This is a genomic window from Bacillus sp. FSL R5-0447 (assembly GCF_038606125.1).
GTDB lineage: Bacteria > Bacillota > Bacilli > Bacillales > Bacillaceae > Bacillus > Bacillus velezensis.
Map to the genome: position 1 here is coordinate 222,073 of NZ_CP152012.1, position 57,671 is coordinate 279,743.

Below are 57,671 nucleotides of genomic sequence, written 5' to 3' on the forward strand. Positions count from 1 at the left end.
GATGACGTCAAATCATCATGCCCCTTATGACCTGGGCTACACACGTGCTACAATGGACAGAACAAAGGGCAGCGAAACCGCGAGGTTAAGCCAATCCCACAAATCTGTTCTCAGTTCGGATCGCAGTCTGCAACTCGACTGCGTGAAGCTGGAATCGCTAGTAATCGCGGATCAGCATGCCGCGGTGAATACGTTCCCGGGCCTTGTACACACCGCCCGTCACACCACGAGAGTTTGTAACACCCGAAGTCGGTGAGGTAACCTTTATGGAGCCAGCCGCCGAAGGTGGGACAGATGATTGGGGTGAAGTCGTAACAAGGTAGCCGTATCGGAAGGTGCGGCTGGATCACCTCCTTTCTAAGGATTTTAACGGAATATAAGACCTTGGGTCTTATAAACAGAACGTTCCCTGTCTTGTTTAGTTTTGAAGGATCATTCGATTCTTCGAGATGTTGTTCTTTGAAAACTAGATAACAGAAGTAATTCACATTCAATTAGTAATGCAAGATATCACGTAGTGATTCTTTTTAACGGTTAAGTTAGAAAGGGCGCACGGTGGATGCCTTGGCACTAGGAGCCGATGAAGGACGGGACGAACACCGATATGCTTCGGGGAGCTGTAAGCAAGCTTTGATCCGGAGATTTCCGAATGGGGAAACCCACCACTCGTAATGGAGTGGTATCCATATCTGAATACATAGGATATGAGAAGGCAGACCCGGGGAACTGAAACATCTAAGTACCCGGAGGAAGAGAAAGCAAATGCGATTCCCTGAGTAGCGGCGAGCGAAACGGGACCAGCCCAAACCAAGAGGCTTGCCTCTTGGGGTTGTAGGACACTCTGTACGGAGTTACAAAGGAACGAGGTAGATGAAGAGGTCTGGAAAGGCCCGCCATAGGAGGTAACAGCCCTGTAGTCAAAACTTCGTTCTCTCCTGAGTGGATCCTGAGTACGGCGGAACACGTGAAATTCCGTCGGAATCCGGGAGGACCATCTCCCAAGGCTAAATACTCCCTAGTGACCGATAGTGAACCAGTACCGTGAGGGAAAGGTGAAAAGCACCCCGGAAGGGGAGTGAAAGAGATCCTGAAACCGTGTGCCTACAAGTAGTCAGAGCCCGTTAACGGGTGATGGCGTGCCTTTTGTAGAATGAACCGGCGAGTTACGATCCCGTGCAAGGTTAAGCAGAAGATGCGGAGCCGCAGCGAAAGCGAGTCTGAATAGGGCGAATTGAGTACGTGGTCGTAGACCCGAAACCAGGTGATCTACCCATGTCCAGGGTGAAGTTCAGGTAACACTGAATGGAGGCCCGAACCCACGCACGTTGAAAAGTGCGGGGATGAGGTGTGGGTAGGGGTGAAATGCCAATCGAACCTGGAGATAGCTGGTTCTCTCCGAAATAGCTTTAGGGCTAGCCTCAAGGTAAGAGTCTCGGAGGTAGAGCACTGATTGGACTAGGGGCCCCTACCGGGTTACCGAATTCAGTCAAACTCCGAATGCCGATGACTTATCCTTGGGAGTCAGACTGCGAGTGATAAGATCCGTAGTCGAAAGGGAAACAGCCCAGACCGCCAGCTAAGGTCCCAAAGTATACGTTAAGTGGAAAAGGATGTGGAGTTGCTTAGACAACCAGGATGTTGGCTTAGAAGCAGCCACCATTTAAAGAGTGCGTAATAGCTCACTGGTCGAGTGACTCTGCGCCGAAAATGTACCGGGGCTAAACGTATCACCGAAGCTGCGGACTGTTCTTCGAACAGTGGTAGGAGAGCGTTCTAAGGGCTGTGAAGCAAGACCGGAAGGACTTGTGGAGCGCTTAGAAGTGAGAATGCCGGTATGAGTAGCGAAAGAGGGGTGAGAATCCCCTCCACCGAATGCCTAAGGTTTCCTGAGGAAGGCTCGTCCGCTCAGGGTTAGTCGGGACCTAAGCCGAGGCCGAAAGGCGTAGGCGATGGATAACAGGTTGATATTCCTGTACCACCTCCTCACCATTTGAGCAATGGGGGGACGCAGGAGGATAGGGTAAGCGCGGTATTGGATATCCGCGTCCAAGCAGTTAGGCTGGGAAATAGGCAAATCCGTTTCCCGTGAAGGCTGAGCTGTGATGGCGAGCGAATTATAGTAGCGAAGTTCCTGATTCCACACTGCCAAGAAAAGCCTCTAGCGAGGTGAGAGGTGCCCGTACCGCAAACCGACACAGGTAGGCGAGGAGAGAATCCTAAGGTGATCGAGAGAACTCTCGTTAAGGAACTCGGCAAAATGACCCCGTAACTTCGGGAGAAGGGGTGCTCTGTTAGGGTGCAAGCCCGAGAGAGCCGCAGTGAATAGGCCCAGGCGACTGTTTAGCAAAAACACAGGTCTCTGCGAAGCCGTAAGGCGAAGTATAGGGGCTGACGCCTGCCCGGTGCTGGAAGGTTAAGAGGAGCGCTTAGCGTAAGCGAAGGTGCGAATTGAAGCCCCAGTAAACGGCGGCCGTAACTATAACGGTCCTAAGGTAGCGAAATTCCTTGTCGGGTAAGTTCCGACCCGCACGAAAGGCGCAACGATCTGGGCACTGTCTCAACGAGAGACTCGGTGAAATTATAGTACCTGTGAAGATGCAGGTTACCCGCGACAGGACGGAAAGACCCCGTGGAGCTTTACTGCAGCCTGATATTGAATGTTGGTACAGCTTGTACAGGATAGGTAGGAGCCTTGGAAACCGGAGCGCCAGCTTCGGTGGAGGCATCGGTGGGATACTACCCTGGCTGTATTGACCTTCTAACCCGCCGCCCTTATCGGGCGGGGAGACAGTGTCAGGTGGGCAGTTTGACTGGGGCGGTCGCCTCCTAAAAGGTAACGGAGGCGCCCAAAGGTTCCCTCAGAATGGTTGGAAATCATTCGCAGAGTGTAAAGGCACAAGGGAGCTTGACTGCGAGACCTACAAGTCGAGCAGGGACGAAAGTCGGGCTTAGTGATCCGGTGGTTCCGCATGGAAGGGCCATCGCTCAACGGATAAAAGCTACCCCGGGGATAACAGGCTTATCTCCCCCAAGAGTCCACATCGACGGGGAGGTTTGGCACCTCGATGTCGGCTCATCGCATCCTGGGGCTGTAGTCGGTCCCAAGGGTTGGGCTGTTCGCCCATTAAAGCGGTACGCGAGCTGGGTTCAGAACGTCGTGAGACAGTTCGGTCCCTATCCGTCGCGGGCGCAGGAAATTTGAGAGGAGCTGTCCTTAGTACGAGAGGACCGGGATGGACGCACCGCTGGTGTACCAGTTGTTCTGCCAAGGGCATCGCTGGGTAGCTATGTGCGGACGGGATAAGTGCTGAAAGCATCTAAGCATGAAGCCCCCCTCAAGATGAGATTTCCCATTCCGCAAGGAAGTAAGATCCCTGAAAGATGATCAGGTTGATAGGTCTGAGGTGGAAGTGTGGCGACACATGGAGCTGACAGATACTAATCGATCGAGGACTTAACCAATTTGAATGTATGCTTACTGTTATCTAGTTTTGAGAGAACACTCTCAATGGTTTGGTGGCGATAGCGAAGAGGTCACACCCGTTCCCATGCCGAACACGGAAGTTAAGCTCTTCAGCGCCGATGGTAGTCGGGGGTTTCCCCCTGTGAGAGTAGGACGCCGCCAAGCTATCTTAACCCAGTTCATGATGAACTGGGTTTTTTATATGAAAGATCACATAGATATATAAAGCTAATGCCTTTCAAAGGCATTAGCTTTTTTGTTTACATTGATTTTGCTTTGCTGTTGTGATGTTGAAGATTGTTTGATTTTATTGTCTCGAGCATTCTTAAACTGAACACAATCAGCAGCATAAGGAGCATCAGAGCAGTAAACAGCCAGAACGCAGTTTGTGCGGGATATTCATCTAAGCTCCAGCCGACGGCGATCGGAAGGAGTGAACCTCCTAATCCGTTTGAAGCGAGCAGAATACTGGTAGTTGTTTCTGTCTTTCCGGGATAAAAATGATTTGTGATGATTAGGGCTATTGCAAACATGCCTGCCATGAACAGCCCTAAAAAGAAGCAAAGGGCAAAACCGAACCATACGTTTTTGCTTAATGCTAATACAGTAAGTGCAGCCAGACCGCCAATACTTATGAGACGGAGATAACGGTGATATGTCAGCTTTTCTGATACCGGGCCTGTTAATGACCTACCTATGATCATCCCCGTCCAATACACTGTAACTGTTATCGTTGCCAAAGAGTTGGGGATATCCCATTTCTCAGCGAAAATGGAGGGGATAAAATGTACAATGGAAACTTCACTGCCGCCGTAAAAGAAGAAGTAAGCACCCGCCAAGGCAATAAACAGCAATCCGTGTGACCGATAACCGGTGCTTTCTTTTTTAGTGTCATCGGAAGAGACCTCTTTGCGGATGAGAAGCTGATCAATACTGCCGAAACTCATCTGCCTCCATGCGATTAAGAGTGCAAAACTGGATAACCCTAATACTAAAAAAGCAATTGTCCACATGTGGTTGTTGATAAGAAAGCCTGAGAGCAGAGGCATGAACAGCGCACCTAATCCGTAGGCCACTTCCATCTTGCTCATGGCCACAGCCTGTCTTTCTTTAATAGCGGTGAGGATGATCGTGCCTACACAGGATTCCACCAATCCGGCGCCAAGCCCTGCGATGCTGACGAGAAGAAAGAGCAGCGGCCAGGGCGGCAGGAAGGTGATGAACATTTCACAGCTGATGAGTGCCAGGCCAAAGATAACGACGTTTTTGCGCCCAAGCTTTTTCACCATGTAAGGCATTCCGATGACACCGATGAGAAAGCCCATGAACTGAGAGAATACTAATACACCGCCATTACTGTAGCTTTGTGAATAATGTGTGAGTAACTCAGGCAGTACGGCTCCCAGAATAACAAGTGTAAAAGCAATCGATCCATAAGAAAAACAGCTTATCCACAGCAGACGAGTTTTCATCATTTTATCTCCTTATTTCGTATTTCTCTCTACTCGTATGACATGATGTTTTTACAAAAAATCCAAGTATTGTTACTATATCACATAAATTTTTCTCGTACATCCATTATGGTAACGTTAACAAATTGTTAACATTTTTTACAAGAAAGATCGTTGACATTATTTTCAATAATTTATACGATAAAAAGCGAAATTCTAATAATTTCATAGGGGTGGTATTTGTGGGAACGAAGGAAATCACGAATCCAGACAGCTTGTATTACAGTGTTGACGATGTAGTAATGGAGCGCGGAGAAGGGATTTACCTGTACGATCAAGAGGGAAATGAGTACATTGATTGCGCCTCTGCCACGTTTAACTTGAATTTAGGATACGGTAACAAAGAGGTCATTGATACGGTTAAAGAACAAGCCGATAAGCTCATCCATGTAACATCATCTTTTCAAACAGACGCCGTAAATAAACTGGCAGAAAAACTAGTAGAAATCGCCCCCGATAATCTCACAAAAGTACACCCTAAAGTCAGCAGCGGTTCCGGTGCAAATGAAGGAGCTATTAAAATGGCTCAGTATTACTCCGGAAAAACCGATGTCATCTCCTTATTTCGAAGCCACCTCGGACAAACGTATATGACTTCCGCTTTGTCCGGCAACTCATTCAGAAAAGAACCTTTCCCGCCGCAAATTTCTTTTGGCCTGCAAGTCCCCGATCCCTATTGCAGCCGCTGTTTTTATAATCAGAAACCTGATTCATGCGGTATGCTGTGCGTAGAAAGAATTAATGATTTTATTGAGTATGCGAGCAATGGAAAAATTGCCGCCATGATTATTGAACCGATATCCGGAAACGGTGGAAACGTCGTTCCGCCTAAAGAGTATTTTAAACAGCTGAGAAAGCTTTGCGATGAACATGATATCGCTCTGATTTTTGATGAAATTCAGACCGGGTTCGGACGGACGGGTAAAATGTTTGCCGCGGACCACTTCGATGTGAAACCTAATATGATGACGGTAGCAAAGGGGCTCGGGGGCACAGGCTTCCAAGTCGCCGCCACTCTGACGGAGGACAAGTATACCGGGCTTCCGGGGTATACGCACTCCTTCACATACGGCTCAAATGTGATGGCCGCCGCTGCCGCTTGTAAAACCATAGATATCATGCAGCGTCCGGGATTTTTGGAAAATGTAACGACGGTCGGTCATTATATTATGGATCGCTTAGAAACGATGAAAGAGGATTTCGCTTTTATTTCTGAGGTAAGAGGCGTCGGTCTTATGATCGGTGTGGAGATTGTGAAAGAGAACAATGAACCGGATGTGGAGCTGACCAATTATATTGCTAAACGGGCAATGGATTACGGGCTGATTCTCCGGACATCCCGTTACGGATTCGGAAATGTATTTAAAATCCGTCCGCCTTTAACCATAACACTTAGTGAAGCCGAAGTGCTCTGCTACAGACTTCGCAAGCTATTGGAGGAAATCAAGTGAGAGACTATATCATTGAGCTTGGACAATTTGTTTATCAAAAGGTGAAAAATCAAAAAGGCACGCTGAAAAACCGGCTCGTAAACGGCTATTCTCCGGGAGGCGACGCCCAATTTAACATAGACGCCGCTGCTGAGGAGGCGGTGCTGGATTATATTCAAGAAAAGGGCCATCCGGTTGCTTTTTACACGGAGGATGGCGGCCTGAAGCTGATTGGAGAAGATCCGCAATTTATTTTAATTGTAGATCCGATAGACGGAACGCGCCCGGCCGCCGCGGGACTTGAAATGTCGTGTATTTCGATTGCGCTTGCTTCGTATAAGCCAAACGCAAAGATTAAGGATATCGAATTTGCTTTTTTGCTTGAATTGAAATCAGGCGCTTATATGTACGGTGATATTTACAGCGATGTCATTCAATTTGAGGGGTATCAGGGAGATTTGCCGAATTTGAGCGGAGTGCGGGATATTAAAAATATGTTTTGGAGCCTTGAATTTAACGGGCATCCGGCGCAGCTGATGACGGACGCATACGGCCATCTGATTGACCAGTCGGCCAATAATGGCGGGGTTTTTGTTTTCAACAGCGCTTCTTATTCGATTTCACGAATTATCACGGGGCAGATGGATGCTTATGTGGATATCGGCAATCGTCTGCTGAAAGATGATCCGAAGCTGCTTTCAGATTTTCAGCAGGTCGGGAACGGACAGGTGCTGCATTTGTTTCCTTATGATATTGCCGCAAGCGTCTTTTTGGCGAAGAAGGCGGGAGTGGTCATTACGGATGCGTACGGCCGGTCTTTGGACGAAACGCTTCTGACAGATTTAAGTTATCAGAATCAGCAATCGTGTATTGCGGCTTCAACGAAGGAGCTTCATCAAACATTGTTAGACCAAATCCGCTGGGGCAGAAAGGAAGAGAAATATGAAGGCGTTGGTCTGGACTCCTAATGATAAGCTTGAATATCAAGAGGTGGACGAGCCTCAAATTCGGAAATCCAATGATGTGAAAGTGAAAATTTTCGGCACCGGTATCTGCGGAACGGACTTAAATGTGCTGAAAGGAAAAATGAATGCAACCCATCATATGATTATGGGGCATGAATCGGTGGGAGCGGTCGTGGAAATCGGACCGGACGTGACAAATGTAAAAGTCGGAGACCGGGTCGTGATAGATCCTACACAGTTTTGCGGGAAATGTCATTATTGCCGGAGAGGGCTGACGTGTTATTGCGAAACCTTCGAGGATTGGCAGCTCGGAATCGGGGCGCACGGAACGTTTGCGGAATATTACGTGGGGGAAGACAGGTTCATGTACAGAATTCCGGATTCAATGGAATGGGAGCGGGCCACATTGGTTGAGCCTCTCTCCTGTGTGCTGAATGTTGTGGACAAGGCTTCGATTCAGCCAGAGGACTCGGTCTTGGTTTTGGGATCCGGACCGATCGGACTGCTTGTGCAAATGATGGTGAAAAAACTGGCGCGATTGACGGTTGCGACTGAAATAGGCAGTTTCCGAAGCGAGGCGGCAAGCCGGATATCTGATTATGTCTACCACCCTGAAGCATTAACCGTGGATGAAGTGAAACGGATTAATCAAGGAAGAAAATTTGATGTGATTTTTGACGCGATCGGCAACCAGCTTGATTGGGCTTATCCTTTTATTGAAAAGGGAGGCAGAATCGTGCCGATGGGCTTTGATGATACGTATGAGATGACGATCAGGCCGTACCAGCTGCTGTCAAACGGCGTAACGATTGTGGGCACAGGTGAAGCCCGCCAGATCATGGAAGCCGCGTTAGCATGCGCGTCCGACCTTCCGCAGCTCTATGATTTTATTACGGAAAAGACGGAACTGAAGAATTATGAAGAAGCCATTGATCATCTCATGGGCATCGACCCGGTGACAAAAGAAAGAAAGGATATCAGCGCAATAAAAACGATTCTTGTGTCTGATCCGGAACTTTTATAAAAGCGGAAACGGCTCCAGTGAGGGCCGTTTTCTTTTCTTATTTATACGGCTTGCACATTTCTTTAAAGTTTAATATGATACTCTTTGTTAACAATTCCTTTCCTCAACGACATTATACTCTGAGCGTGTCCTCTTTTTCCCCGTAAGCTTGCCTCATATTCCCCAGATAAAATCAATGTTTCCAACTGATAGGGTGCGGATTTTTATAGTGAAAAGGAGTCGTTATCATTTGAAAGATTATACGTTACAGCAGCAATGGTTCGGGAATGTCCGTAAAGACATTCTGGCCGGTATTCTGGTTGCTCTCGCTCTGATCCCTGAGGCGATCGGATTTTCAATTATTGCAGGTGTCGATCCGATGGTCGGCCTTTATGCATCATTTTGTATCGCGATTATTATTTCTATCTTCGGCGGCAGACCGGGAATGATTTCAGCCGCTACGGGTTCAATGGCGGTTGTCATGGTGACATTGGTGGCTGATTACGGGCTGCAGTATTTGTTTGCGGCAACCATTTTGACAGGTATTATTCAATTTATTCTTGGTGTCAGTAAGATAGCGAAATTGATGAAATTTATTCCGCGTTCGGTCATGATCGGATTTGTGAATGCTTTGGCGATCTTGATTTTTTCTGCGCAGCTGCCGCAGTTCAAAGGAGCTTCATGGGTCATGTATGCCATGCTTGCCGGATCACTGGCTATCATATATCTATTGCCGAAGGTTACGACGGCTGTGCCGTCTCCGCTGGTGGCGATTATTGTCATGACGATCATTGCGGTGGTCTTCCATGCGGATGTCCGCACGGTCGGTGATATGGGCGGGATCACAAGTTCACTTCCGCATTTCTTGATACCGGATGTTCCGTGGACGTTTGAGACATTGCGGATTATTTTCCCGTATTCTCTGGCGCTTGCTTTCGTCGGATTACTCGAGTCATTGCTGACAGCCCAGATCATTGATGAAATGACGGATACGGATAGTGATAAGAACAAAGAAAGCCGCGGACAAGGCATCGCCAATATTGTGAACGGATTTTTCGGAGGCATGGCCGGATGCGCCATGATCGGCCAGTCTGTCATTAATACGAAAGCCGGCGGACGCGGCCGGTTATCGGCTTTTACGGCCGGAGCGTTTTTAATGTTTTTAATTGCCGTATTAAGCGGTATCGTCGTGAAAATTCCGATGGCTGCGCTGGTGGCCGTGATGGTTATGGTGTCCATCGGCACGTTCGACTGGTCATCGATTAAAGGTTTGCGGAAAGCGCCCCTTACTGATTCGATCGTTATGGTTATTACCGTCGTGACGGTCGTCCTGACAAATGATTTATCAAAGGGTGTCTTCGCGGGTGTGCTGCTAAGCGCGATCTTTTTTACGGCTAAAATTTCTAAGCTGAAGATTGTGTCACATTCCGAACAGAAAGATGTCAGAACTTATAAGGTAACGGGACAGATCTTTTTTGCTTCCGTGTCTGAGCTCATGAATGCCATCGTTTATGATGAAGACGTGAAGCGGATTGTCATTGATTTGACCGACGCCCACGTGTGGGATGATTCGGGAGCGGCGGCTCTTGAGAAAATTGTCGCCAAATGTAAAGAATACGGAATTGAGGCTGAATTAAAGGGATTAAATCAGAAAAGCCGAGATTTAATGAAACAAATGGCATAGAATTTGTGAAGTCCGGATGAATATATCCGGGCTTTTTTTCGGTTAAATTTGCCGGGGTGCATTGTTATAATGAATGAGACTTGAAAACCGTATATAGGAGACTTGCATATGATGTGGCTTCAGAAGTTGAACCAAGTGTTGGGGAGAATCATGCCGCTTTTGACTCCGTCAAGTGTGGCGGCGGGTGTGCTGTTATCTCAGCATATCAGCTGGATGGCCGGCGCTGTGCCGTGGATATTTGCATTTATTACATTTACGGGCAGTCTGAGTGCCAATTTTCATTCGCTGAAGCGCAGTATCGAGAAGCCGCTCCCGATGATCATGGCATTGTTTGTTCTGCATATTTTCATGCCTGTTTTTGCATGGGGAAGCGGCCATCTGATTTTCAGCGGTGACCCTTTAACTGTGACGGGGCTGATTATGGGTGTGGTGATTCCGACCGGAATTACGAGTTTGATTTGGGCTGCGATGTATAAGGGGAATGTCGGATTGACGCTGTCTATTATCCTGGTTGATACCGTGCTTTCTCCTTTTATCGTACCGCTAAGCCTGTCTGTCCTGGCCGGGGCGAATGTTCAGATGGATGTGTGGGGAATGATGAAAGGGCTGGCGGAGATGGTGGTGATTCCATCCATCGCAGGGATGATAGTCAACCAGTTTTCCCCGCCGGTAAGGACTCAGGCAATAAGCCGGTCGCTGTCTCCTTTTTCAAAAATCTGTCTGATGATTGTCATTGCCATTAACAGTTCGGAAATCGCGCCGTATGTCACGCACGTGGATATCAAATTTGCGGGCATCGCTGGCATGGTATTTTTTATTGCCATGACGGGTTATGCCGTGGCATGGCTGATCGGAAGGCTGATGAAGCGGAGCCAGGATGAAATTGTGTCTCTGATTTATACGGGGGGCATGCGCAATATCAGCGCCGGAGCCGTTCTCGCCGTTTCTTTTTTTCCGTCTCAAGTGGCGGTTCCGGTCGTCATCGGGATGCTTTTTCAGCAAATCCTTGCCGCTTTGTTCGGCTATTTGCTGAGACGCTTTGAACTTAAGCCGGTCGTGATGAAGTATGAAAAAAACCGCTCAGCTACGTGAGCGGTTTTTTCCGTACAGCCAGCTTAGTGCTGCATTGAATTGTCGTTTGAATGCTTCTTGATGGTGCACGGCGCCCTCTTCGATCGTGAAAGAGAGCTGAGATTGAGAAAAGCCTTTTTGCTTGAGGCTTTCGTACACGTCTTTATTTAGTCGGATCATGTTGTTTTGGATGTTGTTTTTATGCTCAGCTTCGCGGCTGCCGACAGACATAAAGATACGCCGCCGTGCCGGACGCAAAGATGCGGAGCGGACATAATCTGCTGATTTTTCATACCAGAAGGAACCGGAAATACAACCGATTCTGCCGAATGTTTCAGGCTTTTGGAGCATCGCGTATATCGAAAACAGTCCGCCTAATGACGCGCCGATCAGTCCTCTCGTTTCCAGATGTGCAGAAATGTGATGCATATCTTCAACAGTGGGAATGATGACATTTGTCAGCTCCTCGAGAAAGAGCCTCCCTTTGCCGCCGAAATCATGAAACGCAGGGCTCAGGGAGGGCGCGGGCCACGGCGTGTACTCATCGAGCCTGTCAGCCGGTTTGATGCCGATGAAAATCAATTCGGGAAGTGTTCCGTTCGCAAATTGGGATTCAAGCTTATCCATCTGTTCTAAAAACAAAGAACGCCCGTCCAGTACGTACACACAGGGTAGAGCCCCTGTTTGAACCGAATAGGAGGGAGGAAGATACACAGTGCATTCCTTTCCGTTTATCCGGTGTTCTGTAAGGGTGCCTCTCATGCATCCAGCCCCTTCTTTTGCTTAAACAGAAGAAAAAAGAAATAAGGAACGCCGAGAATCGCAAGAATAATTCCCGCCGGCACTTCTGAAGGCTGAAAGAACAATTTGCCCGCAAAGTCGGCGGATATGACGAGGAGCATACCGACCAATCCGCTGACCGGTAATGAGTATCTGTGCTCAATCCCGGCGAGCCTGCGGGAAATATGGGGCGCGATCAGTCCGACAAATGCCATGCTGCCCGCTGCGGTTACACATGCGCTGATCAAAGCGATGCAGGCAATGAGTAAAATCGTTTTTTCTTTATTGGTTGAAACACCGAGGCTTTTCACCGTGTCCTCATCGAAACGAATGGTATCCAGCAATGACGTTTTCGCCATAAGCAGAGGAATGAACACGATCAGCCACGGAAGGATCGCCGTAATGGTCAACCAGTTTGCCGACCAGATGCTGCCGTTTTTCCAAACCATCGCCATCTCATAATCCTGCGGGTCCATTTTTAATGAAAGAAATAAAGACAGCGCGCTGAATCCGGAATTCATGGCGATCCCGACGAGAATAATTCTGCCCGATTCCAGATGCCCCCGGTGCCAGGCGAAAATATAGATCAGCACGGCCGCCATCAATCCTCCGATGAGGCCGAAGACAGGCATACCCATCGCAGAGGCAAGTGCCGTCGCTTCAGATTGTCCCTGAAACAGAAGCATAAACGTGACGATTCCGGCTCCGGCTCCTGCATTAATGCCCAAAATACCGGGATCGGCAAGACCGTTTTTGGTAATGGCCTGAATAACGGCTCCGGCTATCCCCAACCCGAGTCCGATGGCAGCAGCCATGACAATGCGCGGCAGCCTCAGCTGAAACAGCAAAATGTCATATTGCGGATTCGGATGGATGCGGAAAAGCGTACTGAGCAGTTCACCCGGCTTTGCGGAAAAAGAACCGCTTGTCGTGCTGAAATAGCTTACGAGCAATATGAGAGCAATCAGAATGATATAAATTCCGGCCATTTTACGCACCACGCTGATCCCCTCCTTTTCTTTTAATCAAATAAAGAAAGAAAGGAACACCGATGATAGAAGTGACAACTTCAATAGGCGTCTCAAACGGATAATTGATGAATCGGCTGGCAAGATCGCAAAGGGTCAGGAAGACGCCGCCGATGATGCACGCGCATGGGATCAGCCTGCTGTAGTCCGATCCGACGAGAAAACGTGTAATGTGCGGAACGACCAAACCGACAAATGCAATTTTTCCGGCGAGTGCCACCGAGCTTCCGGTCAATATGACAACGGCCGTCATCGCCATGAGTTTGATGGTTCTTTTCTGCTGTCCCAGACTTTTTGAAATGTCGTCTCCTAATGATACGGCAGTGACCTTTTTGCTGAGAATCATGGCCGTGATGATTCCGATCGCAAAAAACGGGACGGCCAGTTTCAAAAAATCAGGGTTCATTTGATGCAGTCTCGCACTGTACCAAAAACTGAGATCCTGCGAAATTTGAAAATAAATCGAAAGCGCAGCCGACAGACTGCTGAGAAGCATACTTGTCACCGTTCCGATGATGGCAAGCTGCACCGGGGTAAAACCGCCGGGAAGAATGGAGGCCAGCCCGAAAACAAGAGCAGCGCCGAATGCGGAACCGATAAACGAGTATATGATCATTTCAATGGATGTCGATTGAGGGAGCAATACCATGCAAAGGGTGATGATAAAAGCGGAGCCGTCCGACACACCCATGATTGAAGGCGAGGCCAGATAGTTCCGTGTGATTCCCTGCATGAGCGCTCCGGAAACAGCAAGGGCTGCGCCGATAAACATAGCGCCGGCAGCCCTCGGGATTCTTGAATGCCATATGATCTGATGGTCGGTATTCTCCGGATTAAAGTGCAGCAATGCGGAGAACACGGTATGGATGTCAAGCTGCTTTGCGCCGTATAAAACGGAAAGCAGCAGTGACAGAACAATGGCAATCGGTGAAGCAATGATAATCATGTGTGTCCGCCGTTTTGCATACATGTGAAAAACCTACTCTTTATTAGTCTTGAGTCAATTTGTCAGCCGCAACCTGTAAGAAGCTGATTTTACTCCACGCGGTTCCGCCTTGGGCTAACGGATCAATCGTATTGACGTATACATGGTCTTTTTTGACTGCCTTCAGGCTCTTCCAGATCGGATTTTTCTCTAAGTCTTTCAAAGCGTCCGGCTTATCTGCGTTTTCGTCATCAGAGAATTGTACGAAGATATGGTCAGGGTTCATTTCGCTTAATTTTTCAAGAGAAATCAGTTCCTGCGCTTTCGCCGCTTTGACTTCGTCCGGCGCCTTCAGGCCTAAATCACCGTAAAGCGTGGAGTTGAAATATACTTGTTCAGGATAAATATAAATATTGCCTTGTCTGATTCTGATGACCAGCGCGTTTGACTGTTTCGCTTTGCTGTTGATCTTTGTTTTTGTCTTTTTCAGGTCCTGTTCGTAATCTGCGATGATTTTTTTCGCTTTTTTCTCTTTATCTGTAAGCTGGGCGAGCAGCATCATGTTTTCTTTCCAGTTTGATGAGATATGAGAGACAGGGATCGTTTCAGCGGTGCCGCTCAATTTTTTCAGCGTTTTTTCCGGGAATTTGGTTGATGCCAGAATGACGTCCGGCTGCAGCTCAAGAATTTTTTCCATATTCGGCTGCATTTTTTCTCCCGTAGATACGGATTTATCTGTAATATCTTTAAACAGTTCCGGGAATTTGCCGGAGAAAGAAATTGCTCCTGCCGGATGAACGTCAAGCAATTTGGCGTCTTCCATTGATTCTACGCTGCCTGTAATGGCGATTTTGTCAGTCGGCGCTTTGACTTCATATGTTTTTCCGAGATATTCGATTTTCTTTTTATCTGAAGAAGCGTCCTTTCCTTTACTTGCTGTATCAGATGTTTCTGAGCTTCCGCAAGCCGCGGCCGTGAAAGCCAAAAGCAAAATCATGAAAGCGAATGCCAATTTCTTCATCTATTGTTCCTCCTGTTCAATTGATAACTATTATCAATTGGAATTATAGAGAATGAACAGGGATAAGACCATGGATAATTTCCGGCATTACCATGGACGATCTTCGGAAAAAATAGAAATGCTTTGCTCGATCATCCGCTGATGTCCGCTTGGAGAATATTCAATCCACGGGTCAGATGATATAGGAAACACGCGTTTATTGCTGACGGCTCTAAGGTTCTGCCATATCCCGGTCTGCTGAATCCGCTGAAAATAACGAAGCGTTTCCGGTTCTTTACAAGTGAAAAGCATGATGCAGTCAGCCTGGCAATCCGCCAGCATGTCCAAGGAAATCTTTTCGTCAGGAGCAAAAGATTCCGGTTTTGCGGAGGCAAAGCCTAAATCACCGAAGAAGACATCCTCAATACTGTTGTTATGGGCGATGTACATATTTTCTTTATATACACGGACAAATAAGAACCGCTGATGCCGCACGTGTTTCAGAGCATCTTTCGCTGAATGGGCGAGACTTTGATAAGCTTTAAGCCAGTGCCGCGCTTCCTGCTCTTCATTCAAATATGCGGCTGTGCGAAGAAACTGGTCTCTCCAATTTTCTTGAGCCGGAAGGTAAAAAACGTCAGTGATGTCATTCAGGCGCTGTTTTTCTTCTTCACTGACAGAATCAAGACTGAAAATGATGTCCGGGGCAGCTTGGGAAAGCGTGTGCAGGTTCTCTTCCCAATTTGCATTATAGCGGTAAGCACTCAGGTGAACCGGAATATCGGAAGAGAATTGTTTGTAATAATAGGCCGTCCATTTCGGGTGCAGCGCCGCAGCATAAGGCACGTGATGCAGAGGAATCAGATGCCCCATCGTTTCTTTTCCGTACGCGGCCATTTTTGTGCGCCTTTTTTTCATATAGCTTGTGGGTGAGCTGCCGGTACGTTTTTTAAAGATGCGGCTGAAATAAAATTCATCTTGGTAGCCGATTTGATGAGCGATTTCCCGCAGTTTGCAGTTTGCCTTGGCCATCAGTTTTTTCGCATTGGTTATGCGGATGTCTGTGATATATTCAGTTACGCTCTGCCCGTATAGTTTTTTAAAGGTTTCACTGTAATGCTTGGGACTGATTCCCGCCATATGAGCGAGCTGGGTGAGCGTGATTTTTGTGTCGGATTGAGCATGTATGAATTGTTTTGTCTGTTCGATCGCCGCTTTCGTATTATTTTGATGGCATACTTTTGCGGCATAAAGGTCGTACATCAGCTGCTGAAAGTCGGCTGTATATTTCATTTTCTGCAATCTATCCGCCGATCGCGCATTTTCAGAAAGTGACTGAAGCCGGCTTGTCAAATGATCAACCGTTTGTAAATTCATTTGCTGAAGTCCGTGGAAGATGTCTTCCCCGTTATCCGGAAGCATCGCTTCATCATCTGATGAATAGGAGAAAACACGGAGTCTGACGATATACAAATGGACGCCGCCTGACGGTATAGGGGCAATATTGAATGTCTCATCACAAGGACAGATGTAGAGCGTTTCCTTCTGCAGCGGAAAGCTGTCTGTTCCGATATCAATTTGTCCCTCGCCTTTCACATGAAAGATCAATACGGGGGAATCAGTGAGCTGATGCTCTGACAGAAGGTCGGCTGTTTTTTTTACGGAGATGATATCAATGGGCTGAAAGAATAATGTGTTTTTCATGAGAAACCACCTTTTAGGAAACATTCATTTAAATGATAACTGTTATCATTTAAATTGTACCAAATAAATGAATGTTTTCCTATAAAAAGCGGAAATGTGAAATGCGTCAAAATGTTACACGTGTAACACGAATGTTGTCAGTATATGAGGTATTGTTTTCTTAGAGTTTTGAATTGGTCCAGCCGGCGTTGATATGTGCCGGTGATGTCTTCAATGGAAGTGCCTTTTTCTATTTTTTTGCGTACCCAGCCGTTACCGATCAACTTGTCAAAAGAGCCTGTCGGCAAGAATGAAAAGTCATTCGGATATAAGTCATGCATGGTTTTCAGAATGGAAAGCCCTGTTTTTGCCGCTTCAAATGTGTTTCTGTTTGTTACGTAGACTTGTACGCCGTGGCACAGCTTGCCCTGGTGCTTGGAGAAGCTGGGGATAAATGATGCGGCTCTGAAGGTGACGCCCGGAAGCTTGAGACTGTTCAGGCGTTCTTCGAGCTCGGTGCTTTTCATATAAGGCGCGCCGATCAGTTCAAACGGCTTTGTCGTGCCCCTTCCTTCGGATACGTTTGTGCCTTCGATTAGTCCTGTCGCCGAATATGCGAATATGCTGTCCGGAGTCGGGATATTAGGCGAAGGGAGGACGAACGGCAGACCGGTATCTTCAATCGTCATCGTCCGCTTCCAGCGCTTCATTTTTACGACGGTGAGGTCGGCGCCAATATGAAACTCTTTATTGAATAAAAGAGCAAGCTCACCGATCGTCATGCCGTGCCTCAGCGGGATCGGATACAGTCCGACAAATGAAGCGTAATCCGGTTCAAGAACCGGGCCGTCCGGATTTCGTCCGCCTTGCGGATTCGGCCGGTCCAAGACATAAAAAGGAATGCCTTTTTCTTTTGCCGCTTCCATTGCATAGGCCATTGTATAAATGTAGGTGTAGTATCGCGTTCCGACATCCTGAATATCGAAAATCAGTACATCTGTATCTTTCAGCATGTCAGGCGTCGGTTTCCTCGTTTCCCCGTATAGGCTGTAGACGGGAAGCCCTGTTTTTTCGTCTATATAGGATGTGACTTTGTCTCCGGCCTGAGCATCGCCGCGGACACCGTGCTCCGGTCCGAATAATGCGGTCAAGTGGATGTCTGGCGCCTCATACAGCACGTCAACGCTGCTTTTCAATGACGCGTTCACACCGGTCGGGTTGGTGATCAGCCCGACCCTTTTTCCCTTCAGTTCCTGTTTATAATCTTTCAGCAGGCGGTCGATGCCTGTTTGGATGCTTGGTTTCTTGGCGGTATGAAGGTTTCTGTCAGAAGCCGCCGAGACTGCCGTCATAGCACTGATGACGACTAATCCGGCAAGAAGCGCAGCCGTTTGTGTTTTCATGATCAGTCCTCCTGTTTAAAGCGGTTTTCCGGTCTTCAGATTGATACCGAAACCATAAGGATACAGTGTCGTTCCCGGATGCGTGACGGAAGGAATGTCAGCGGGCAGCCTGCCTTGCGGTGTTGTCTGTCCGAATATCGCTTCAATACCTGCCGGAATGTTTGGCTGGAGAAATTGTCCGTCTGTATATCCTTTAAAGCCGTAGACTGCCATAAGGGCTTCAGCTTCTTCAAAGTTCGCAGCGTCATATGGATTACGCAGGCTCATCAGCACAAAGGGTTTTTGGTTCGATTGTGCGGCTTTCATGACGGCCCGCGGAAATGCAGTCGTCCACTTGCCGGGATCTGTAACGGAATCGTCAATCACGCCGTCGTTTACGACAGGATCATTTTTCACAACATATGAGCCTGTAATCACGTAATCAGCGTCAGATATCTGCTTTTTGTGTTCATCATGAAATGTGCGTTCGGCGAAGTTCATTTTACTGATGGTTACCGGCCGGATTTTTTTCTTCTTGATGAGCTGCCGAATGGTTTGTTCCATTGACGCTGTTTGATCTTCATATGGAGCTGCAATGAGAACGCGGCTGTTCTTTTTCGGTTTGAATGGGAGGGTGCGGTTTTTGTTTTGTAAGACGGTGACGGACCTTTCCGCGATTTGTTTTTCAGCTTTCAGGTGATTTTTGCTGCCGACGGTTTTCTTTGCTTTTGCAATCTTCTTTTTCAGATTTGTCTCTTTCGGTGCGGGATATATCCCTCGTTTTATTTTCAGGGAAATGATGCGTTCCGCCGATTTGTTAATTTGCTGCAGCGGAATATCCCCTTTTTGTACTGCCTTTTTTAAAGCGGAATGAACCCGGGCAAAGCGGTTTTCCGTTTGCAGCGATGTCACTTGGGCCGGCATCAGGGCAATATCGACGCCTGCTTTTACGGCCATGACGACCGCCTCTTCCTGGCCGAAATGATCGGCAATGGCTTTCATATTTAATGCATCCGTGACGATGACGCCGTTAAAGCCCATTTCCTCACGGAGAAGATGAGTCATCACTTTTTTCGAGAGCGTGGCGGGTACGAGGATGTCTGAACCGTCCAGCTTGCTTTTATAGGTTGTATCGTCAAACGCGGGAAATTGCACATGGGCTGTCATGATCATATCAGCTCCGGCCTGAATGGCCTTCCGGAACGGATAAAGTTCAATCTGACGCAGCCTTTCTTGATTGTGGGTGACAAGCGGAAGGCCGTAGTGGCTGTCGACATCCGTGTCGCCGTGTCCCGGGAAATGTTTGACGGCGGCAGCGACATCCTGCTTTTGCTGAGCCTTTATTGAGGCAAGACCGAGTGAAGCTGTCAGATCTCGGTCTGAACTGAACGACCTGACGCCGATGACAGGGTTTCCGGGATTATTATTGATATCGAGAACGGGAGCGAAGTTCGTATTAATGCCCAGTGCTTTCAGTTCTTTCCCGATAATGGCGCCGGTCTGGGACGCGTAGGCTGTTTTTCTAGCGGCTCCGAGCGCCATATTGCCTGGGAAATGAGTGCCCTCACCAAGTCTGGTTACGATGCCGCCCTCCTGATCAATGCTTAATAATAGCGGAATGTCAGGGCTCGCCTTTTGAAAGGCATCTGTCAGGCGTACCGTTTGTTCAGTGTTTTTTACATTTTCTGCAAATAAGATAACGCCGCCGAACCGGTACTTTTGAATAAGCCCTGCGACTTCGTCATTCATTTTGGTAAGAGCCTCAGGTGATGACTGCCCCTTTTTTTGCCAATTGCGAAAATCAGGCATGAGCATCTGCCCTAATTTTTCATCTAATGTCATACGGGATACCGCTTGTTCCGCCTGTGACGGAATGTCCGGTTTTGTCGATGCATGATGCGTGCCGAAAACAATGAACAACAGTAATACAGCTGAGATGACAAGTTTCATGATGGTGCCCTCCTGCCGTCATAGTTTGGACAAAAGACATGGGTTGTCATTCAATGGCTTCATAAATCGTTTTTATGACGCTGCCGTAGCTTCCGGTCGGAAAAAGATCCCCTTCAAAAACATTCGGGTTTTCACCGGGACTGACGACGGGGGAATGCTTTTTATTGGTCAAAAGTGCGATCCCCAGCTTATAAGCGGGATCAATAATCGTGACGGTGCCGGTCCATCCCGTATGGCCGTATGCCTGCCTGCTTGCATAAGGGCCGAACATCCACTCCATATCCAGGCTGCCGTTTTTCCGCCAGCCGAGAGCGAAAGTCGGATCAGAGGATGCCGCCGTTGTGAACAAATCGGCCGTTCTTTTATTGAAGAGAGAAACGTGTTTATAACTGCCTCCGTTCAGCATGACTTGAAGAAGGACGGCCATGTCGTCAGCTCTGGAAAACAGCCCGGCGTGACCGGACACCCCTCCCATTGAGTAAAATGCTTTTTCATCGTGAACTTCCCCCTGCAGCGTATACGTCCTGATGTGAGGAAAATGGATGACTCCGTCACGTGTGTTGCCTAAACGTTCAGTAGCTGCGAATGCTTTTTCTTTAAAGCCTTTTTGCAGCGGATTGAACAGTGTGTGCGTCAGTTTCAGCGGTTTGTACAGTTCTTGTTCCGCATAGGCATCAAGGGTTTTTCCGGTTATGTTTTCAATGATGCAGCCGAGAAGCATGTAACCGATATCGCTGTATACGTGTTTTGTTCCCGGTTTGTATGCAAGCGGGATTTGAGTGAGAAAACGGATCGTTTTATCCCGTTCTTGTGAATACAAAGGGCCTGCGGTGTCCGGCTGATAGAAATAAAAGCTTGCCGGCAGACCGGATTGATGCTGGAGCACATCGATGACGCGAATGCGGTCTTTTTCTTGAATCGGATCGCTTTTTCTGTCTTTGAAATCAGGAAGGTAAGCCGAGACTTTTTGATACACATCAAGCTTTCCCTGGCTGACGAGTCGCTGTAATGCAAAATTCGCCGCGTACATTTTTGTATTGGAAGCTAGATCAAACATGGTTGATGTTTTCATTTTTTTCGGACGGGATAAAAGGGTGTTCCCGTCATATTTTTTGCTGTAGCCGTATGCTTTCTTTTTGATCACCCGTCCGTCCTTTACGACGACGAGGACGGCTCCGGGGAATCCTTCTGCGATGTCTTTTTCAATCATTTGATCAACCTTTCTGAGCTTTGCTGCGTCGTATAATTTGGATTGGGCTTCGGCTTTGTGCTGCGGCAGAAAAGAGAGGCTGATGACCATTGTGAGTATGGCGGCTGTCAGTGTTTTCATATTCTGATCCCTCCCGGTTTAGTCAAATTCAGCAGCCATTTCATCCTTAAATCCGAACGCATAAGTGAAGACAAAGCCCGCCGCGTAAGAGATGAAGAGACCGATGATATACAAAACGATTTGAGCCGGCTGTACGAGAAACGAGAGCGGAAGGCCGGAGACACCGATTGAAAAAGTAGCCACCTGAAAATGGGCTTGAAAGGCGCCGCCGATTCCCGCCCCTAAACACGCCGTCAAAAACGGCCGGCCGAGCGGGAGCGTGACGCCGAAGATGAGCGGCTCTCCGATTCCGAGCAGACCGGATGGAAGTCCGCCGCCGATCGCTCTTTTCAATGAGGCTTTTTTTGTTTTCATAAAGATGGCGAAGGCCGCCCCTACCTGACCCGCGCCTCCCATCGCGAGAATCGGAAGAAGCGGGTCATCTCCGATTGATCGGATTAATTCCAAATGTACGGGGGTCAAGCCTTGATGCAGGCCGGTGACGACAAGCGGCAGGAAGGCGGCTCCCAGTACAAACCCTGAGAGCACTCCCCCGACATTCAGCAGCGACAATAAACCTGATGTAATGAGATCAGAAATAAAACCGCCTGCAGGGATAAAAACGACATATGTCACCAGCCCGGTGATAAGTAAAGACAATGTAGGCGTGACGATAATGTCGATGGATTGATGGACGTACTTTCTGATAAACCGTTCGGTATAAGCGATAAAAACCGCAGCGAAAAGAACGCCGATTAATCCTCCCCTGCCAGGGAGCAGATTCTCTCCGAACAAACTGATATTGGCGATCTCAGGGTTAAGGATCAATATGCCCGCAAGGCCGCCCATCGCAGGTGTCCCGCCGAATTCCTTCGCCGCATTGATGCCGACAAGGACGCCGAGGTAAGCGAATAAGCCTGAACCGATAACCGTTAAAATAAGTGCGATTTGGGATTCTTTCGGGAGCCAGCCGGCCTGAATGACGGCTTTCGTAATACCGGTGATTAAACCTGATGCAATGAGTGCGGGAATAAGGGGAATGAAGATGCTTGATATTTTTCTCAGAAACAGTCTGATGGGTGTGGTGTTTTTTCTGTTGAGATCGGCTTTTTTCCGTGAGGCGGCTTCTTTTAAATCAATGTTTTTTCCGGATGGCATAAGTTTTGCGAAAGCGTCGGCGACATGATTGACGACACCCGTGCCGAGAATGATCTGCAGTGTTTCGGCTTCGACGACGCCTATTACCCCGTCAAGCTGTTTCAGCGCTTCAATATCCGTTTTGTCCCGATCTAAAGGTGTAATCCTCAGGCGTGTCATACAGTGGGTAAAGCCTGAAATATTCGATGAACCGCCGCAATTGTCCAGGATATCTTTGGCCAGTGACTGATAAAATGCCTCTTTGCTCATGGAGATCCTCCTTTTTCCGTGCGATTTTTCCCGGGGAGCTGTGCCTGAAACGCGTCCTAAAAGCGCCTGCGCCGATCATGAAAACGGCGCGGGCTCGTAAAAGCACATTATTTTTCACCAAAGAACGATCAGCGTTCTTTTTCCTTTGAAACGTGCTGTTCAATGGCTTTGTCAATGAAGCCGTCTGCTTCTTTGAGCAGTGCCTTCGCGTGTGTTTCGTCTGAATTCGTCTTCAGCATGACGATTGCCGTTTTGACATGGCTGCCTGCGGCCTCAAGCGTTTCTTTTGCCTTGTCGTACGGAACGCCCGTGATGCTTTGGATAATGCCGATTGCGCGTTCTTTCAATTTTTCGTTGCTGACATGAACGTCCACCATTAAATTTTCGTACACTTTGCCGCTTTTGATCATCACGGCCGTGGAAATCATGTTCAGAATCATTTTATGTGCCGTCGCCGCTTTCATTCGTGTTGACCCTGTAATCACTTCGGGGCCGACGACGACTTCAATGCTGTGATCGGCATAAGTGCTGATCAATGAGTGTTTATTGCATGTGAGCGCGACGGTTTTGGCGCCGATTGTTTTTGCGTATTTCAGCGCACCGGCCGCATACGGCGTGCGCCCGCTTGCCGCGATGGCGATTACGGTGTCTTCTGCGGTAAGCCCAATCGTTTTGAGATCGAGAGCGCCGGTTTCCTCGCTGTCTTCTATACCTTCAGCCGCTTGCAAAAAGGCGTCTGCTCCTCCGGCCATCAGACCGATGACGGTGTCGGGACTTACGCTGTATGTAGGCGGGCATTCAACCGCATCCAGTACACCGAGTCTGCCGCTTGTGCCCGCTCCCGCATAAATCAGCCTGCCGTTTCGCCGTAATGATTGATGGGCGAATTGAACGGCAATCTGAATATCGGGCAGCACCTGCTGAACGGCTTCAGCCACTTTGAAATCCTCTTCGTTAATGATGCGGAGAATTTCCATCGTGTCTGCTTGATGGATTGAAGCGGTCTGCGGATTTCTGGTTTCTGTGGTCAATCTGTGAATGTTAAGCCGGTCTGTCATGATTGTACCCTCCCAAGTCGTTAATACTTGAAGTATATGGGCTTCTGAATAGATGTTTCAAGAAAAATCGGCAGGGGTGAGATGAATAATCAAGCGCTTTCACAAAAAATGATGCAGAATGTGCTGTTCACCGATGGGGCCGATCCTGCGACGACCTTTATCAATAAAACCGGAAGACCGGTACAGGTTCTTTGCACGATGATTGCGATGGTTTACAGCAAGCACGATTTCATCACACCAAGGAAAGTAATTTGCGACAAAAGCGGGGAGCTGCAGCATCGCTTGTTTGGCATAACCTTTTCCCTGATGCGGCGCATGTAAGGACAGCGCACTCAGCAAAATGGCAGACACATTGTTCGAATACGGGGCAATGGTTTCTTTTGAGGTATGTAAAATAAAAAAACCGACGGGGCGGTCTTCTTTTAAAATGACTGTCGGGTAGCGATCCCGGATGACAAGAGCCTGCGGCAGTACATCCTTCGGGAGAGCTGTGAACTTTTTATCTTCTTCACTCAGCACAAACCCGTTCAGTCCGTCTGCATGCTCCGGTTTATAAAAGGACAGGGCTACATCCATGATATCTACTCTCCTTTTTTATAATTGATCCAATTCATCTTCTGATAGAACACGGCAGCCTGCCCGTTTTAAAAGAGCGGAAGTGATGCCGTCTCCGATTATTTTTTTTCCTGAGAAAGTGCCGTCATAGATAAAGCTGCTGCCGCAGGACGGACTGTTTTCTTTAAGGATGACCGTTGCGGCGCCTATTTCTTTTGCGTATGCTAACGTTTTTTCCGCGCCATCCATATATAAAGCCGTAACGTCTTCGCCTGATGCCGTTACGATTCTTGCTGTTCCGTTCAGCACGTCTTCGCCCGTGCCGCCGATGATTTCCGCCGGTTCGCGGGGAGTGGTGAAGCCGCCCAAAAGTTCGGGGCAGACCATAACAGCTTTCTTTTCTTCTACGAGTCTGCGGATTTTTTCCGAAGCGGCGTGAGAGCCGTTATACCTGCATTCGATACCGCCGAGACAAGAGCTGACTAAGATCATCTGTGTCCATTCCCTTCAATATTTTGATACTTTCATCATAAATGAAATAAGAGAGGAGGGATGAGTTTTTCAGTTAAAAAACGGGTAAAAAAGTTTGAAAATAAAAAAAATAATTTTTCTCTTTACAAATGGGGTACAACCTGTATATAATAACTTTTGTCAGCTCGACGCGGACACAACGGCCCGTTGGTCAAGCGGTTAAGACACCGCCCTTTCACGGCGGTAACACGGGTTCGAATCCCGTACGGGTCATATGGAGGATTAGCTCAGCTGGGAGAGCATCTGCCTTACAAGCAGAGGGTCGGCGGTTCGAGCCCGTCATCCTCCACCATATTTGCCGGCCTAGCTCAATTGGTAGAGCAACTGACTTGTAATCAGTAGGTTGGGGGTTCAAGTCCTCTGGCCGGCACTGTTTTTCAAAAAAATACGGAGGGGTAGCGAAGTGGCTAAACGCGGCGGACTGTAAATCCGCTCCCTCAGGGTTCGGCAGTTCGAATCTGCCCCCCTCCACCATTTTTGGGCTATAGCCAAGCGGTAAGGCAACGGACTTTGACTCCGTCATGCGTTGGTTCGAATCCAGCTAGCCCAGTCTCAGACACCTTTTGCAAAAAGGTGTCTTTTTTTTATCAGCATTTTGTTTCGATTTCTGATTGTTCATCAGATATACTATTTTTAAGCTGCTGTTAAGGCAGTATATTCTGTATTTTCCATCTACACCCTGCCTGAAATTTGGTAAAATAAATGTAATAAAAAAAATGAAACCTTTTAAAACAATCAACGTATAGATACAGACCGGTGAAGGGCAGAGGTAAGATAAAACATGGAAAACCTGATTAAAAAAAGAATCAAGCAAGTCAAAAAAGGCGATCAAAATGCGTTTGCAGAAATCGTTGACCTTTATAAAGATAAGATTTACCAGCTTTGCTACCGCATGCTCGGCAATGTTCACGAAGCGGAAGATATTGCGCAGGAAGCTTTTATCAGAGCGTATGTCAATATCGACAGTTTCGATATCAACAGAAAGTTTTCAACGTGGCTTTACAGAATTGCGACCAACCTGACCATTGACCGCATCCGCAAGAAAAAGCCTGATTACTATCTGGACGCAGAAGTAGCGGGAACAGAAGGGCTGACGATGTATTCGCAGATCGCCGCGGACGGGGTTCTCCCTGAAGACGCCGTATTGTCATTGGAGCTGTCGGACACAATTCAGAAAAAGATTTTAAAGCTGCCTGACAAGTACAGAACGGTTATTGTATTAAAGTATATTGACGAACTCTCTTTAATTGAAATCGGGGAGATTCTGAATATCCCTGTCGGCACCGTCAAGACAAGGATACACAGAGGCAGAGAGGCTCTTAGAAAACAATTGAGGGATCTTTAAGTGGGGTGATGAAATGAGCTGTCCTGAACAGATCGTGCAGCTTATGCATAAGCATCTTGATGGAGATATCCTTCCTGAAGATGAAAACGTATTAAAACAACATTTGCAGTCATGCGGGAATTGCAAACGGCATTTTCATGAAATGGAGAAATCCGTAGCACTCGTCCGAAGCACATCGCATGTCACGGCCCCTGCTGATTTTACTGCCAAAGTTATGGCGAATCTTCCAAAAGAGAAAAAACGCGCTTCTGTAAAACGATGGATAAAAACTCATCCGATGATTGCAGCCGCAGCGGTTTTTGTGATTTTAATGGGCGGCGGTTTTTTCAACAGCTGGCATAATGACCACAATTTCAGTGTGTCCAAACAGCCGAACCTTGTCGTGCAGAATCACACGGTCACCGTCCCTGAAGGCGAGACCGTAAAGGGCGATGTCACAGTAAAAAACGGCAAGCTGTTCATTGAAGGAAAAGTCGACGGCAATGTGACCGTCGTCAACGGAGAAAAATACATGGCCTCAGCCGGACAAGTCACCGGGCAGATTGAAGAGATTAACCAATTGTTTGACTGGGTCTGGTACGAACTGAAATCGGCGGGCCAGGGCGTCGTGAGCGCTTTGGATCCGAGTGAAGATGAGTAAAGCGTATAATCGCTTTACTCTTTTTTTGTACATCGCCGCTCTGGCTCATTTCACTTGAGAAATCAAAATGTGGTATAATGAGCACGCTATATGATGTACATATTGCTCATGCAGCACAATTCATAACAGAAAAACGAAATGACTGAATTCTTGGAGGACGAGGAAATGGCTTTTGAGGACATCCCATTTTTGCAATACCTCGGCAATGCCGTTGATATTCTCCTTGTTTGGTATGTGATATATAAATTAATCATGGTCATACGCGGGACGAAGGCGGTTCAGCTTTTAAAAGGAATCGTCGTCATCGTATTGGTCCGGATGGCCAGTTCATATTTGGGACTCAGCACGCTTCAGTGGCTGATGGACCAAGCGATAACATGGGGATTTTTAGCGATCATCATTATATTCCAGCCTGAGCTGAGACGGGCGCTTGAACAGCTCGGACGGGGCCGGTTCTTTTCCAGGAGCGGAACCCCCGTGGAGGAAGCGCAGCATAAGACAATTGAAGCGATTACAAAATCGATCAGCTACATGGCGAAACGCCGCATCGGCGCACTCATCGCCATTGAGCGCGATACGGGAATGGGCGATTATATTGAGACGGGCATCCCGCTTAATGCGCAGGTCAGCTCGGAGCTTTTGATTAATATCTTCATCCCGAATACACCGTTGCATGATGGAGCGGTCATTATGAAAAATAACGAGATTGCGGCGGCTGCCTGTTATCTGCCGCTTTCTGAAAGCCCGTTTATTTCAAAGGAGCTGGGGACGCGTCACAGAGCGGCTGTCGGCATCAGTGAAGTGACGGACAGCTTAACCATTATTGTATCTGAAGAGACGGGCGCCATCAGTGTGGCCAAAAACGGAGACCTTCATAGAGAATTGACGGAAGAAGCACTGAAAGAAATGCTTGAAGCCGAGTTTAAGAAAAACGCCAGAGATACTTCTTCTAACCGCTGGTACTGGAGGGGCAAGAAAAATGGATAAATTCTTAAACAACCGCTGGGCTGTAAAGATCATTGCATTGCTCTTTGCGCTGCTGCTTTACGTTGCGGTTAACAACAACCAGGCGCCGACTCCGAAAAAGCCGGGGGAATCCTTTTTTCCGACATCAACGACTGACGAGGCTACGCTTACTGATATTCCTGTAAAAGCATACTATGATGAAGCGAACTATGTCGTCACCGGCGTGCCCCAGACCGTAAATGTCACGATTAAAGGCTCGACAAGCGCGGTGAAAAAGGCGAGACAGACGAAGAATTTTGAGATATACGCCGATATGAATAAGCTGAAGACCGGGACTCATAAGGTCGAATTGAAGGCGAAAAACATATCGGACGGACTGTCGGTCTCCATTAACCCGTCAGTCACGACGGTTACGATCCAGGAAAAAACGGCTGAGAGTTTTCCCGTGGAAGTTGAATACTACAATAAAAGCAAAATGAAAAAGGGATATACCCCTCAGCAGCCGATTATCAGCCCGAAAAACGTGCAGATTACAGGTTCGAAAAATGTGATTGATAACATTTCACTTGTCAAAGCATCCGTGAACCTAGAAAATGCAAATGAGACCATTGAAAAGGAAGTGAAGGTGACCGTCTATGACAAAGACGGCAACGCACTTCCTGTTGATGTTGAACCGTCAGTCATTAAAGTGACGGTTCCCGTAGCCAGTCCGAGCAAAAAGCTTCCTTTCAAAATCGAAAGGAAGGGAAGTCTTCCGGACGGGGTGAGCGTTGCGAGCATTGACTCGAATCCGAGTGAGGTGACGGTTTACGGCCCGCAGGATGTGCTGGATTCACTTGAATTTATTGACGGCGTATCTCTTGATTTAGGCAAAATTGATAAAGATACCGATATCAATGCCGATATCCCGCTTCCTAAGGGTGTCACTAAGGTATCACCGGAAAAAATCACGCTTCATGTTAAAGTGGACAGTGAAGACAAAAAGGATTTTGACAATGTCGGAATCAAGACGGTCGGACTGGGAGGCTCACAGCAGATTGAGTTTCTCGATCCTGAATCGCAGGCGATAAATATTACGGCCAAAGGCTCTCCCGCCAACATTAAGGCGCTGAAAAAGTCGGACATTGAACTGTATGCCAATGTCTCGGACTTGGATGACGGAGAGCACTCTGTAAAGCTTGAAGTAAACGGCCCGCAAAACGTCACATGGTCCCTGTCAAAAGACACGGTTAAGATCAAGCTGACTTCTAAGAAAAACACAAGTTCAAATAAAAATGACGGCGGCTCCGCTGATTCCGGCAATAAGAACGGCACAAGCGGAGACGCAGACAAAGACAAGAACAAGAACCGGGAAGATGACACTGACAGCGATCAGAATAAAAGTCAAAACCAGGATCAAAATCAAGACCAGGATGAAGACGGATCAAGCGCTGATTCTTCTTCAACAGAATGAAAAAGGAGCGATACAAAATGGGCAAGTATTTTGGAACAGATGGTGTAAGAGGTGTTGCCAACAGCGAGCTTACGCCAGAGCTGGCCTTTAAAGTTGGGCGTTTTGGCGGTTATGTCCTGACCAAAGATAAGCAGCGCCCGAAAGTGCTGATCGGCCGTGATACACGTATCTCCGGACATATGCTGGAGGGAGCCCTTGTCGCCGGACTTTTATCGATCGGAGCTGAAGTGATGCGCCTCGGCGTTATTTCTACGCCGGGGGTATCCTATTTAACGAAAGCCATGGATGCTGAGGCGGGCGTCATGATCTCCGCTTCTCACAACCCCGTACAGGATAACGGAATTAAATTTTTCGGAGGGGACGGCTTTAAGCTTTCTGATGAGCAGGAGGCCGAGATTGAACGTCTTATGGATGAACCGGAAGATAAGCTGCCGAGACCGACAGGCGCGGACCTCGGGCTTGTAAACGATTATTTTGAAGGCGTTCAAAAGTATCTGCAATTTTTAAAGCAGACGGCGGACGAAGATTTCACAGGCATTCATGTAGCGCTTGACTGCGCTCATGGTGCGACATCATCCATTGCGACGCACCTTTTTGCCGATCTCGATGCTGACGTGTCTACAATGGGGACGTCTCCGAACGGATTAAACATTAATGATGGCGTCGGGTCTACACACCCGGAAGCGCTGAGTGCTTTCGTCAAAGAAAAAAACGCCGATATCGGCCTTGCGTTTGACGGAGACGGCGACCGCCTCATTGCCGTTGATGAAAAAGGAAACATCGTCGACGGTGATCAGATTATGTACATATGCGCGAAGTATTTGAAATCAGAGGGCCGTCTGAAGGATGATACCGTCGTATCGACTGTGATGAGCAACCTCGGTTTCTACAAAGCGCTTGAAAAAGAAGAAATCAAAAGCGTTCAAACGGCAGTCGGCGACCGCTATGTCGTAGAAGCGATGAAAAAAGACGGCTATAATGTCGGCGGCGAGCAGTCAGGGCACCTTATTTTCCTTGATTACAACACTACTGGCGACGGTCTTTTGTCCGCGATCATGCTTGTGAATACGCTGAAGGCGTCCGGCAAAACCCTTTCAGAACTTGCGGATGAAATGAAAAAGTTCCCGCAGCTCTTAGTGAACGTGAAAGTGACGGATAAATATAAGGTAGAAGAAAACGCTAAGGTGAAGGCCGTTATTTCTGAAGTGGAAAAAGAAATGAACGGAGACGGCCGGATTTTAGTGCGCCCGTCAGGCACCGAACCGCTCGTCCGCGTGATGGCCGAAGCGAGAACAAAAGAGCTTTGTGACGAATATGTCACAAAAATCGTGGATGTCGTGCGGACAGAAATGGGAGCGGAGTAGCGAAGTTTATAAGCAGAGAGCGAACAAGACAAGTGCGATCAGCATAATATGATAGTAAACATGATGCCGGGGCGGCAAAAAATAATTGACCGTCCTTGGCACATGCTGTAAAATCAAGCTTGTTCAGCCTTTGTTTTTCACTTGCAGGAAAGGCGGGATTGTTTGCATCTTTTATAATTACAGCGCCCGAACTAAGCGCCCGAAAAACGGCTTAGTTGACGAGGATGGAGGTTATCGAATTTTCGGCGGATGCCTCCCGGCTGATTCATTTAGATCACAGCCGTAAGGATTTCTTCAAACCGGAGGGGCGACTCTCCGAACAAAGAGAAATCACATGATCTTCCAAAAAAACATGTGGGAGGGGACGATTGAAAGTCCCCTTGTAATTTGACTTTCTTCGTCTCCTTTTGCACCTTTAGGAGGAAGAAAATATGTGTGGAATTGTAGGTTACATCGGTCAGCTTGATGCGAAAGAGATTTTGTTAAAAGGATTAGAGAAGCTTGAGTACCGCGGTTATGACTCTGCCGGTATCGCTGTGGCGAATGAGCAGGGCGTGCATGTGTACAAAGAAAAAGGCCGCATCGCCGACCTTCGTGAAGTGGTAGATCACTCGGTTGAATCTCAAGCGGGAATCGGCCATACACGCTGGGCGACTCACGGCGAACCAAGCTTCCTGAACGCTCATCCGCATCAAAGCGCACTCGGCCGCTTTACACTTGTTCACAACGGTGTGATCGAGAACTATGTTCAGCTGAAGCGCGAATATCTTGAAAACGTTGAACTGAAAAGCGACACGGACACTGAAGTAGTCGTTCAAATGATCGAGCAATTTGTGGCGGGAGGACTTAGCACAGAAGAAGCGTTCCGCAAAACACTGACTCTGTTAAAAGGCTCTTACGCAATTGCATTATTTGACGGTGAAAACACAGACACCATTTACGTTGCAAAAAACAAAAGCCCTCTGTTAATCGGCCTTGGAGATACGTTTAACGTCGTGGCATCTGACGCGATGGCTATGCTCCAAGTAACGAATGAATACGTTGAGCTTTTGGACAAAGAAATGGTGATCGTGACAAAAGACGAAGCCGTGATTAAAAACCTTGACGGTGAAGTCATGACACGTGCGTCTTATATCGCTGAGCTTGACGCCAGTGATATCGAAAAAGGCACATACCCTCACTACATGTTAAAAGAAACGGATGAGCAGCCGCTTGTTATGCGCAAAATCATCCAAACGTATCAGGACGAAAACGGCAGACTGGCCGTGGCCGGCGATGTCGCTGACGCCGTGGCGGAAGCGGACCGCATTTATATCGTGGCTTGCGGAACGAGCTACCATGCCGGTCTTGTCGGGAAACAATATATTGAAATGTGGGCAAACGTACCGGTTGAAGTGCATGTAGCGAGTGAATTCTCTTATAACATGCCGCTTCTGTCTAAGAAGCCGCTCTTTATCTTCCTTTCTCAAAGCGGAGAAACAGCGGACAGCCGCGCCGTGCTTGTTCAAGTCAAAGCGCTGGGTCACAAAGCGCTGACGATCACAAACGTTCCGGGATCAACGCTTTCCCGTGAAGCGGATTACACATTGCTTCTGCACGCAGGCCCTGAGATCGCGGTTGCATCAACAAAAGCGTATACGGCTCAGATTGCCGTGCTTGCGATCCTTGCGTCCGTTGCAGCAGAACGCAACGGTGTTGATATCGGTTTTGATTTAGTCAAAGAATTAGGTATTGCGGCAAACGCCATGGAAGCCCTCTGCGACCAGAAGGACGAAATGGAAATGATCGCACGTGAGTACCTGACTGTTTCAAGAAACGCTTTCTTCATCGGCCGTGGCCTTGACTACTTCGTGTGTGTCGAAGGCGCCCTGAAGCTGAAAGAGATTTCTTACATCCAGGCGGAAGGCTTCGCCGGCGGCGAGCTGAAGCACGGAACAATCGCTCTGATTGAAGAAGGAACACCGGTCTTTGCGCTGGCGACACAAGAACACGTCAACCTGAGCATCCGCGGAAACGTGAAGGAAGTCGCAGCCCGCGGCGCCAACACTTGCATCATCTCGCTGAAAGGCTTAGAAGACGCAGACGACAGATTCATCCTGCCGGAAGTCAACCCTGCGCTTGCTCCGCTGGTATCTGTTGTGCCATTGCAGCTGATCGCTTACTACGCTGCACTGCACCGCGGCTGTGATGTTGATAAACCGCGCAACCTTGCGAAGAGTGTGACTGTGGAATAATATATTTAACCCCTTTGGTTATTAGCCAGAGGGGTTTTTTAATGCGGAAATGAGAATTACATACTCTTTGCGATTGTAAAGAAATCCCCTTTTATATATTGAAAAGGAGTAACACCTGCTTTATAATACGAGATGCATTCCGGTTAACATCCATAAATGTAATCATTAGTAAATCGTTTAGTGCATGCCTCATCGGAAAGTAATCATCTCCAGCAGTTTTCATCATGAATATCCATTATATAAATGTAATCAATCGATTACACATCCACATTATGATTAAAAAAGACTTTAAAATCCCTTTTGTATTTGTCGGCTCCTGCCTCTTTATGAATACCTCGACTAGATATGAAAATAACAACATTTTTGCAATAATCCGGTTCAATCCTTAAAAAAGTCCTGACAACACTGATAGGAGTGGAATGATGTCAAACCTTTTAGAAATCAGAAACATCAGCAAATCTTTTGGTCATAAAGCTGTTTTAAAGGATGTTACATTCAATGTGCCTGCCGGATCAATTGTCGGTTTTATCGGTGATAACGGCGCAGGCAAGTCAACAACATTTAAAACGATATTAGGATTAATCTCTCAGGATAGAGGTAAAGTGAAAATCTTTGGTAAAGAGAATCTGGATAAACATATAAAGTTCAAAGAAAATATTGGGGTCGTATTTGATGCGATGAATCTTCCTGCGCACCTTACGATAAAGCAGCTGAATCATGTATTTAAGAAACTATTCGGTGCTTGGGACCAAGATCATTTTTACCGGTTGGTTCATTCTTTCTCTTTGCCTATGGACAAAAAAGTGAATTCATTCTCGCGCGGCATGTCAATGAAGTTATCCGTAGCTGTTGCTTTGTCGCATAATGCAAAATTATTACTCCTGGATGAAGCAACGGGAGGGCTTGATCCCTCTTCAAGAGATGATCTGTTAAATGAATTAAAAAGCTTTGTGAGCAAAAGCAACGGCGGTATTTTACTTTCATCGCACATTATGACTGATGTCGAGAAGATAGCCAGCCATATCGTTATTATGAAAGATGGCGAAATTTTATTAAATGAAGAGAAAGATAAGGTTCTTGAAAGCTATACCGTTATAGACGTTGATGAAGGCCGATTGGCTGAGCTTGACGAAGATATCGTTCTAGCAAAAAGGGATCGTGGATCTTATTGGAGTGTGCTTGTATCGGATCAACAGAAATTGCCGAATGGCGTAACGGCCAACACCATTTCCATAGAAGAAATCAGCGTCTTTTTAACGAGGAGTGAAAACATTGAGAGGTCTGTTACTGACTAACTATTACCTGGTTTATCGGAGTTTCTTTGCATACACGGGGTTGGCCATATTGGTATCAGCAGTCATTTTTTATTTTGGGGATGCTTCAATGCATCGTTTTGTTGCTATGCTGATTATTTTGTTTGTCGTCATGCCCGCACTTGAGGTTATAAAGTATGAGAGCAAGTCTGGCTATGACAGGTATGTCCTGACTTTACCGGTCAGCAGAACAAATATTGTTCAAAGCCACTATGTCTTTTATCTTTTGATTGTTGTGATCGGAGCTGTAATATCTTATGGTATTTTCCTTGTATACAGCCTGGGTTCTGATGAACCAATTGACGGCATATTTAATATTGTCTCTTTTGGAACGTTCATCGTTCTCTTTGCCGGTGCAATCGTTTATCCTCTTCTCTACATGATAGGCCCGGAAAAATCCGATGCTATCGTGATTGGAGGAGCAATGGGGGGACTTTTTGCTACGTTTGGATTGCAAAGTGTCGTTGGGTATGTAGCAGAACAAGTACCGCTGTCATTTTTGCACATAAATCCTTCTTTATATGTCCCGATTATATATCTCATGATCGGCGTTATCTTATATATCATTTCATTTTTCATTGCCGCAGCTATATATCATAAAAAAGAATTTTAGCAACTGATCAAATTACAACAGGATAAGACATGGCACGGGCTCATAAATTCACTTTAACTCCAAGCAGACAGCCGCCCGCACAATGGGCGGCTGTTCTTCTAATTAAAACTGCGTTGTCACATCGTACTCATAATCAATCTTCAATTTCACATTTTTCATAGTCGATTTTGCTGTTGCGAGTGTGTTGTATTTAAAATTCCAGATGCTTGAGACTGAGAGGTTATCATCCAGTGTGATACCGTAATTTCCTTGAGTGGAGCTGTTTGCAAGTGCACGGTGCCACACTTTATTTTCTTCCGACATGATGTAGTGGCTTGTATTTCCTTGGCTTGGTGTTTGGGTTGCGGTGGTGTTGATTCTTTTCACTGTGGCGTCTCTTGGAATGCTTGTCTGTTTGGTTAAGTCGAGTCTAAGAACAGTTGAATCTGATCCATTCGGACTGAGGCTTGTGTTCCCTTTATTTTCAGCTGTACCGCTGAATGAGAAGGTCTCACTGCCGGATTTGATTCGGTCGTAAATAGAGAGTGTAAAGTACATATCGTCAGTGTAGGAGCCGCGGGACACTTTCACGTAGAACGTCTCGTTATTTTCTTTCGCATCTGTATTCGCATAGATAAAAGGTAGCGCCGTATCAGGATTTATCACTTCTGTGCCTTTACTGATCAGTACTTTATTTTTATTATAAATTTCAATGTCCATTCCCTTGTATTCACTTCTTGTTGAACTCCTGACATAAAGTCTTTCTCCCTTATTTGCCGTGAAAGTGAAATACGAATCTTTTTCCCCTTTTGGCAATATGGCAGTATCAATATTTTTATATTTCCAGTAGCCTACCGGATTGGCAGTTTCAAATGAATGATTTCCTGTAATGGCGCTTATTTGTAACGAGTTCTTTTGAGACGCAGAGGCTGAAGGTGAAGATGCAAACAATGCGCCTGATAATACGATTGCACTGACAAATAGAATCAATATACACTTCTTCATGGAAAAATCCCCCTTTTTGACTACATCATACATAAAAACATTAGCTATGTAAACATTTGTTATTTAAGGTTAAAATCTACTGGAAGACAGCCGATAAAAACACTAGAACATCATCTCAAGCGGAGGTTAAAAACATGCGCCTAAACGCTCGTTATATAAAAAATCAAGTAATGGCTCAGCAAGTGCTTCAGCGGTATTCTTCCAAAACAAATGTGAAAGATGCGGCAAAAGGGCCGGACAGCTTATTGATTCAGGCAGGCGGGACCCGCGATCTGAGCCAGGTGAATTATTCAAGGAGCGGTGTCACTGAGAAAGGGAGCAGCCTGTCCCGTTTATATCAATCTGCAAATCAGAAAACGATTACGGATAATGGGAAAGAGACGGTAATAGACGCTAATAATCCGTATGAGTCTGAGAGTGATATTGCGAGCAAGATTCTTGATGAGAAATACAGCCGTATCAATGAAATTAATAAACGAAAACCAGATCCTTTGCATTATATTAAGGACAAATACCAGCGTGCCGATTCACCTTATTTCAGAAGTGATTTATCAGAATCGGAGCGTCAGGCCGCTTATCATAATGAAACGGAATGGCTGTTTAAGGGGAAAGCCCAAAGCTATGATTTCCGTGATGCGGCGTTTCGGGGTGAAACGCTCAACGGAGAGATTCAAGTCGAAAATGAAAAGGTGTTTCAGCGCGGGCAGGTGAATCAGCAGATAGATATGCTTTTTCATCGGAATCATATTCAGATTCCGCAGGGTGCGAATCTTACATTTACGATATCACCGATTGATTATCTGTTAAAAGTGAGCGGGACTGACGATAAAGATCTCACTCAGCAGATTGAAGCCGTCTTAAACTCCGGGGAAAACAGCAAAGAGCTGTTTGCGCACATCATTCGCAGCCGGAGTGATGATTCCTCGCAATTTACGGCGGAAGCGTATGAGAAATATCAAGTCGTTCGGGAAATGTACGAGGTGACCGGCTATCATCTGAAAGACTTGCAGATCGTGGACGGAAAGTACGTCACAGAAGACGGCCGCGACCTTTTAGACGTCTATAAAGAAGCGCTGCAGCAAGATCCTTTGTTGAGACATACGGCGGCAGAAGCGGCCGCCCATTACGGACAGGGGCTCACGAAGCTTGCGAGAACGGGTTATGACGCCATTCCTGATTTGGTTCTGTCCATTGAGTATAAAAACGGATCTCTGCGTGATGTCGGCCAAAGCAGGCAATACGGATCTGGGGATACAGATTGGCTTTCTGAATGGAAACGGGAGCTGGGTGTGCGTATATAAAAATGAGAAAAAAGCTGACAAATGATGCCGTCAGCTTTTCTTTATGCGTTTACTTAAAACTCCTCATACTCCGCCGGGTCTTGGCCGTTTATGCGTCCGTCGGGGCGGGTAAGCGAGTCGATGATGCTCATGTCGTTTTCATCAAGGGAGAAATCAAAAACGGAGATGTTTTCAAGCTGGCGCTCGGGCGATGCTGATTTTGGAATCGGGATGGCGCCCAGCTGGATATGCCAGCGTAAAATGACTTGAGAAATGGTTTTGCCGTATTTGTCCGCAATCCGTCCGAGTTTTTGATCGTTCAATACTTCGCCGGCGCGGGATAACGGACTCCATGATTCTGTCACGATGCCCTGTTCTTCGTGCCATTGGCGCTGCTGCTGCTGATTAAAAGCGGGATGCAGTTCAATTTGGTTGATGCCGGGCTTTACGCCGGTTTCACGTTCGAGCCGTTCGATATGCTCAGGCAGGAAATTGCAGACGCCGATGGATCGGATCAGGCCCCATTTTTTCGCATCAATCAGTGCCTTCCATGCTTCCGTGTAGCGGTCTTGTTTCGGGTTCGGCCAATGGACGAGATACAGGTCATAGTAGTCCAGACCGGCGCGGTATAAAGATTCTTGGATGGTTTGTACAGCTTTGTCATAGTCATGGTAGCGCCCGGGCAGCTTGGACGTCACGTATAGCTGTTCTCTCGGAACAGAGCTTCTCTTGATGGCTTCTCCGACCGATCCTTCATTTTCATAGTTATAAGCGGTGTCAATCAGACGGTAGCCGATATCAATGGCGCTGGTAATGGCATGAACGCCGTTGTTTCCATTAAGAGCGTATGTACCGAAGCCGATCGCGGGAATGCTTGTCCCATCCAGCAGTTTCTTTTGCGGAATTGCTCCAGTCATCATTAAATCCCTCCTTGTTTTCTACTTTACCATTATTCTTACAAATGAAACATAATAATGGAAGAAAATGAGATGATCCGCACATGAAAAAAGCTGACGGAGAACCGTCAGCTTTAAATTTGAAACATCCATGCTACGACGGGGCCGAAGACCGACCCTAACACGGCGCAGAGCGTCATGGAAACAGAGCTCATGGAGACCGTTAATTCTCCGTACTCCATTGCTTTTGAGGTGCCGAGCGCATGGGAAGCGCTCCCGAATGCAATTCCTTTCCCGAGTGAGCTGCGGATGCGGATCCACTTGAGAAGCAGCGGTCCTAAGATAACGCCGGAAAACCCTGCGATCATGACGAACACGACTGTCATGGAAGGGACACCGCCGATACCGGACGCAATCTGTATGGCGACAGGCGTCGTAATTGATTTTGGGATAATTGACAAAATCAAACTCCGACTGATGCCGAACAGCTCTGCAAATAGCAGGCCGCTGACCATTCCGGAGAATAAACCGGCCAACACGCCGCCGATGATCGGAAACATATACTTGATTAACACCCGGCGCTGCTTATAAAGCGGGTATGCCAAAGCCACCACGGCGGGTCCGAGCAGTGAATTGATCCATTGTCCGCCGATCATATAGTCTTTATACGAAATATGAAAAACAAGCAGCACGGCAATAATGAAAATCGTAGTCGTCAAAACCGGTATGAGAAAGGGATATGGAAAGCGCACATATAATTTCACCATAGCCAGATAGGCGGCGGCCGTGAACAAAATTATAAGGATTGCGATACATGCTTGCTGCACTTCTTTTTCTCCTTTCTCTGATTGGCTTTGTGCTCTAACAGCTGGCTGGCGTACCCTGCGGCGATCATTGTGACGATGGTGCTCAGCACGATGATCAGAAACAGAGCAGCCCCGCTGGCGGAAAACAGTGACGGGTAATTGATGACGCCCGTCATGGCCGGAATGAATAACAGCGGAAGAAAAGACAGCAAAAATCCGGCTCCGTCTTCAATCATTTTGACGGGAATGATCTTAACCGATAAACATATGATCAGCAGGATCAAACCGATGATACTTCCTGGAATGGGCAGGTGAAAGAACTGCTGAACGGCTCCCCCGATAAAGGAAAATGCGAATAAAATAATGATTTGCAGTATGATGCGTATGACTTTCACGACAATGCTGTTCTTTGGAGAAGAGCAGCTTCCCCCTTTCTTGATGCTTCGGTAAGTTTCTTTACTTTTTGCGCATATATTTGTACTATACAAATATATGTATGCAAAATCTTTCTATATGTTTTCTGAGTAAATGTGCATATGTTTGTATTATACAACTAATATTGCTGTTGTCAATTGTGAGGAGTGAGGCTGTTTGTCAAAACAAGATCCGATTGAATTAATTGAATATGAGCTCACCACTTTTATCAGGAGAGCTGTTTATCTTGATAACTCCGACCGTAAAATCGGACATCTGGAAAGGGCTGCGTATTTGTTATTACGGCAGCTGGATGAATTCGGACCGGCGCGTGTGAAGGAATTGGCCGAATCATTTAAGCTGGATATTTCCACATTGTCACGCCAGGCCGCGGCCTTGGAGTCGAAAGAGCTGATCCAGCGTTTTTCCGATCCTTCTGACGGGCGGGTCAGTCTGTTTGCGATTACGAAGCTTGGCAAACAGAGGTTAAAAGCTGATAAAAAGATGCGTCTTGAGCGGTATCATCGTATGCTTGACGATTGGTCCGGCGATGAAAAAGAAATGTTCGGCCGGCTTTTGCTGCGGCTGAATGAGGCATTTATCGATTAATGCATGATTTTTGCCGAGTTAAGCAGGATTATGGCGTATACAAGGGAGAATGGAAGAGGGTAAGGCTTTACGCCATTCTGCTTAGCAAAAATAATATTGAATAGGGGGCGGAACATGTTTCTCCAGGGGACATCCTGTTTCTCGGAGGCTGCGGCATTTATTATCTCAATATTCATAATTCAATAAAAATGAAAGCGCTTTATTTTTGGTTTGTTGATTTAGGGTGCAAGGTGTTTACCTGAAAAAAACAATTGTATTTTTCATGAAAATTTATTATGATGGAATAAGGAAATTGGAGATTATATAACAATAGAAAGATAGAATATTTCTAATATTGCGGGAAATGAAGAGTGAGTTAGGTTCAACAGGTGCACCTTCTGCTTCATTATTTCACATATATCAGAGCTGTTAAGAGGAGGAAGCGAAGTGGCAAACAAAGAATTAAAGAGAGGCTTAGGCGCGCGTCATATACAGATGATTGCGCTGGGCGGCACGATCGGTGTCGGTTTATTCATGGGGTCATCCAGCACGATCGGATGGACCGGGCCGTCTGTCCTGCTGGCTTATGCGATCTCGGGTATCTTTATCTTTTTTATCATGCGTGCGATGGGCGAAATGCTCTATGTAGAGCCGAGTACAGGGTCGTTTGCGACATTCGGCCATAAGTATATACATCCGTTAGCCGGCTATATGACGGCGTGGAGCAACTGGTTTCAATGGGTGATCGTCGGGATGTCTGAAATTATCGCCGTCGGTTCGTATATGAAATATTGGTTTCCTGATCTGCCGGCATGGATTCCCGGCATTATCGCCATGGCCATTCTCGGTGCGGCGAATTTAATTTCGGTAAAATCTTTCGGTGAGTTTGAATTTTGGTTTGCCATGATCAAAATCGTCACCATTATTCTGATGATTGTGGCCGGAATCGGGATTATTTTCTTCGGTTTCGGTAACGGAGGGCATGCAATCGGATTATCTAATTTATGGTCGCACGGCGGTTTCTTTACGAATGGTTTTTCAGGATTTTTCTTTGCCTTGTCTTTGGTCGTTGCGGCCTATCAAGGGGTCGAACTGATCGGGATTACGGCAGGGGAAGCGAAGGACCCGCAAAAAACGCTGCGAAGCGCGATTCAGAGTATTATTTGGCGGATTTTAATTTTCTACATCGGTGCGATTTTCGTAATCGTTACCGTATATCCGTGGAATGAGCTTCACTCACTCGGCAGTCCGTTTGTTTCGACATTTGCGAAAGTCGGGATTACGGCGGCGGCCGGTTTGATTAACTTTGTTGTGATTACCGCTGCGATGTCCGGATGCAACAGCGGGATATTCAGTGCGGGACGCATGCTTTATACATTGGGCGTGAACGGACAGGCCCCGAAATTCTTTAAGAAAGTTTCTTCGAGCGGTGTGCCGATATTCGGTACGCTTGCGGTATTAATCGGACTTGTGATCGGTGTCGTGCTGAACTACATCGCGCCTCCGAAAATTTTTGTCTATGTGTACAGCGCGAGTGTGCTGCCGGGAATGATTCCGTGGTTCGTCATTTTAATCAGCCATCTCGGTTTCAGAAGAGCGAAGGGCGCTGAGCTTGATAAGCATCCATTTAAAATGCCTTTTGCGCCGTTTACAAACTATTTGACGATCGCTTTCTTACTCATGGTATTGATCGGCATGTGGTTTAACAAAGATACGCGGGTTTCTTTGGTTGTCGGGGTGATTTTCCTGGCGATTGTGACGGTCAGCTATTATGCGTTCGGTATCGGCAAGCGCATGCCTGGTGAAAAATCGAAAATAGAAGACGCTGTATAATTCAAAAAGACACCTCTCTTACAGGGGTGTCTTTTTCGGCTTGTCCGCGAGTGGTATACTGGTTAAAAAAAGCAGAACCGGGGGAAACATCGATGAGTCATTACCGTACGTTATTATTTGATATAGACAATACGCTGCTGGATTTTACCGCTTCAGAAACCGATGCCCTTCAAAAATTGTTTCAAGGTTCAAAGCTGGAGCTGACGGCAGAGGTGGAAGCCCGTTATAAAGCGTTAAATCAAGGGCTGTGGAAGGCGTTTGAAGAGGGGGAAATGACCCGCGATGAAGTGGTGAATACACGGTTTGCCCTTTTGTTTAAAGAATACGGCCTCGTAGCCGACGGCGTGCTGATGAATCAGGCGTACCGCCAATACTTAGAAGAAGGGCACCAGATGATAGACGGAGCTTATGAGCTGATTGAACGGCTGAGTCCTTTATTTGATTTATACATCGTGACGAACGGCGTCTCAAGATCACAATATAAGCGGCTGGGCGACTCCGGTCTGTATCCGTTCTTTAAAGATGTGTTTGTATCTGAGGACACGGGTTTTCAAAAGCCGATGAAGGAATACTTTGATTACGTGTTTGCGAGAATTCCCGGTTTTTCTGCCGAGGGCGGACTTATTATCGGCGATTCACTGAGCGCGGACATAAAAGGCGGCCAGATGGCGGGAATGGATACGTGCTGGTTTAATCCCGGAAAGAAAGCAAATGAGTCCGGAATCATCCCGACGTACGAGATTCATTCGCTTGATGAGCTGTATGATGTGCTGAACGTGGAGGTTGTCGCTTTATGATTTCTCAATATATGTATAATATAATTTATATCAAGTTGTCTCAGGAAGGATTATTATGAAAAATCTTTCTTCAATTAGTACAAGAGTGCTCATAGAAAAAACCATTATTTGGTTTTCCTTATATTCTATTATCAGTTCTATTTTTAAAACGCCAACTTTCACGGCTTCGGAATCCGCTTACCTGCTGATAATCACCATTTTTTTAGTCGTCAACGATCATATCAGATTAAAATACCTAAGCGGTCAGTATTCTTTTAGATATTATGCATCTTTTTTAGTAAGTAACCTTTTATCAGGCATTTTATTGTTTAAAATTAACTGTCTCGGTTCTCAAATATATAATATTTTCTTACTGATCGAGATTATTGTAACAACTCGTAAACTGCCCTGGACTGTAGTAAGCCTGCATTTTATTATTTTTTTTACAGCTCTTAAAGCAGCAGGGACCAGCGGGAAAGATATATTGATGTCCTATTTAGTGATCATGGCTATTATTTATCTGTTTAGAAACGTACTGCTCGAAAAAGCAAAAATACAAACATTAAATAAAGAATTACAAAGTGTAAACACTAAACTTAAGAATTATTCTCAAAAGATTCAAGAGTTAACTATTTCTAAAGAGCGGACAAGAATTGCACAAGAGCTTCATGATTCCCTAGGGCATTATTTGATCGCATTAACAATGAATCTTGAATTCGCCGATAAAATAGTCAGTAAAAATCCCAGCGAGGCTAAACAAGTCATCAATAAGTCACATGATTTATCGAAGGAGTGTATTATTAACCTGAGAGAAGCTGTCGCTTTGCTCAATGACCCTGCTCCTCAAAAAGGGCTTCTGAAATCGATCAATGAGATTTTTGAAAATTTTCAGCAAACAAATGAAATAAAATTCGAGCTTGATATGGACAATAAAGTAGAGTCAGCTGATCCTGATATCAAGAATTGTCTCTATAAAACAGTACAAGAGTCTATAACGAACGGGATAAAACATGGAAATGCTACGTTTTTTTCAATAAGAATACGTAAGTCTTTTGAAAAAATCTCTATATCGATAACTGATAACGGAACAGGATGTTCTGAAATTAATAAGTCAAATGGAATAAAAGGAATAGAGAAAAGATTTGCTGCACTTGGAGGAGAGGTTGATTTTCATTCAGGGCTAGATTCAGGATTTACTGTGGAAGCCGTAATCCCCGAGATAGCAGATCTTTAATCCGAATGTGAGGAGGTATTGATATGGATATTATCATTGTGGATGATCAGCAAATTGTCAGGGAAGGGCTTAAAATGATTCTGAGTCTGCACGAGGAAATTAATATTGTAGGCGAAGCTTCTAATGGTGAACATTTATTAGATTTGCTAAAACAGATAAGGCCTGAAATCATTTTAATGGATATAAGAATGCCCATAATGGACGGCATTGAAGCAACAAAGCTAGTTAAAGAGAGATATCCGGATATTAAAGTGATTATCCTGACAACCTTTAATGATAGTGAATACATTTTTACTGGACTGAAAAGCGGTGCTGATGGTTACATACTGAAAGATTCTGATTCACAAGAAATTATTGATTCCATCAAAACAGCATGTGAAGGCAATATTCTGTTAAATCCTAAGGTAACGCTAAAAGTTGTAAAGGCTCTAAATTCGGTAGAACATAATAAAGAACTTGTTCAAGAAAATAATGAAAAGGAACAGCTGGTGCAATTGCTTACTCCCAGAGAAAAAGAAGTCGCTAAACAGATTATGGAAGGGAAAAGCAACAAAGCTATAAGCGAAGCACTTTTTATTACTGAAGGCACAGTCAAAAATTATGTATCAAGAATACTGGAAAAACTTCAAATGAACAATCGAACGGAGCTTAGCTTATATTTACAAAAGCATATGTGATTCAACTTTTTTCCTTCAATCAGAAAGGAATTTCATCAAATTCCTTTCCTCCATTTTCTTCTGAATATATCCGGACTTACACCTTCCGTATATGACTAAAGTAACAATGAGATTCCTAACTAAAGTAATAAGGTAAATGAGTACTATAGTAAATTCTAAAAATATTCCATTCAGGTTAAAATAAAAGAACCGAAATACCACGAGGGGTGTTTTAATTATGCTCGAATTAAAAAAACTTACCAAAAAATATGATGACTTTACGGCAGTTAATAATATTTCGCTGACTGTAGAAGATGGAGAAGTATTCGGACTATTGGGTCCTAACGGTGCCGGCAAATCAACAATGGTTTCTATGATTAGCACTGTTCTTGCACCTACCAGCGGGACAATTAAAGTAGATAATAAATCACTTAAGGAAAAACCTATTGAGATAAAAAAAATAATGGGGGTTGTTCCACAGGATTTAGCTTTATATGAAACGTTAAGCGCCAAAGATAACTTGAACTTCTTCGGAAGCCTTTACGGGCTGAAAGGGAAAAAGCTAAAAGAAAGAACTGATGAGGTTCTGGAGATTATTGAACTGACAGATAAAAAAAATCAAAATGTATCAGAGTTTTCCGGGGGAATGAAACGCCGGGTCAACATAGGTGTGGCGTTAATGAATAATCCTAAATTATTAATTCTTGATGAGCCTACAGTAGGAATTGATCCGCAATCAAGAAATCATATTCTTGAAACAGTAAAAAGGCTGAATAAAGAAAAAGGAATGACTGTTATTTATACCAGCCACTACATGGAAGAAGTAGAGTATCTTTGCGAGAAGGTGGCAATTGTTGATCATGGATCTCTTATTGCTTTAGGAACGAAAGAAGAACTCAAGGAAAACTTAAATGCTTGTGACACTTTAACCGTTACTTTTAAGGGTGCTGATGAAGAGGCACTCAGCCGGATAAACAGCATTACAGGAATTGATAAAGTGACGGTAGATCATAAACAAATTTCAATGCTTGTATCGACGAAGGAAAGAAACATCATTGAAATTGTAGATGATATCAAAAATCTGGGGATCGACCTCACTAGCTTTAAGTACGAGGAAGTAAATTTGGAAAGCATTTTCCTTCAAATTACAGGGAAAAACCTAAGAGATTAGTAGGAGGAGGCTATCTTGAGAAAATTATTCAACTTATTTTTTCTTGATTTTAAGCTGTTAACAAAAAATAAGTCATTTTATTTAAAGCTGATGCTGTTTCCATCACTGCTAATCCTCATATTGGGCAGTGTGTTCAGTAATTCAGATTCAAAAATCGAAGCATTTGATGTAGCTTTTTACTCAGCAGATTCAGGGGAGAGTGTTTCTTTAGGTGATATCTTAAAGGATAAAGTTTTTAAGAAAGGCGATCTCAAAGATATCATTCATTTAAAAGAAGCTGAGAGCTACAATGACGGTGAAAAATTAGTTAAAGAAGGAAAGGCTGCAGCTTTTATCTATGTACCGGAACACTTTACGAAAGCCGTTATGAACAACGGGAAAACAAATATCGATTTAATTGGAGATAATAACAAGACCATAGATAAAAATATTGTTCAGGCTGTTTTGGAGGGCTTTACGAAAAGCGTGAAAACAATGAGCGCTGAGCAACAAGAAGTAATAAAACATATCAGCTCCGGCGGCAGCGTACCAAAAGAAAAAATAGAAAAAATGATGAACGATTTGGCCGATAATGACGGGATCTCCGCTGATATCCCAAAAGCAGCGACAAATAAAAATGCGGTTCCTGTCGATTCCATGCAGTATTATTCAATTGCAATGGTTGTCATGTTTTCCATTATGACGGCTTTTGTGCTTGTTCACAGCATTGTTGATGAGCGGCAGAATAATACGCTGTTCAGAATTAAATCTACACCGACTTTAAATATTCAGTATGTGCTTGGAAAGTTGACAGGTATTATTTTTGCGATCTTAATGCAGATGACTGCTGTTATTCTGATAAGCTGGGTCGTATTCCGAATGAACTGGGGCAACTTGTTTGATATTTTTGTTATTACGGTAGTATACGCATTTGCTATAGGCAGCATTGTATTGTTTTGGGGTTTTACCGCTAAGGACCACGTGGCGGTGTCCAGTATGGCTTCTCCGGTTCTTTATATTTTTAGTTTTTTGGGAGGCAGTTTTATTTCTAAGAACGGACTGCCTGATAGCTTGAGGGTTGTTCAAGAGATCATACCGAACGGTAAGGCAATAAACTCTTATTTAAAAGTCAAACAGAATATTGGTCTTAGCGGCATGTATATTGATTTGCTTGAGCTAATTGGTATTGGTCTCATCTTTGTCTTTATTAATATTATGGTATTCAACCGGAAGAAGGTGGCGTAGTAGTGCAATTGATTGCCATGATTAAACATCAGCTGAAACTGATGCTCCGAAATAGATTAGCAATTTTTGCAACGATTTCGGTGCCGTTAATCCTTACATTTTTGTTCTCTTTTTCTCAAGATACGGATAGCAAAGAGAACTTGTATATAGCCAATGCTGATAAAAGTAACTATGCTGCAAAGCTCATTGAAATGATAAAAGAGCATAAAAATATTAAAGTTATAAAGCTAACGGAAAATGAATTAAAGAAAAAAGTCGATGATCAGGATATTCCTTTTGGGGTCGTTATTGAAAAAGGTTTTGGAAAGGATTTGACGGACAATCACAAGATAAAAATGAAAATCATCCAAAACTACGAGAACGGCAGCGGAACATTGTTAGAGCAGCTGGTCACAAATGAGGCGGGAACTCTTAAAAAGGTAGTTAAAGATTCGCAATATATGTCTGCACAGTTGCATACGGACTCAAAAGATATAGAAAAGAACATTTTCAAGAAATTGAAAAACAATTCAGGAATAGAAGTGAATGACAAAACATTAAGTCAGGGTGAACATACTCAGGATAATGCGACCGTGAGATTAATTGGTTTTCTTGTAATGTTTATTTGGTTTGTTGTTATTCAAGGGTTAAGAACACTTATTGATGAAAAAGAGAATAATACTTTCAGCAGATTACTAAGTACGCCTATAAACTATACAAAATATGTTTTATCCAAAATGGCTGCTACTTATATTTCCGGAATCATTCATATAATCGTTATTATACTTGCGGGAAAATATTTACTCAAGATCAGCATAGGTCATAACATCTTTGCCATCGCTGTTATGCTCGCTGTTTATTTATTTGCATTGACCTGCATTACGATGATTATGGTTCCATTTATGAGAAGCCAAAAGCAGTTTACTTCTGCCGCATCGATCATAATTGCAGTAAGCGGGATGATAGGCGGTTCCTTTTTCTCATTGGAAATTGCTCCAAAATATATGCAGGTTATTTCTAAATTTACACCCGAAGCATGGGCAATACAGTCTTTAAACAACATTATCTTTAGTAAGAGTACCTTAGGAACTGAATGGCTTCCGATCGTAATTTTTGCAAGTGTCGGCTTATTAAGTATTATTGTATCTTTCATCTTAATAAGCAGGGAGATTAAAAAAAAGAAAAATTAAATCAACAATAATCTGATAAAATTAACAGATCAAAAAGGACGTGAGGGAATTGGGTATGGAAGAACTATTTGGAATGGCTGAATTAATTATAGGTGTACTCATGAATGTATTTATCGGTAAAATCGGGCAAGTTGCTTTTGGAAAAGATAACAGAACAACAAGGATCATTTTAAGAGTAATAGGAATCTTCCTCATCATCAACGGAGTTTCAAGAGCATTTCATATATAAAATGAGATAGTAAAAAACATCCTTTTCAGGGTGTTTTTTTATCGGGTTATTACAAAATTTCTGAGGTGAATTATGAAAAAAATATTTTGTCTTCCGTATGCAGGGGGATCAAGTGCAATATACTATAAATGGAGAAGGTTAATGAGTGACTCTTTAACAATACATCCTATTGAGTTAAAAGGAAGAGGTACAAGAATTAACGAAGATTTTTATGAACATATAGATGAGGCTGTTAATGATATATATGATCTGATAAAGGATCAAATCAGGGAGTGTGATTATGCTTTATTCGGCCACAGTATGGGAGGCCGATTAGTTTATAAGTTATATAGTAAAATTGCTGAAATGCAGCAGAAGAAGCCAAATCACATATTTTTCTCCGGCTGCGGCATTCCTAAAACGAAAAAAGCAGAGGGGATGATTCATGCTTTGCCGGATAATTTATTTTTGCAAAGAATCATGGATATGGGCGGGACTTCGGAAGAACTGTTACATAACAAGGAATTACAACAATTATATCTTCCTATTTTAAGAAGTGATTTCAAAATGTTGGAAGAGGATGTGATTTCTGAAAATAAGACTGTTATGGACTGTGATATAACAGTGTTGCATGGTAATAATGACAAGACGATAAGCTCAGATTTAATATGTAATTGGGGACATTATACTTTAGGGAAATGCAATTTTTATACGTTTGAAGGAAATCATTTTTTTATTCATCAATTTTCGAATGAAATAACTGACATTATAAATAAAACCTTGAGATGAATTTTTGATTAAAAAATCGGGAGTGTTACTTTGTCCCGGTTTTTTTTTTATGTTAATACGAAAAATAAAAACTAGGTTAATGTGCTTAGGTGTTTTCCCCCCCCTAATTGACAACTCTTAAACATTTGTATAATATTTCTTAAAGATGGCTAGTTCTTCTTCATTATCCTTTTTTTAAAAAAAGTGTTTGTACGGGTCTATATCATTAAAAAATGGTTTTTGCTGCCGATAAATAAACTGTCAGACTACAACAACAATTATTGGTGAGCGGTATTGCCTGTGATGCAGTTTAACATAAAAATCCACCGAAAGCCTCTGCTGTTTTAATTCAGTGAATGATTTGAATTTTGATATCAATTGAAGGAGTTTTTGTTATGACAAAAAGTATAAAGGGAGATAAAGACAGTATTGGTGAGTTAAAAACTGAAGAGCATTTTTTAGTGGCAAGTAAACCTTCTAAAGAAAAAAGAATGAAAAATCTTACATATAAATTGTCACAGCAATTAAGCGATAAGCTGAATGTATACTGCAATGGATCGGATGAACGTCTGCATATCGTATTAACAGCGGCACTGACTTTGTTAATAAATCAATATACAGAAAGACAAAATATTGTAATCAAAACTCCTGTTTTCAAAAAGAACAGAACGATTGATTGTGAGCAAGAAATTTTGACTCTTAAAAATGCTGTTCATGGTGAAGACCTATTAAAAGAGATCATACATAAAGTCGAATTCACCGTAGAACAGGCATTGGAAAGCCCCCAAAATAATTCTCGAACAAGTGATAAAATGACTGGCCTTCCTTTTGATGTCATGATAGTCCTTGAAAATATTCAAGAATACATACTTAATCAAGAAAATCCCGCTATTCATATCCTATTTTCGTTTATGAACCAGAAACAATACATAGAGACAGTCATACACTATAACGAATGCCTCTATTCTCAAAATATGATAAAAGATTTGTCACTGCGATTTCAGATGATCCTTGAAGCTATGATAACTCCTGAAAATATCAGAGTGAAAGATATGAGATTCCTGAAAGAAAAAAATAAGCAAAAGAAAATCTTTGGCTGGGAAGACAATTATTCGAAAATTGGAACAATTTCGGAGGTGTTTGAGCAGCAGGCTGATGAATATTCGGATAAGACTGCTTTGGTACTAGAAAACTCTTCAATGTGTTACGCAGAACTTAATCACCGTGCGAACCAGCTGGCACGGTATCTTCAGGAGTGCGGAGTAAAACGGGGAGACCTTGTCGGAATTGCTTTAGAACGCTCTTTTGATTTGTATATTAGTATTCTGGCAATATTAAAGTCAGGCGGTGCTTATGTGCCGTTAGACCCTCAATATCCGAAGCAAAGACTATCATTCTTAATCGAAGATTCAGGTGTAGAGTTGCTGATTACAAACGAAAGCATTCAGTCACAACTCCCGCCTCACGGGGACGGCGTAATCTGTTTGGATGGTATGAAAGAAGAAATTGAAAAGATGGATGGATCTAATATTGGCATAAAAGGTTCCTTGGATGACCTGGCTTATGTCATGTATACGTCAGGCTCAACGGGACTGCCTAAAGGAGTAAGTATTGTTAACCGCGGTGTGATTCGGCTGGTGAAGGAGACTGATTATGCGGTATTTGATGAGAATCAAACGTTTCTGCAATTAGCTTCTGCTGCTTTTGACGCTTCTACCTTCGAGATCTGGGGCTGTTTATTGAATGGGGGATGTCTGGCTATAATGCCTCCGGGAATACCGACGGCTGATGATATTGCAGAAGCTGTGAAAAAATATAACATTACGACTCTTTGGCTGACGGCCGGTTTATTTTCTCTAGTAGTTGATCAGCAGTTAGAATCATTAAAAGGACTTCAGCAATTATTAGTAGGCGGAGATGTGGTTTCCGTTCCGCATGTTCAAAAAGTATTAGCGCTTGGAAAGGTACAAGTAATTAACGGATATGGGCCGACAGAGGGAACGACCTTTACCTGTTGTTTCCCGGTCCCTCATGATTGGAAAGGCAGTATGCTTCCTATAGGGAGGCCTATTTCTGGTACAGAAATATTCATTTTAGATTCGCAATTAAAACCGGTAGCGCCGGGAATTCCTGGTGAGCTGTTTATTGGCGGAGATGGGCTGGCGCGAGAGTATTGGCGACGGCCTGATTTAACGAAGGAACGGTTTATATCACACCCTTTCAATAATGATCCTTCAGCACGTCTTTATAAAACAGGAGACTTAGTGCGTTATTTAGAAAATGGCGATGTGGAGTTTATTGGACGGCGGGACGAGCAAGTCAAAATCCGCGGTTTTAGAATCGAGCTTGGGGAGATAGAAGCCCGATTGATCAATCATACAGAAATTAAAGAAGCGGCAGTAACAGTAAATCATAATGGTGATGAAGATTTATATATCTGTGCTTATTACACTTCAAATCATAAAATCGCAAAGATTGAATTGCAGCACTTTCTGAGAGACTTTCTTCCGGAATATATGATTCCATCGTACTTCAAACAAATGGAAAACATGCCTTTGACGGTAAATGGGAAAATTGACAGACGGGCACTTCCTAGACCTGATATATCTCAAATGTCCGAAACAAAATATGAAGCGCCGACAAATGAAACGGAGAAAAAACTTTCGGAGATTTGGGAAGCTGTACTTGGCAGGGAACGCGTCGGTATAGATGAGAATTTCTTTGAAACCGGCGGTCATTCACTAAAGGCTTCTATGTTAATTTCCCGCATCAGAAAAATTTTCGGTACGGATATAAAGGTGAAGGAGCTTTTTGAACAGCCTACCATCAAACAGCTGAGCCGTCTTATTCAAAAGCGGGATAAACAGAATTATCCGGTCATCAGTAAAGCGAGGAAGCAGTCTTATTATCAAGCATCATCTGCTCAGAAAAGAATGTTTGCCCTTTGGGAGACGGATAAAGACAGTATCGTTTATAACTTGCCGATTATGATCGAACTAAATGGAAAATTAGATGTAAAAAAAGCCGAATCAGTTTTACAAGAGATTATTGGCAGACACGAAGCGTTACGGACAAGTTTCGATGTTGTAAGCGGCGATGTGGTTCAGATTATTCACGATACATGGGAGCTCGAATTTGATTATCAGAAGCTGCCGTCTAATGGGATACGACCATATGTGAAGCAGTTTATCAGACCCTTTCATTTGGACAAAGCACCGTTAATCAGAGCCGGACTCATAACGTATGAAGACCGGAATCTGCTGCTGCTGGATGTTCATCATATCGCTGCGGACGGTGTATCGGTTGGAATAATCCGCAAAGAATTCAATGCGCTGTATGCGGGTCATAAACTAAAACAGCCGCCGCTGCAATATAAAGATTATTCAGAATGGCAAGTAAGCTCAGGAACAAAAGAGGCGTTAAAGGAACAAGAGGAGTATTGGCTTAAGCGGTTAAGCGGAGATCTGCCGATTCTCAATCTGCAGACTGATTATGAGCGGCCGAGAGTCAAAAGCTTTGAAGGAAGCCGAATCAGCTTTATGGCCGATGAAAGGTTAACATCAAGCTTAAAGTCGGTGGCGAAAGAAACAGGAACAACTTTGTACATGGTGCTGCTGGCGGTATATAATGTCATGCTTTCAAAATACAGCGGCCAGCAGGATGTGATCATCGGAACAGCAGAGTCCGGAAGGTCAGACACCGAACTGGAGAATACGGTGGGGATGTTCGTCAATACCGTCGCCATAAGAAATTTTCCTGAGGAACATAAAACATTCAGAGCGTTTTTAGAAGAGGTCAAACATCATACGTTAAAAGATTTTGAGAATACAGATTACCAATTTGAAAATATTGTTCAAAAACTCGGGGTAAAAAGAGATTCGAGCCGGAACCCGCTGTTTGATGTCATGTTTACTTTTGAGAGTAAGGATTACGGATTCGGAGGAAATGAAGAGACAGCAGAATCAAATTTACTAGTATCTGAGGTCAATATATCAAGATTTGATTTAACGTTAACTGCAATGGAAACCGATAAAGGCGTTAACTTCCAATTGGAATATTGCAATCATTTATTCAGGAAAGACACAGTCGAAAGAATGGGTGCTCATTATAACCAGCTTTTACAACAGGTTGTATCAGAACCGGACACGGCAATCTGCAGACTGAATATGATAACGGATGATGAGAAACATAAACTGCTTTATGTATTCAATGATACAGCAGCCGACTTCCCGCATAATAAGACAATCCATCAATTGTTTGAAGAACAAGCGGAAAAGACACCGGAAAGAATAGCGGCAGTGTATGAAAATAATAAAGTAACTTATAAAGAACTTAACGAAAGATCAAATAGTCTGGCGAGAACACTAATGAAAATGGGGTTGAAAAAAGAGTCAATAGTAGGTATTGTTGCTGACAAATCATTAGAGATGGTGTTAGGCATATTGGGTGTGCTGAAGGCGGGAGGCGCATTTTTGCCAATTGATCCGGGATATCCTTCTGAGAGAATCAAATACATGATTGAAGACAGCGGTTCTGACATTTTATTAGTGCAGAATAGTCAGGCTGATAATATCCCGTTTGACGGGAAGGTTATTGATTTAACAGATAGTTCTCTTTACTCCGGAGATCGGCATAACCTGCCAATGATGAGTTCCGCAGAACATCTTGCTTATGTCATTTATACTTCTGGAACGACTGGAAAACCAAAGGGTGTAACGATCCGGCATATCGGAATCAGTAATCTCAAAAGTGTCTTTGAACATGATATGAATATCAATTACCGGGATAAAATTATTCAATTTGCAAGTTTTTCATTTGATGCATCAGTGTGGGAAATCAGTATGGCACTGTTGACCGGAGCGGAACTACACATCCTTTCAAGTCAAGTCATCAATAATTATACATTATTTGAAGAGTATATTAACCGGCATGACATTACTGTAGCCACTTTGCCGCCCGTATACATCAACCATATAAATATAAACGGATTATCAGCTTTAAGGCTCTTAATTACTGCTGGTTCTCAGATATCTACAAAAACCTTGAACCGGATCGTGAATAAAATAGACTATATTAATGCCTACGGTCCAACTGAAACGACAATCTGCTCTACAATGTGGAGATACTCAGAAGCTGAGAGGGCGATGGCAAAGACCATTCCTATCGGTAAGCCGATCAGAAATCTGAAAGCCTTCATAATTGATCACAACAACAATCTTGTGCCTATTGGTTTAGCGGGAGAATTGTGTGTGTCGGGTGACAGCTTAGCAAGAGGATATCTCAATAAAGAGAAAATGACGCGTGAGAAGTTTATTGATCATCCATTTGAGTCCGGAACTAAAATGTACCGAACAGGAGACTTGGCAAGGTGGCTTCCTGACGGAAACATAGAATTTTTGGGGAGAATTGATAATCAAGTCAAAATCAGAGGCTTCCGGATTGAAACTGATGAAATAGAAAGCCAGCTTCTGAAAATAAGCGGGATAAAAGAAGCAGTTGTTATAGATAAGTGCGACCTTCACGGTGACAAATACCTTTCTGCTTTTGTAACCGCAGAATATAAAATATCCGGAGCAGCTTTGAGGGAGCAATTGGGTGACATTTTGCCGCAATATATGATTCCCGGTGTCATCATCCAGGTTGAACAGCTGCCTCTCACACCAAATGGGAAAATTGACAGGAAAGCACTTGCTGAAATAGAAGAGCCTAAACATATAAAGGAGCACCTTGAAGCACCCCGTTCCGAAGTCGAACAGATTCTGGTAAATGTTTGGTCGGAAGTTCTGAAAATTGATGATATTGGTATTAATGATAATTACTATGAGCTGGGTGGAGACTCAATAAAATCTATACTGATTGTATCAAAGCTTCAAAAATACAGTCTCAGTCTAGAGGTAAAAGATCTTTTGCAGTATCCGCAAATAAAAAACCTCAGTAAACACGTGAAATTATATAAAGCTCAAACAGATCAGAGCCCGGTTAGCGGGAGAACTGAACTGGCACCGATACAAAAGTGGTTTATAGAGAATGACTTTGCGGACATACACCACTTTAATCAGGCATTCATGTTTCAAATGAAAGAAAAAATAAATGAACACGCTCTGGCAAAGACATTTGAATTATTAGTAAAGCATCATGATGCTTTGAGGTTGATATATACAGCCGAAAATGACGAAATAAAACAAGAAGTCAGAGATGTCCAAGCCGCCCGGGATACTTTTACTCTGGACATATATGATCTGCTTGCTGATACGGATTACAAAAATACAATAGAAAAACTTGCCGATCAGTTACAAAGCGGAATGGATCTTGAAAAAGGGCTTTTAATGAAACTTGGTTTATTTCGAACAATGAGGGGCGATTATCTACTTATTGCTATACATCATATGGTGATTGACGGAGTCTCTTGGAGAATTCTGCTTGAAGATATGGAGCAGGTCTACAACAATCTGCAAAAAGGAGAGCCGGCCGTTCTTCCGCCGAAAACGGCATCCTTTCAAGAATGGACACGTAAATTGGCGGAATATGCAAACGGAAGTGAGATAAGAAAGGAACTTCGGTATTGGGAGAATATCGAAAAAACGAAGATTAAAGAAATTCCGAGAGATTTCAATAAAACTGACAGTGTATATAAGGAAAGCCGCACCATTACTGTCAGTCTTACAAAGCAGTTAACTGATAAGCTCCAGAGGAATACAAATGCAGCTTATAACACACAGATTAATGACATCTTGCTTTGTTCACTGGGAATGGCAGTAAAAGAATGGACGGGACTTGACAAGGTTTTAATCGGTCTGGAAGGCCACGGAAGAGAGAACATATTAGAAAACATTTCAATAGAAAGAACCATCGGCTGGTTCACCTCACTATTTCCGATCGTGCTGGATATGGAGCACAGTGATGATCTGCCTTATTGCATAAAAAATACGAAAGAGTATTTAAGAAGAATACCTCATAAAGGTATTGGTTACGGAATTATTAAATACTTGACGGCACGGGAACATAAAAAAGACATCAGTTTTACGATAAAGCCCGAGATCGGGTTTAACTATCTGGGAGAAATCTCTCAAAAAAAGCGGGCTGTTTTTCAGCATGCAGATATATCATCTGGTACAAGTGTTTCTTTATCTAATAAAAAATTGAATGCCATCGAAATCAACAGCTTTATTATGGACGGTCAACTGCAGTTGGAATTTAACTATAGTACGAAAGAGTTTAAAGAAGAAACAATTAAGACATTAACCGAATCCTATATAAACCGGTTAATCGATATTATTCAGCATTGCGAAATGAAAAAAATTCCTGAAAAAACACCCTTTGACTATGGAGATCTGGATTTATCCATTGGAGATTTGGAGCAGATTTTATCAAGCGGAAAAGAGATAGAGAAAATCCACTCCCTGACTCCTATGCAGAGCGGGATGCTTTATCATGCATTGCTTGATCCGTTTTCACAAGCCTATTTTGAACAGCTTACATTTTCTTTATCCGGTCAGCTTGATATTGGCAGATTAAATACAGCTTTTAATATGCTGATCGAGAAGTATGAAATATTAAGAACATGCTTTTTTCATGAAGGACTAAGTAAGTTTAAACAGGCTGTTCTAAGAGAGAGAAAAGTTAAAATTGAATTTGAAGATATCAGCACTTTCTCGGAATATCAAAAGAAAGTCCGGCTTAAAGATGTCCAGTTTAAAGACAGGGGAACGAGATTCGATTTGACGAATGATTGCTTAATAAGAGTAACCGTATTAAAAACTGATGAGAAAGAATATAAACTGCTGTTCAGTTTTCACCATATTATTATGGATGGCTGGTGTATGAGTTTAATAATGAATGATATAAAAACTATTTATACGTCATTAAAAGAAGGAAGAGAGACAGTGCTTCAGCATACCGAGCCTTACAGCACCTACTTAGAATGGCTGGATAATCAGGACAAAAGTGCCGCATTAGAATATTGGGGGGATTATCTAAATGAATATGAGCAGCAAGCCGGTATTCCAAAGTTCTGCTGATGAGGGCGGTTTCAATAATAGGAAGAAAACATTCATTATTGATGAAACATGTACTTCGATGTTGAAAGCTGCAGCTGATCAATATCACATTACTTTAAGTGCATTGATTCAGACTGCATGGGGAGTTCTTTTGCAGAAGTATAACAACGTGAATGATGTTGTGTTTGGTGCGGTTATTTCCGGAAGACAATGCAGAGTGCAAGGCATAGAAAAAATGGTGGGGTTATTTATCAATGCGGTTCCTCTGAGAGTAAAAGGCGATGGTGATACGGTATTTATAGCATTAGCCCAAAAGCTGAACAGTGACTTTATCAAAGCGAATACATCATACGGTTACAGTTCTTTAGCGGATATACAAGCTCTTACAAAGATGAAAGAGAAACTGATCAACCATATGCTGGTTTATGAAAATTACCCTGTTGATGACTATGGCAAGGCGGTCGATGATACAACTGATGCTTTAAGGATTACAGATATGGAAGTGTTTGAACAGACGAACTATGACTTTGGGCTGGTTATTATTCCAGGCAGCCAAATCAAAGCAGAGATGACGTATAACAATAATGTTTATCGTGAAGATATCATTAATCGTATAGGTGTTAATTTCTGTCATGTATTAAAGCAAGTGGCAACTGATCCTACGCGTGTCCTGAAAGACATCAGCGCTGTAAATGAAGAAGAGCGCGGAATGCTCCAGGAGTTTAATAAGCAGTCCTCTAATTATACCGTGAATAAAACGATACAAGACCTTTTTGAAGAACGAGCGGAAAAGACACCTGACCAAACAGCGGCTGTCTATGCAGGAAAGCATATCACTTATAAAGAGCTAAACGAAAAGGCTAATCAAGTTGCAACATTATTAATGGAAAAAGGGGCAGGAAAAAACAGCATTACGGCTATGATGATCCGTCCTTCAGAATATTCAATGATTGGGATACTGGGAATTTTAAAAACCGGAAGTGCGTTTCTGCCTATTGATGATG

General features: G+C 44.4%; 43 protein-coding genes, 5 tRNA genes and 3 rRNA genes (2 of these 51 only partly in view). 34 read left to right on the forward strand and 17 right to left on the reverse strand.

Annotated elements, in window-relative coordinates; translation table 11 throughout:
* The 3 genes from NYE68_RS01375 to rrf form a co-directional block, all read left to right on the forward strand.
* Positions 1-357, forward strand: a 16S ribosomal RNA gene (locus NYE68_RS01375) (it extends 1,193 nt beyond the left edge of the window).
* Between the two features lie 175 nt (positions 358-532).
* Positions 533-3,462 (forward strand): 23S ribosomal RNA (locus tag NYE68_RS01380).
* Between the two features lie 50 nt (positions 3,463-3,512).
* Positions 3,513-3,628 (forward strand): 5S ribosomal RNA (gene rrf, locus NYE68_RS01385).
* Together the 16S, 23S and 5S rRNA genes form the textbook arrangement of a ribosomal RNA operon.
* A gap of 95 nt (positions 3,629-3,723) precedes the next feature.
* On the opposite strand, the gene NYE68_RS01390 is transcribed toward rrf, so the two are convergent.
* Positions 3,724-4,935: an MFS transporter gene (locus tag NYE68_RS01390; RefSeq protein ID WP_170936347.1), complete on the reverse strand. Its 1,212-nt coding sequence runs from the start codon at positions 4,933-4,935 to the stop codon at positions 3,724-3,726.
* Between the two features lie 221 nt (positions 4,936-5,156).
* On the opposite strand from NYE68_RS01390, the gene NYE68_RS01395 reads away from it, so the two are divergent.
* The 5 genes from NYE68_RS01395 to NYE68_RS01415 all read left to right on the forward strand — a co-directional run bounded on the left by NYE68_RS01395 (position 5,157) and on the right by NYE68_RS01415 (position 11,148).
* Positions 5,157-6,425: an aspartate aminotransferase family protein gene (locus NYE68_RS01395; RefSeq protein WP_007408029.1), complete on the forward strand. Its 1,269-nt coding sequence runs from the start codon at positions 5,157-5,159 to the stop codon at positions 6,423-6,425.
* Entirely contained in the window at positions 6,422-7,372 is a 951-nt protein-coding gene (locus tag NYE68_RS01400; RefSeq protein ID WP_166706447.1) for an inositol monophosphatase family protein, read from the forward strand. The genes NYE68_RS01395 and NYE68_RS01400 overlap by 4 nt, the downstream gene beginning before the upstream one ends.
* A complete protein-coding gene (locus tag NYE68_RS01405) occupies positions 7,347-8,393 on the forward strand; it encodes an alcohol dehydrogenase catalytic domain-containing protein (RefSeq protein WP_039252945.1) in 1,047 nt (348 codons plus the stop codon). Before NYE68_RS01400 ends, NYE68_RS01405 begins: the two co-directional genes overlap by 26 nt.
* Positions 8,394-8,622: 229 nt before the next feature.
* Entirely contained in the window at positions 8,623-10,056 is a 1,434-nt protein-coding gene (locus tag NYE68_RS01410; protein WP_014720647.1) for a SulP family inorganic anion transporter, read from the forward strand.
* A gap of 150 nt (positions 10,057-10,206) precedes the next feature.
* Positions 10,207-11,148 (forward strand): bile acid:sodium symporter family protein, encoded by a 942-nt coding sequence (locus NYE68_RS01415; protein WP_094031904.1) that lies wholly within the window; start codon positions 10,207-10,209, stop codon positions 11,146-11,148.
* Here NYE68_RS01415 and NYE68_RS01420 read toward each other — a convergent pair.
* From NYE68_RS01420 to NYE68_RS01475, 12 genes are all read right to left on the reverse strand, one after another.
* Positions 11,137-11,889, reverse strand: a complete 753-nt coding sequence (locus tag NYE68_RS01420; RefSeq protein WP_324636174.1) for an alpha/beta hydrolase-fold protein — start codon at positions 11,887-11,889, stop codon at positions 11,137-11,139. The genes NYE68_RS01415 and NYE68_RS01420 overlap by 12 nt on opposite strands.
* Entirely contained in the window at positions 11,886-12,896 is a 1,011-nt protein-coding gene (gene feuC / locus NYE68_RS01425; RefSeq protein WP_174532764.1) for an iron ABC transporter permease FeuC, read from the reverse strand. The genes NYE68_RS01420 and feuC overlap by 4 nt, the downstream gene beginning before the upstream one ends.
* Before the next feature lies 1 nt (position 12,897).
* The gene (locus tag NYE68_RS01430; RefSeq protein WP_040238607.1) at positions 12,898-13,905 is read right to left on the reverse strand and encodes an iron ABC transporter permease; all 1,008 of its coding nucleotides are present in this window, start codon (positions 13,903-13,905) and stop codon (positions 12,898-12,900) included.
* Between the two features lie 19 nt (positions 13,906-13,924).
* Entirely contained in the window at positions 13,925-14,881 is a 957-nt protein-coding gene (locus NYE68_RS01435; protein WP_003156778.1) for an ABC transporter substrate-binding protein, read from the reverse strand.
* An 87-nt stretch (positions 14,882-14,968) separates the two neighbouring features.
* Positions 14,969-16,564 (reverse strand): helix-turn-helix domain-containing protein, encoded by a 1,596-nt coding sequence (locus NYE68_RS01440; RefSeq protein ID WP_324636173.1) that lies wholly within the window; start codon positions 16,562-16,564, stop codon positions 14,969-14,971.
* Positions 16,565-16,701: 137 nt separating this feature from the next.
* Complete coding sequence (locus NYE68_RS01445) at positions 16,702-17,946, reverse strand: DUF1343 domain-containing protein (RefSeq protein WP_015416689.1); 1,245 nt, start codon at positions 17,944-17,946, stop codon at positions 16,702-16,704.
* Between the two features lie 15 nt (positions 17,947-17,961).
* The gene (locus NYE68_RS01450) at positions 17,962-19,875 is read right to left on the reverse strand and encodes a glycoside hydrolase family 3 protein (RefSeq protein WP_015416690.1); all 1,914 of its coding nucleotides are present in this window, start codon (positions 19,873-19,875) and stop codon (positions 17,962-17,964) included.
* 46 nt (positions 19,876-19,921) lie between these two features.
* A complete protein-coding gene (pbp4b, locus tag NYE68_RS01455) occupies positions 19,922-21,205 on the reverse strand; it encodes a penicillin binding protein PBP4B (RefSeq protein WP_324636172.1) in 1,284 nt (427 codons plus the stop codon).
* 18 nt (positions 21,206-21,223) lie between these two features.
* Positions 21,224-22,591 carry a PTS transporter subunit EIIC gene (locus tag NYE68_RS01460; protein WP_015416692.1) on the reverse strand — a complete coding sequence of 456 codons (1,368 nt, stop codon included), beginning with the start codon at positions 22,589-22,591 and terminating at the stop codon, positions 21,224-21,226.
* A gap of 128 nt (positions 22,592-22,719) precedes the next feature.
* Positions 22,720-23,649 (reverse strand): N-acetylmuramic acid 6-phosphate etherase, encoded by a 930-nt coding sequence (gene murQ / locus NYE68_RS01465; RefSeq protein WP_015416693.1) that lies wholly within the window; start codon positions 23,647-23,649, stop codon positions 22,720-22,722.
* Between the two features lie 99 nt (positions 23,650-23,748).
* A complete protein-coding gene (locus tag NYE68_RS01470; RefSeq protein WP_015239057.1) occupies positions 23,749-24,225 on the reverse strand; it encodes a GNAT family N-acetyltransferase in 477 nt (158 codons plus the stop codon).
* Between the two features lie 18 nt (positions 24,226-24,243).
* A complete protein-coding gene (locus tag NYE68_RS01475; protein WP_007408014.1) occupies positions 24,244-24,696 on the reverse strand; it encodes a DUF523 domain-containing protein in 453 nt (150 codons plus the stop codon).
* Positions 24,697-24,876: 180 nt separating this feature from the next.
* On the opposite strand from NYE68_RS01475, the gene NYE68_RS01480 reads away from it, so the two are divergent.
* From NYE68_RS01480 to NYE68_RS01540, 13 genes are all read left to right on the forward strand, one after another.
* Positions 24,877-24,948: transfer RNA gene (locus NYE68_RS01480), tRNA-Glu, on the forward strand.
* 3 nt (positions 24,949-24,951) lie between these two features.
* Positions 24,952-25,027, forward strand: a tRNA-Val gene (locus NYE68_RS01485).
* 5 nt (positions 25,028-25,032) lie between these two features.
* Positions 25,033-25,105: transfer RNA gene (locus tag NYE68_RS01490), tRNA-Thr, on the forward strand.
* 19 nt (positions 25,106-25,124) lie between these two features.
* Positions 25,125-25,209, forward strand: a tRNA-Tyr gene (locus tag NYE68_RS01495).
* Between the two features lie 4 nt (positions 25,210-25,213).
* Positions 25,214-25,285, forward strand: a tRNA-Gln gene (locus NYE68_RS01500).
* A 231-nt stretch (positions 25,286-25,516) separates the two neighbouring features.
* On the forward strand, positions 25,517-26,080 hold the full coding sequence (gene sigW / locus NYE68_RS01505) for an RNA polymerase sigma factor SigW (RefSeq protein WP_039252930.1): 564 nt from the start codon (positions 25,517-25,519) through the stop codon (positions 26,078-26,080).
* Positions 26,081-26,093: 13 nt separating this feature from the next.
* A complete protein-coding gene (rsiW, locus tag NYE68_RS01510; protein ID WP_011996220.1) occupies positions 26,094-26,720 on the forward strand; it encodes an anti-sigma-W factor RsiW in 627 nt (208 codons plus the stop codon).
* Positions 26,721-26,885: 165 nt separating this feature from the next.
* Complete coding sequence (gene cdaA, locus NYE68_RS01515) at positions 26,886-27,707, forward strand: diadenylate cyclase CdaA (protein WP_003156763.1); 822 nt, start codon at positions 26,886-26,888, stop codon at positions 27,705-27,707.
* A complete protein-coding gene (locus tag NYE68_RS01520) occupies positions 27,700-29,139 on the forward strand; it encodes a YbbR-like domain-containing protein (protein WP_324636170.1) in 1,440 nt (479 codons plus the stop codon). Before cdaA ends, NYE68_RS01520 begins: the two co-directional genes overlap by 8 nt.
* Positions 29,140-29,156: 17 nt before the next feature.
* Positions 29,157-30,503, forward strand: coding sequence for a phosphoglucosamine mutase (gene glmM, locus NYE68_RS01525; RefSeq protein ID WP_007408011.1), 1,347 nt, complete (start codon positions 29,157-29,159; stop codon positions 30,501-30,503).
* 431 nt (positions 30,504-30,934) lie between these two features.
* Positions 30,935-32,737 (forward strand): glutamine--fructose-6-phosphate transaminase (isomerizing), encoded by a 1,803-nt coding sequence (gene glmS / locus NYE68_RS01530; protein WP_011996223.1) that lies wholly within the window; start codon positions 30,935-30,937, stop codon positions 32,735-32,737.
* Positions 32,738-33,159: 422 nt separating this feature from the next.
* Positions 33,160-34,032 carry an ABC transporter ATP-binding protein gene (locus NYE68_RS01535; RefSeq protein ID WP_254003799.1) on the forward strand — a complete coding sequence of 291 codons (873 nt, stop codon included), beginning with the start codon at positions 33,160-33,162 and terminating at the stop codon, positions 34,030-34,032.
* Positions 34,010-34,663, forward strand: a complete 654-nt coding sequence (locus NYE68_RS01540) for an ABC-2 transporter permease (protein WP_031378865.1) — start codon at positions 34,010-34,012, stop codon at positions 34,661-34,663. Before NYE68_RS01535 ends, NYE68_RS01540 begins: the two co-directional genes overlap by 23 nt.
* A 102-nt stretch (positions 34,664-34,765) precedes the next feature.
* Here the strand turns inward: NYE68_RS01540 and NYE68_RS01545 are convergent, their stop codons facing one another.
* Positions 34,766-35,647, reverse strand: coding sequence for a hypothetical protein (locus tag NYE68_RS01545; protein WP_254003517.1), 882 nt, complete (start codon positions 35,645-35,647; stop codon positions 34,766-34,768).
* Between the two features lie 134 nt (positions 35,648-35,781).
* Between NYE68_RS01545 and NYE68_RS01550 the strand changes: the two genes are divergently transcribed.
* A complete protein-coding gene (locus NYE68_RS01550; protein WP_254003518.1) occupies positions 35,782-36,948 on the forward strand; it encodes a DUF4885 family protein in 1,167 nt (388 codons plus the stop codon).
* Between the two features lie 53 nt (positions 36,949-37,001).
* Here NYE68_RS01550 and NYE68_RS01555 read toward each other — a convergent pair whose 3' ends face one another.
* The 3 genes from NYE68_RS01555 to NYE68_RS01565 all read right to left on the reverse strand — a co-directional run bounded on the left by NYE68_RS01555 (position 37,002) and on the right by NYE68_RS01565 (position 39,024).
* Positions 37,002-37,847, reverse strand: coding sequence for an aldo/keto reductase (locus NYE68_RS01555; RefSeq protein ID WP_079891354.1), 846 nt, complete (start codon positions 37,845-37,847; stop codon positions 37,002-37,004).
* Between the two features lie 110 nt (positions 37,848-37,957).
* Positions 37,958-38,650 carry an LrgB family protein gene (locus tag NYE68_RS01560; RefSeq protein WP_007408978.1) on the reverse strand — a complete coding sequence of 231 codons (693 nt, stop codon included), beginning with the start codon at positions 38,648-38,650 and terminating at the stop codon, positions 37,958-37,960.
* The gene (locus NYE68_RS01565; RefSeq protein WP_003156751.1) at positions 38,620-39,024 is read right to left on the reverse strand and encodes a CidA/LrgA family holin-like protein; all 405 of its coding nucleotides are present in this window, start codon (positions 39,022-39,024) and stop codon (positions 38,620-38,622) included. Before NYE68_RS01565 ends, NYE68_RS01560 begins: the two co-directional genes overlap by 31 nt.
* A 196-nt stretch (positions 39,025-39,220) precedes the next feature.
* Between NYE68_RS01565 and NYE68_RS01570 the strand changes: the two genes are divergently transcribed.
* The 12 genes from NYE68_RS01570 to NYE68_RS01625 form a co-directional block, all read left to right on the forward strand.
* On the forward strand, positions 39,221-39,652 hold the full coding sequence (locus tag NYE68_RS01570) for a MarR family transcriptional regulator (RefSeq protein ID WP_003156749.1): 432 nt from the start codon (positions 39,221-39,223) through the stop codon (positions 39,650-39,652).
* Between the two features lie 426 nt (positions 39,653-40,078).
* Positions 40,079-41,464: an amino acid permease gene (locus tag NYE68_RS01575; protein ID WP_113766581.1), complete on the forward strand. Its 1,386-nt coding sequence runs from the start codon at positions 40,079-40,081 to the stop codon at positions 41,462-41,464.
* A gap of 92 nt (positions 41,465-41,556) precedes the next feature.
* A complete protein-coding gene (locus NYE68_RS01580) occupies positions 41,557-42,261 on the forward strand; it encodes a YjjG family noncanonical pyrimidine nucleotidase (RefSeq protein WP_324636167.1) in 705 nt (234 codons plus the stop codon).
* A 55-nt stretch (positions 42,262-42,316) separates the two neighbouring features.
* Positions 42,317-43,474, forward strand: a complete 1,158-nt coding sequence (locus NYE68_RS01585) for a sensor histidine kinase (RefSeq protein WP_053573794.1) — start codon at positions 42,317-42,319, stop codon at positions 43,472-43,474.
* Positions 43,475-43,497: 23 nt separating this feature from the next.
* Entirely contained in the window at positions 43,498-44,151 is a 654-nt protein-coding gene (locus NYE68_RS01590) for a response regulator transcription factor (RefSeq protein ID WP_033575107.1), read from the forward strand.
* Between the two features lie 217 nt (positions 44,152-44,368).
* Entirely contained in the window at positions 44,369-45,301 is a 933-nt protein-coding gene (locus NYE68_RS01595) for an ABC transporter ATP-binding protein (RefSeq protein WP_024084826.1), read from the forward strand.
* 15 nt (positions 45,302-45,316) lie between these two features.
* Positions 45,317-46,525 carry an ABC transporter permease gene (locus NYE68_RS01600; protein ID WP_053573793.1) on the forward strand — a complete coding sequence of 403 codons (1,209 nt, stop codon included), beginning with the start codon at positions 45,317-45,319 and terminating at the stop codon, positions 46,523-46,525.
* 2 nt (positions 46,526-46,527) lie between these two features.
* The gene (locus tag NYE68_RS01605) at positions 46,528-47,694 is read left to right on the forward strand and encodes an ABC transporter permease (RefSeq protein WP_033575109.1); all 1,167 of its coding nucleotides are present in this window, start codon (positions 46,528-46,530) and stop codon (positions 47,692-47,694) included.
* A gap of 55 nt (positions 47,695-47,749) precedes the next feature.
* On the forward strand, positions 47,750-47,923 hold the full coding sequence (locus NYE68_RS01610; protein WP_223203784.1) for a hypothetical protein: 174 nt from the start codon (positions 47,750-47,752) through the stop codon (positions 47,921-47,923).
* Positions 47,924-47,995: 72 nt separating this feature from the next.
* On the forward strand, positions 47,996-48,691 hold the full coding sequence (locus NYE68_RS01615; RefSeq protein WP_053573791.1) for a thioesterase domain-containing protein: 696 nt from the start codon (positions 47,996-47,998) through the stop codon (positions 48,689-48,691).
* Between the two features lie 374 nt (positions 48,692-49,065).
* A complete protein-coding gene (locus NYE68_RS01620; RefSeq protein WP_324636164.1) occupies positions 49,066-56,688 on the forward strand; it encodes a non-ribosomal peptide synthetase in 7,623 nt (2,540 codons plus the stop codon).
* Positions 56,648-57,671: the start of an amino acid adenylation domain-containing protein gene (locus NYE68_RS01625; RefSeq protein WP_342494034.1), read on the forward strand. Its footprint extends 9,734 nt past the window's final position; the window shows 1,024 of its 10,758 coding nt (coding positions 1-1,024); its start codon is at positions 56,648-56,650; its stop codon lies off the right edge, out of view. Before NYE68_RS01620 ends, NYE68_RS01625 begins: the two co-directional genes overlap by 41 nt.

Coding starts and splice junctions, on each gene's coding strand:
- NYE68_RS01390 (WP_170936347.1), bottom strand. CDS start 4,935: ATGAAAACTCGTCTGCTGTGGATAAGCTGTTTTTCTTATGGATCGATT.
- NYE68_RS01405 (WP_039252945.1), top strand. CDS start 7,347: ATGAAGGCGTTGGTCTGGACTCCTAATGATAAGCTTGAATATCAAGAG.
- NYE68_RS01415 (WP_094031904.1), top strand. CDS start 10,207: ATGCCGCTTTTGACTCCGTCAAGTGTGGCGGCGGGTGTGCTGTTATCT.
- NYE68_RS01420 (WP_324636174.1), bottom strand. CDS start 11,889: ATGAGAGGCACCCTTACAGAACACCGGATAAACGGAAAGGAATGCACT.
- feuC (WP_174532764.1), bottom strand. CDS start 12,896: ATGGCCGGAATTTATATCATTCTGATTGCTCTCATATTGCTCGTAAGC.
- NYE68_RS01430 (WP_040238607.1), bottom strand. CDS start 13,905: ATGTATGCAAAACGGCGGACACACATGATTATCATTGCTTCACCGATT.
- NYE68_RS01435 (WP_003156778.1), bottom strand. CDS start 14,881: ATGAAGAAATTGGCATTCGCTTTCATGATTTTGCTTTTGGCTTTCACG.
- NYE68_RS01440 (WP_324636173.1), bottom strand. CDS start 16,564: ATGAAAAACACATTATTCTTTCAGCCCATTGATATCATCTCCGTAAAA.
- NYE68_RS01445 (WP_015416689.1), bottom strand. CDS start 17,946: ATGAAAACACAAACGGCTGCGCTTCTTGCCGGATTAGTCGTCATCAGT.
- NYE68_RS01450 (WP_015416690.1), bottom strand. CDS start 19,875: ATGAAACTTGTCATCTCAGCTGTATTACTGTTGTTCATTGTTTTCGGC.
- pbp4b (WP_324636172.1), bottom strand. CDS start 21,205: ATGAAAACACTGACAGCCGCCATACTCACAATGGTCATCAGCCTCTCT.
- NYE68_RS01460 (WP_015416692.1), bottom strand. CDS start 22,591: ATGAGCAAAGAGGCATTTTATCAGTCACTGGCCAAAGATATCCTGGAC.
- murQ (WP_015416693.1), bottom strand. CDS start 23,649: ATGACAGACCGGCTTAACATTCACAGATTGACCACAGAAACCAGAAAT.
- NYE68_RS01470 (WP_015239057.1), bottom strand. CDS start 24,225: ATGGATGTAGCCCTGTCCTTTTATAAACCGGAGCATGCAGACGGACTG.
- NYE68_RS01475 (WP_007408014.1), bottom strand. CDS start 24,696: ATGATCTTAGTCAGCTCTTGTCTCGGCGGTATCGAATGCAGGTATAAC.
- sigW (WP_039252930.1), top strand. CDS start 25,517: ATGGAAAACCTGATTAAAAAAAGAATCAAGCAAGTCAAAAAAGGCGAT.
- rsiW (WP_011996220.1), top strand. CDS start 26,094: ATGAGCTGTCCTGAACAGATCGTGCAGCTTATGCATAAGCATCTTGAT.
- cdaA (WP_003156763.1), top strand. CDS start 26,886: ATGGCTTTTGAGGACATCCCATTTTTGCAATACCTCGGCAATGCCGTT.
- NYE68_RS01520 (WP_324636170.1), top strand. CDS start 27,700: ATGGATAAATTCTTAAACAACCGCTGGGCTGTAAAGATCATTGCATTG.
- glmM (WP_007408011.1), top strand. CDS start 29,157: ATGGGCAAGTATTTTGGAACAGATGGTGTAAGAGGTGTTGCCAACAGC.
- glmS (WP_011996223.1), top strand. CDS start 30,935: ATGTGTGGAATTGTAGGTTACATCGGTCAGCTTGATGCGAAAGAGATT.
- NYE68_RS01535 (WP_254003799.1), top strand. CDS start 33,160: ATGTCAAACCTTTTAGAAATCAGAAACATCAGCAAATCTTTTGGTCAT.
- NYE68_RS01545 (WP_254003517.1), bottom strand. CDS start 35,647: ATGAAGAAGTGTATATTGATTCTATTTGTCAGTGCAATCGTATTATCA.
- NYE68_RS01550 (WP_254003518.1), top strand. CDS start 35,782: ATGCGCCTAAACGCTCGTTATATAAAAAATCAAGTAATGGCTCAGCAA.
- NYE68_RS01555 (WP_079891354.1), bottom strand. CDS start 37,847: ATGATGACTGGAGCAATTCCGCAAAAGAAACTGCTGGATGGGACAAGC.
- NYE68_RS01580 (WP_324636167.1), top strand. CDS start 41,557: ATGAGTCATTACCGTACGTTATTATTTGATATAGACAATACGCTGCTG.
- NYE68_RS01585 (WP_053573794.1), top strand. CDS start 42,317: ATGAAAAATCTTTCTTCAATTAGTACAAGAGTGCTCATAGAAAAAACC.
- NYE68_RS01590 (WP_033575107.1), top strand. CDS start 43,498: ATGGATATTATCATTGTGGATGATCAGCAAATTGTCAGGGAAGGGCTT.
- NYE68_RS01595 (WP_024084826.1), top strand. CDS start 44,369: ATGCTCGAATTAAAAAAACTTACCAAAAAATATGATGACTTTACGGCA.
- NYE68_RS01610 (WP_223203784.1), top strand. CDS start 47,750: ATGGAAGAACTATTTGGAATGGCTGAATTAATTATAGGTGTACTCATG.
- NYE68_RS01615 (WP_053573791.1), top strand. CDS start 47,996: ATGAAAAAAATATTTTGTCTTCCGTATGCAGGGGGATCAAGTGCAATA.
- NYE68_RS01620 (WP_324636164.1), top strand. CDS start 49,066: ATGACAAAAAGTATAAAGGGAGATAAAGACAGTATTGGTGAGTTAAAA.